The organism is Streptomyces axinellae (assembly GCF_039532135.1).
GTDB classification, from domain to species: Bacteria; Actinomycetota; Actinomycetes; order Streptomycetales; family Streptomycetaceae; genus Streptomyces; species Streptomyces axinellae.
The window spans coordinates 56,262-111,387 of sequence record NZ_BAAARJ010000013.1 but is presented as its reverse complement, the minus strand read 5'-3'; the positions used below and the strand labels follow the sequence as shown (position 1 = coordinate 111,387).

Genomic DNA, 55,126 nt, shown 5'->3' with positions numbered 1-55,126 from the left:
GCAGAGTTCCGGCAAGGGGAGGAAGTCCTCCGAGTCCTCGGTCTTCGTTTCCCGGTGCAGGACCTCACCGCCCGCGCGTTGTAGTTGGTGGTCGATGTACAGCTCTCCGGCGTCGAAGTCGACGGAATCCCACGTGAGACCCAGGATCTCCCCGCGACGGAGCCCGAGCGTGAGCGCCAGGACCCACGCGGCGTACAGGGCGTCGCCCGATGTGACGGCGTGCTCCAGGAACCGGCTGGCTTCGCCGACGGACCACGCCTTGACCTTCCGGCGTCGAGGCTTGGGGACCCGTACGAGCTTGGCGACGTTGCGCGGGATCTCCTCTTCGACCATCGCCTGACTCAGGGCCGCGCGGAGGGTGTCCCGCGCGATCTGCACCACGCGCCCGCTCGGTACTGCTCACAGCACTCGCCTACGGCGCAGCAGCGTTGCCGTTCGGGACGGCGCTTGGCGTCCTTGCGCTGGGCGCAGCACTGGCAGGTGTCGGCGAGCTTGGTCAGCCACTCGCGCACGTCGCGAACCGTCAGCTTGTCGAGCCGCTTGGCGCCCAGGTGCGGACCGATGTAGAGGCGCGCTGCACCCTCGTACGCGACGTACGTCAGCGGAGCGAGGTTGGGCTTCACGACCGAGATCAGCCAGTAGTCCAGGAAAGCGGCCACGGTGCGGTGCTGGGTGGCCACCGGGCCCTTCTTCGCCTCGTTGTGGAGCTTGAGCCACTTCTCGTGGACCTCTGGGCGGGTTTTGCCGTAGACGTACTTGCGCTTGCGCTTGCCGTCAGGGGTGGTGACCCAGACGTACGCGGCGAAGCCGCCGTTGCGGTACGGGTAGATGGAGCCTTCGCCGTTGCCGCGCTTCCCGCTCATGCGGACCACCTCGCGGGCTGTTCGGCTTCGGCGGCACAGTGCTGGACGAATTCGTCTACCCAGGCCGGGAGGATGCGGCGGTTGCGGCCGACCTTGACGGAGCGGATCTCACCGGTCAGAACGAGCATCTTGGTCTTGGAGAGCCCGAAGCCGAGCATGGCGGCGACCTCGGCTGTGGTGTGCCACTTGGGGGTGATGGTGGTCGCGGGTGTGGTCATCGGGCGTCGTCTCCTTCCGGGGCGGTGGTGGGGCTGTCGGCGAGGGAGGCGGATAGCCATTGCTCGGTGGGGGTGAGGCCGGTTCCGGCGTAGGTCCAGTGGGCGAGGATGAGGGTCGTTTGCTCGTCTGGGCTGTCGGTGTCCACAGGGTGTGTGTCTTCGCCGCGTGCGATGGCGGCTTGGAGGCGGCGCCATTCGGCGCGGGCGGTGCGGAGGGCGCCGAGGGTGGTGGAGTAGCGGCGGGTTTTGGTGGAGAAGTGGCCCCGGAAGCCGAGCATGTGGGCCCAGGCGCGCAGGCGGAGGTGTTCGAGGTCCTTGCGTGCGCCGAGGGCCCATGCGGTGCGGATGAGGCGTTCGGCGTGCGCGGGCAGGTCCATGCCTGCCAGCTCGGCGACGAAGCGTAGGCGGCGATCCAGGGTGCCGGTGGCTGTCTCGGCGCCTTTGGTGGCGTACTTGGCGATGTAGGCCGCAACGGCGCGGTCGGTGAGGGCCTGGGCGTTGTTGAGGGCGGGGCCGTGGATGGTGCGGATGTCGAGCTGGCGGCCGAAGGCGAAGGTGTGGGTGCGGCTATCGAGGTCCGGGCCGGGCACGACGGCGCGGGATGCTGCCGCTCGGATGGCGTCGGTCAGCAGCTCGGCCGTCGCCCAGTGCGGAGGCCGGGACTCTCCGCCTGCGGGGCCGTCGAGGCGGATGACGGCGTGGAAGTGGACGGCTTCGCGCTTCTGGTACTCGGCGACCTTGGCGAAGGAGACGCGGGTGCGTTCTGGAGTTCGCGTTGGGTGAGTCCGGCGCGGTGGGCGATTTCGCGGCGGAGGTGGATGGTGAAGCGGCGCCAGAGCATGCCCGCGTGGGCGTTCCAGAGGACCGCGGTTTCGTAGTCGTAGCGGCCGGGGTTGAGCGGCGTGCCGAGGGCGGGTTCGTCGGGCGTGTGGTGGCGTCCGCAGCGGCAGGCACGGTTACCTGGGCGGTTGTGGACCGGGCCGAAGCTCGGGGCGGTGAAGGTCGCGAAGACCCGGGGGTGGGTGGTGACCTGTTCGGGGGTTCCTTTGCCGCCGCGTAGTCCGGCGGTGATGAGGTGGAAGGTGTCGCGGCGGTAGGTCTCGGCGCAGGCGGGGCAGCGGGTGGTGCGGCGGTTGTCGCAGCGGACCAGGAGGTCACCGGCAGGCAGTTCGGCCGAGTCGAGACGGCGCAGAGCGGGGCCGATCTCCCCTGTGGTGGTGTTGAGGTTGTGTTCGGTGCTGTGTCCTGCGAGGCGTACGGGGTTGGTGCAGCCGCCCAGGCTGGAGAGCTGGCGGAGGATACCGGGCAGGGTGCCGGTCGCGGCGAGGTTTCCCAGCTCTGCGAGGGGAGCGGGGTTGGTGCGGGTGATGATGGTGCTTCTCCTTCTCAGGCTTTTTGGGTCGGGAAGGGGTCGGGCTGCCGGGGCGGTGGATGCTTGGCGGTATCGAGGCCGCCCCGGTAGCCGCTCAGCGGTGGTGGTGCCGGACGTGTGGGGCGCCGCCGGAGCCGAGGAGCGAGCGCAGGACGACGGCGGCCACGGCAACGGAGATGGCCGAGACGGCGACGGCGGTCAGTAGCGCTGTGAGGACGACGCCGCCCACCAGGACCACGGCCACCGCTCCCGTGCTGACCTGGGGCAGCGTGCGGCGTGCGGGAGCCGTGGGCGGGGCCGGCTGGGAGTGCTGGCAGGCGCATGCCGTCTGGTGGGTGTGCCGCGTCGTCACGGCTGGCGTGTGCGCCGTGGTGGGGCTGGGCGGGAGTTGGGGCCGAAACAGCATGAGTGGTGCTCCTTTCAGTCGTGGTCGCCGTTGACGGTTTCGACTCCGGTGCGGGTGCCGTTGTCGATGGCGGGGGCGAGGAAGGTGTCGGCGAGGTAGAAGCCGAACAGGGCGATCACGACGACGAGCCAGAGGCGGACGCCGAGGAACTTCACAGCGCCCCAGACGAGCAGGCCCAGGACGACGACCAGGGGCAGGTTCACGGACACGGGCACGGTCTCCTTCGGGGTCAGCGGGCGGGGCAGCGGTGGGTGCGGGCGGCGAGTTCGGCGGCGGCGCGTGAGTCGTAGTCGGCGGAGAAGCCGCAGCGCGGGGCCGTGCAGGCGGCGGTGTGCTTCTCGCGGCCACGGCTGTCAGGGGCGGTGCCGACCTGTACGGGGCCGATGCGGGTCACGGAGCGGAAGCGGCGGTTGAGGGGCATCAGCAGTCCTTGAGCCGGAGGGAGTGGTTGGGGAAGTCGTGCAGGATGTGGGCGGCTTCGTCGGGGTCGGGGGCGAGGGTGGCGGCTTCTTCGGCGAGCAGCCGGGCCAGGGTGGGGCGGCCTGCGGCGGCCATCTCGTAGGCGGCGTCGAGGAAGTCGAAGCCGTCCGGGGTACGTCCGGGCATGCGGGTCTCCTTTTGGGTCAGATGAGTTGGGCGGCGATCTGGTCGGCGAGAGGTGCGGGGACGCCGAGGCGGGCGCGGAGGGTGGCGCTGTCGATGGGGCCGCCGGTACGGGTCTGGTGGGTGTCGGCGATCTTGCGGGCGTGTTCGACCAGGGCGGCCGGAACGGGAGCGCCCGAGCGCGGAGTCTCCGGGGCCGAGGGCGTTTCCTGCGCGGGCTCTGGCTCCGGCTTCGAGGGCTCGATAGCGGGTGCAGGCTCCGGCTCGTCGGGGACAGCCGGTGAGGGCTGCTCGGGGCTGTGTGCGAGGAGGGTTCCGCCGAGGAAGGCGAGGGCGGGCCATCCGGCGACGAGGATGCGGAGCCAGTCGGGTACGTCGTCCAGGTCGAGGAGTCCGGCGGTGGCGATGTTGGCGCCGAGGGAGGCGATCAGGGTGACGAGGAACCAGCACCATCCCGCCGCCTTGTCCTGCCCGGTCCGTAGCCGACGCCAGGCAGCGACAAGCAGCAGGTCCACCGAGACCGGGTAGGCCCAGGCTTTCCAGCCGTCTTGTCCGGCGGCCGAGGCCAGGTCGTGCAGGTGCGCGAAGGACAGCGCGGCAGCGATGACCGCTTGGACGAGCACGGCATCGACACGGGCCAGGTAGGCGCGCACGGGCTGTCTCCTTCCGATTTTTGGCATGGGAGGGGTAGGGAGTTGGCGTGAGGCGGTCACGCCGGCCGAATCAGGGGGCGGGTCGTCAGTCGGTCACGGGCCGGGGCTTGAGCAGCGAGGCCGAATGGTCCACGGAGTGAGCCGGAACGGTGGGCCGGAAGGGCTTGAGCGCGGGCAGCTCGGGCACCAAGTGCGCGGACTCCTGGCAGCGCGCGGTAGCGTCGGCCAGGGACAGGTACGGGGTGCGGATACGGGACCAGCCGCCGGAGGTGTCGCCGACGACGGCGAGGCCGGGCCGTTCCGGGGGGATGGTGCAGGCAGCCCCGACCGCTTCGGGGGCGATGTCGCCCAGCGCCATCTTGGCCGAGGGTTCGTCGTTGACGCGGTGGCAGACCCGTCCGGACAGCTGCGCGCGGAGCATCGTTGCGCCCTTGCCCAGCTCGGCGCCGAAGCGCTGCCCGCACACCTCAAGGTAGATCCCGGCGGCGCGGCCGAGCTGGGCGAGGCGGATAAGCTGGGTGACCATCTCGTCCCGCCGCTCCTCATCCTTCCGGGAGGCGACGAGGAACAGTTCCGCGACCTCATCCACGAACAGCACCACCGGCACGGGCCGTTCGCTCACGGGCAGGCCCCACACGTCCGAGGTGATCTCCTCATCCGGGGTGGTGGGGGCGATGCCCTGCCGGGCGCGGACCAGGTCGTAGCGGTCTTCCATTTCCCGCACGAGGGCGGGCAGCAGCTCGGCCGCCTGCCCCGGATCAGTGGCCAGCGCCGACAGGCGAGGAGCGAACGGGGCCAGCTCCACGCCCCGCTTGCAGTCGATACCGGCCAGTGCGACCGGCTGTCCGGCAAGCCCGGTGATCAGGTGCCGCAGGTACATCGACTTGCCCGACAGCGTTGCGCCCAGCACCAACTCGTGAGGGATGGCCCGGTAGTCCCGGACGAAAGCGGTCGCGTCCTCGCGCAGCACCACCGGCACCCGCAGGAACCCGCCACCCGCGCCCGTCTTGCGTGGCCTCCGGACTCGCCGCAGCACATCGAACCCGACGAGCCGCAGTTCGACCACGCCGGGCTTGACCGGCTCGACGTAGACACCGTGCACGCCCCAGGCATGCCGCAGACGTTCGGCGGAAGCGGCTATGTCGGCGGGTTCCTGTCCCGGCGCCAGCCTCAGTCGGATCCGAAGGCCCGTCGAGGTGGGCCGCAGCAGGCCACGCCGAGGCGGAACCGGCCGCACCTCCCGGCGAGTGGCCGCGTGCACGGCCAGGGCGCGCAGCCGGGAGGGCGGGACGGTCAGCCCGCACGAGTCCATGACCGACCCGTACGAGCCCAGCAAGCGGGCGGCCGAGGCCGGCATCCCGAACGTGGACCAGTACGCGGCCGGATGCCGGGCCCGGAGGTAGGCGGCCCCGCCACCGAGTGCGGCAACCGGGCCGCCTACCTCCATCAGCGTCGTCAGCTCGGACACGGTCAGGCCCCCACGCCTGCCGGAACGGCGCCCGGGGCGAGGGCGGCGGCGCGGTAGGCGATGCCGTGCCGCTGCTGCCCGTTGAACACCGAGTCCCACGGCCGGGCCACCAGCCCTGGCAGCGAAACCAGCGACCCGAGAGGCAGCCCCTCAGTCACGCCGCTCTCCGGAACGGTGACGTGGATCAGCGAGGACTCGCCCTCGTCGATGTAGACGACACCGACCTTCATCAACGCCTCACCGCTCACCGCATCCTTGGCGATCTCGCCCGTCTGACGGTCACGAACCTTCGGTTCGGGCGCCTCAGTCAACAGAACGGTGGCGGTGGAGGTCTCAACTCGGATGGTGCGCAAGGTCGTTCTCCTTGGTCGTACGCCGGAGCCATGAGAGCTAGTCGTCTATACAAGCTCACCAATGAATCGCCCCGGCTTGCTTCTTTGGGGATGCGGATACTCTGTCACACTTCACAGCTACTCGTCTATACGAGTATGCCTCTCGGTGTGTACAAGTCCGCGAAGAGCGACCCGGCACCGCCGTCATGGAGCCGCAAGGGCTGTCAGTTGGCGGGGAGTTGGTAGGCCAGGACGTAGGCGTCGGCGGCCATGACGGTGTCGCAGACCTCCACCGCGCGCCCCTCGGTGTCGTAGGCGGTCCGGATGAGGCTGATGACGGGGACGCCGGAGGAGAGCCGCAGCGTCTTGACCTCGGTCGGCGAGGGCATCCGGGCGCGCACTTCTTCATCGAAGCGGTCAAGGCGGTGCCCCAGCTCTTCCAGTCGGGCGTAGATGCCGCCCGGCCCGGGGTTGGGTTCGGCGATCTGCGTTCCGCGTGCCAGGTCCAGCGGCAGGTAGGAGACGGCGAACTCGACCGGCCGCCCGTCCAGCAGATACCGGCGCCGACGAGCGAGGACTTTCCGGGGCGAGCCGAGCCGGGCGGAGATGTCGGGGGCAGGCTTCTCCTCCCTCACCTCCAAGCTGTCCACCTCGGGTTTGCTTCCCGCGGCTTCCGCCTCGACCGTGAAGGCCGACTTCCCCTGATCACGGTGACGCCGCGCGAACCGGTCGGAGGCCAGCCGCCGCACAGGAGGCCGAGGCCGCACGAAGACGCCGCGTCCGTGCTCGGACGAGGCCAGTCCTTCACTCTGGAGGATGGACAGCGCGTTGCGGACGGTCATCCGGGATACCCCGAAGTGCTCCACCAGCTCCGATTCCGAGGGCAGCTTGGCGCCCTCCTTGAAGCGGCCCCGGTCGATGGCCTCGCGGATCTGGTCGGCGATCTGGCGGAAGACCGCGCGGTCACTGGTCGGGTCGAGGGCCCCGAGGATGCCGGACGGGAGTGCTGCCATAACGGGTACTCCTTTGGATATCTAGACGAGCTGCCGAGTGTCGTTGCTACGGTGGAGAAGCCTAGCCATCTGAGGGGACCGAGGAACGTGAGTAGCGCAGAGCGCCCCCACTCCGTGAGCGTCGCAGGGGTCATCGTCGACGACGCGGGCCGAGCGCTGCTCATCCAGCGCCGCGACAACGGCCAGTGGGAGCCGCCCGGCGGTGTCGTCGAACCCGGCGAAACCCTGCCGGACGCGCTTCAGCGCGAGGTCCTCGAAGAGACCGGATACAAGATCGCTCTTCCGGCGATCCTGACGGGCGTCTACAAGAACATGACCGGCCTGATCGTCTCCATGGTCTTCCGCTGCGAAGCGGCCGACGGCTCCCCGACGACCGGGGACGAGACCTACGCGCTTCGCTGGGCCACTCGCGAAGAGGTCACCCAGCTCGCCGACGAGGCGTACGCGATCCGCGTCCTGGACGCGCTCGACGAGGCATCCCCGCCGGCCGTGCGTGCCCACGACGGCGTACGACTCGTCTAGCACACATCCACTACCCATAGCGGCCACCAGCATAAAGGAACTTGTATGCACGAGTATATGAGTACAGAGCGGATCTGGGAACTCACCTGCCCAGGACTCCCCGAAGAGGTCAGCCGACTCCGCCGCTGGACCCGGGATGTACTGCGCGACAGCGCGTGTGCGGATGACGCCGCTTTGATCGTGAGCGAGCTGGGCTCCAACGCACTCGTCCACTCGGCGAGCGGCGGCCCCAACGGGAGCTTCCACGTCTCCCTGCACCGATCCCCCGGCACGGTCGTCCTGGCGGTCACCGACACCGGCGGCGGCTCGACGAAGCCGCACGTGGAGACGCCCGACGAGGAGGAGACCCACGGCCGCGGCTTGGGACTCGTGACAGCTCTGGCCAGCCGGGTGTGTGTCAGCGGAGACGACTACGGCCGGACGGTCACCGTCGAGATGAACGACAAGGCCAAAGAACCAGAGCCACAGTCCCCACCAGCCGGGCACTGCACACTGCCCACACAGCGCCGAACACCATGACCTCCACCAGGTCCCTCGTACTGCAACGGGGCTTCTACTGCGAGTGCTACGTCAACGAACGCCAACTCGGCACCTACGACGCCTACACCCCTCACGAGGCCCTGCACTGGATCCGCATCAGCCTGACGATGATCGTGAGGACACTGGACGAGGAGCCCTACCGCCGAGCCCGACGATGGCTCGACCACGACCAGGAGCAAGCCGCCCAACTCCTCACCGGAGGCCGGCCACACACACTCACACTCAGGCAACGCACCACACAGGTCACTTGGACCGCGAGGCCAGTTATCTACCTGCCTCTGCACCCGAGTACGACACCAGCGCACCAGACACGTGCGTAACAACTTTCTCTACGACTTCAAGGCGGCCCGCTGACGCGGGCCGCGCGCGGCCCGGCGGGACCGCGCCGCCGCTCCTGTCTCCGCCCCGCTCCGGCACGCCCCCGCCGCCCCGCGCGACAGCCGACAGCGGCCAGTTGAGGTTAGAGATTGACGCGCCTCCGGCTGGGGCGCTCAGGCTCCGGGAAGGACGGAGCATCGTTCGCGAGTGCAGACCGATGGTGATGCACGGGGAGCTTCCGCCCCTTCTGCTGTCGACCCCGGTAGAGCCGAGCAGGGGCGGCTCCTGACGCACGTCCAGGTCGTTCGTACAGTGGCGCGCTCCACTTGGACGCTAGGACGCCCGCTCCACGGTGTGTGGGTCGACGGGCAGAGGGGATGGAAGATGGCGTGAGCGGCGGGCTGGGGCGACGGCAAGGTGACTACGTGCAAACCACTGGCGGTCAGACACGCATGGACGTGCTTGAACGGATCAGCGCATATGCCGTAGCACTGCCGTTTTTAGGAGTTTGACTCTTCGTCAATTGATGTGTCGATGACGCCTTCTGCACTTCCCTGCACGAGATGCAGTGCCGGTCGATACAAAAAGGGTACCCAGTATTGCAGGAATGGAGGCTCTCCTCTTTTTTCGAAGAAGCCGATCTCTACAAGTCGGGTACACAACTGCTTCGTACGCTCCGCGCTTTCCTGCCAGATCGAGGAGAGGCTCTGCACGCTATGATTCGTCTTTTGCGCTTCTAGCAGCTCCAGATGATGCCGGACATCTGGATACTCTGCATAGAGAGTCCTATCAAGACGCACCTCTGACACAGGAGGCAAGGCGTCCTTGAGCGCCGAAGGATCGAACAGGTGCTCTCCGTCGGGTTCTGGCTCACCGACCTCTAGGCGTTTTAGCTGAGCCCTACGAGCCTCGGTCAGCAGGTGAATCAACTCTCGCGGCGCAGTGCGTTTGGTTCCATCCTGTGTGCGCGTTAAGCACCAGTCGAAGGTCTGGGGCCTGCGTGAGCCCAGTTCCACTTGAGGCGGGTACACGTGATAGAAGAACTCTTGCTGTGCACTGGTGCCTACTACCACGACCTTCGGGTCAGACCCATAAAGCTTCACCAGAGATTCATTTTGCAGTAAGCGCTGCACGACAAGCTGAAGCAAAGCATCGTTATCCCAGTACAAGACGAGATCACGAGTAATATGGCTGGCTTCACGGAAGCCGGAATCAGTTATCGCCTTCCAGATGTCCGTACGAAGAAAGATTTTAAGGTGTATGCGGTCGAAGCCATTCAGGTCGAGATAACACTTAAATAGCGCGCGTAGTGCCTTTTTCTCTAGGTCTGGCTCGCCTGCAAAAGCCACATCGAGCCTGTCCAGCAACAACCACATTTTGATACCTGCATCAGCAAGAGATGTGTTCGCGACCTCAAGTAGCTCGTCTACGTAAATGTCTCCCCGGGCTCTTTCTGCCACACTAGGTTCCCTGAACGCTATGCGATTACTGAAACCCGCGATAGTCCCCGTGTTGGGATCCAGTGCGACAGAAGGCTCTATTTCGCTGGGCCGCGCAAGGCGACGAACATACTCAAAAGCATTTTTTACGTGCTGGCGCAAGGATGTTTTGCCGCCTGGGCGAAGCTGGGCATCAGTCAGAGTTCGAACGACTTTACGCGCGCCTTCGTCTCTTATCTCGTACTCGTCGAAAGCGTCAGCAATCAAAGCTAAGAAGTACAGCTTCCATAGCCCTGCAAACGCTTCTTCCGGCACTGGCGGTTCTTCGGTGAGACTTTTGAATGCTGGAGTCCCTTTAGGGTTTTCTGCCGCCCGGACGAGAATGTTTCGATCAAATAGTTGCTCTTCGCGTGACATCAAGGTGGAATATATGGCGCTCTTTCCGGAGCCCTTCGCTCCGTAGATCACGTCTACGTCGCCTCGCCACACGCTTTTCCAGTGCTCTGTTTCAACGAAGTAAGTGGCGAGTTCATCGAATTCATCCTCAGCTACCCTCTGGCCGAGCGAGAGATCTTCAATTATCTGCCTCTTCATGATTCCCCCAGCGTGCTAAACGGGCTTCCCAGCACTAGAGCCCCTTATCTCCACGGTCTCCGCAGTCTACGAGACGAACACGGGCTGAGCACCCCTCATCGGCAGGAAGAAGGCTGCCAGGCTGCAGGCGAGTGAAGGCCGTTGATGCGATACGGAGGGAGCGCCGGCTGTCGGTGGACGGCAAACGATCACTGTTTAGCGGGCCCGTATGGTTCCACCTGGCCAACCGCGCCTGCACGCTCTCCCGCAGCGTTCAGTAAGGCTGTGCTGGTCGAACTCCTAAACGGGTGTCTGCGGGACTTTCGGCCTCCCCGCCGTGTGACGCCGCTGTTCCCAGACCGCTCGGTTGAGCTGGGGGACCGGTCCAGCGAGCCACACGCACGCCTGATCGTTCGGCGCCCCCGCCGTCGCGGCGGGCTGTCTGTGGCTGAGGTCCATGCGGGGTGCGGTTGCAGTACAGCAGCGAAGTACAGCAACCCCACCAACCGCCAGCGCCCGGCGCCGCCTCTCCTACGCCCCGCAGCGGCCGGTATGACCGTCCCCGCCCCACCCATCTACAGCTTGTAAACGGAAGGTCGTCGGTTCGAATCCGACAGGCGGCTCCACTTGCTTTATGCAGGTCAGAGGCCCTGCGCCGGGATGGGTGCGGGGCCTTCGTCCCTCCTCGTCGCAGGTGGGGCCCGGGAGCCGGGGTGAGCGGCGGGTCGCGGTCGTCGGGCAGTGGTCATCAATGTTGGCGGGAACGGCCGCTTGATGGTCGTTAAAACCGCTACCGCACCTGCCGCTGATCTAGGGCCTGTTGCGAAAGTGCACTTGAGGAGCGGTGCCGCGCCCGGGACGGTGGCCGCGGGTGTTCACACCTGTCCCGGGCGGTTTGGGCTTACGGCTTGGCGGCGTCGTGTGCGGACAGTTGCGGGTACAAAAGGGCCGGGTCCTCGCCGAGCCGGGACTTCCACTGGGCCGTCCGCCCGTCGGCCAGCACTTCGAGAGAACCGGCCTCAAGGCCGTCCAACGCCGCCTTGGCGATCACATCGGGGGCCGATTTCTCATCCTCGATGCTGGCCATCATGTCGGTGTCGACGCTTGCCATGGCAAGTGCCGTGACCTGGGTGCCCTGACCAGCGAGTTCGTACCGGATGCCGTTGGTCAGCGCCCAGGTTGCGGCCTTGGACGCCCCGTAGCTGTTGGAGTGTTCGTACGCCATCCACGCCATGACCGACAACACGTTCAGCACGGCACCGCCGCCATTGGCACCCAGGACCGGCGCGAAGGCACGCACCATGCGCAGGGTGCCGAAGAAGTTGGTCTCCATCTCCAGCCGGATGTCTTCCTCCGCGCCGTCAGTGAGCCGGGCGAAGGTCGACACCCCGGCGTTGTTGACGAGCAGTGTCGTGTCGCCGGCCGTGACCGCGGCCCGGGCAACGGACGCGTCATCGGTGACGTCGAGCATCAGCGGGACGACTCCGGGCATCTCCGGGATGGTCTCGGGCCGGCGAGTGGCCGCGTAGATCTTTTTGACGCCCCTGCTGCGCAACTCGGTGACGAAGCTGTGCCCGATACCCCGGTTCGCGCCTGTGACCAGCGCAATCTCGTTTCGAATGTCCATGCCCGCTACGCTAAAACCTCACGCCAACGTGAGAGTCAAGCGCGGGAAAGGGGAAACGGGGCGATGAAGATCGGAGAGCTCGCTCGGCGGGCCGGTGTGAGCGTGCGCGCGTTGCGCTACTACGAGGAACAAGGCTTGCTCAGCCCGGAACGTACACCGTCGGGACAGCGCCTCTACACCGAGGAAACCGTCGAGGTGGTGCGCCTGTTCCAGCGGTTCTACGCGGCTGGCCTCAGCAGCCGTTCCATCGCGGCACTGCTGCCCTGCGTGAACCACGGCCGCACCACCGTCGCACAGCGCCGCATGCTGCACACCGAACGCGGCCACCTCGCGGCCAGGGTCGAGGAAATGACCCACACACTGCGCCGGCTCGACCAGCTCATCACCGCTGCCGACCACCGCGACGGGCCGGCTCACAGCCACTCGTTGAGGACTGCAACCAGCACGGTCGCCTCGTAGCGGACGGCGAGCTTGTCATACCGGGTCGCGACCGCGCGGTGCCTCTTGAGGCGATTGATGCCGCACTCGACGGCGTGGCGCTCTCTGTAGTCGGCCTTGTCGAACTTGGGCGATCGACCGCCACGGTGACCGAGGTTCCGGCGGTTGCGGATCTGATCGGCCTTCTCCGGGATGGTGCAGCGGATGCCGCGTCTGCGCAGGTAGGCGCGGTTCGCGCGGGAACCATACGCCCTATCGGCGCGGACCTTGTCCGGCTTGTCGTGCGGCCGGCCGGGGCCGATACGGGGCACGCGGATGCCCTCCAAGACCAGCTGGAACTGCGGGCTGTCGTGCCACTGACCGGCGGTGTCCAGCAGGGACAGCGGCTTCTGCCTCTGCTCGACCGCCAGATGCAGCTTGGTGGTCAGCCCGCCGCGCGAGCGCCCGAGACCGTGGTCGTCGGGCTCAAGGTCGATGCCTCCGGGTGGCCCCTTTTGGAGATCCCCCCTTTTACGGGCCCCCGGCAGCGTGCTGGTGGGCGCGCGCGACAGTGGATTCCACGCTCACATCCCAGGTGATCAGGCATTTTGCGTCAGCCTTGGCCTGCGACTGCTCGAAAATCCGCTTCCACGTGCCGTCACGCTGCCCCCGCCGGAACAGGTCGTAGGCCCGATCCCATGGCCCGTATCGCTCCGGAAGATCGCGCCATGGAGCGCCGGTCCGGGTTCGCCACCGTATGCCGTCGATCAGTTGACGATGAGTCCAGGTCCGCGGGCGGCCAGGCTTCTTGCCCACGGGCAACAGCCCTTCCAGCCGCTCCCACTGGCCGTTCGTCAGATCACCTCGCCCCACGGTCAGTGATCACCTATGACCTTGATCGACTTTCGCAGCAGGCCCTAGATCCCCTCGGCCGGGCGGGGTGGGGGCTGCGCTTGGGTGCGTACGCTCAGCTGGAAGAGATGCGCGAGCGCGTCCTGGGTGCCGGATGGCCGGTCGGGCGTATCGAAACGCTGCCCACGCAGTGGACGATGACAGCTCGCGATCCCGATGGACGTCGTGTGGACATTCGGGCCCATCGCCCCCGCACCTCCTCGCCGCTCCCGACCGTGGGCTGACGGCGATCCCGGGTTTGCCCTTGCGGTACAGCGGCGAAGTCCGGTCGGTTGCCGCCGGGTACCTCTTCTGGGTACTTCCCGGGTACCTCCTGGAGAGGCGCGCCGCGAGCCGCCCCCTGGTGGGCCCGGCGCCCCGGCGGCTCAAGCGCCGTTCCGCTGCTCGGTGTTGAACTCCGTCACCCACTTTTTGTGCTCGTCGTAGTCCGCCGTGAAGCGGGTGTCGCCGGGCTTCACGGTGACGAAATAGAGCCAGTCACCCTTTGCGGGGTTCTTGGTGGCCTTGAGAGCTTCGGGGCCGGGGTTGTTGATGGGGGTCGGTGGGAGGCCCTTGTGGCGGTAGGTGTTGTAGGGGGAGCTGATGTGGGTGTCGGCGATGGAGGTGTTGAGGGTGGACCGGTCCAGGGCGTAGTTGATGCTGGAGTCCATCTGGAGGGGCATGTCGCGCTTGAGGCGGTTGTTTATGACGCGGGCGACCTTGGCCATGTCCTCGGGGTTGTCGGCCTCTGCCTGGATGATGCTGGCGATGATGAGGGACTCGTAGTCCGTGGAGTCCGCCGCGTTCAGGTGGCGGTGCGCGGCCTTGGACATCCGGGTGACCAGTGCCTCGGGGGATGTGTCGCGTTTCACGTGATACGTGGCCGGATAGAGGTAGCCCTCCGGGTTGCCCTTCGCTGCCTCGGGGAGCTTCAGCTTGCCCTCGCGGGCGGCGCGCTCGGCGGCCTTCTCCGTCGTACCGCCGGGCACGGACAGTGCCTTGTCGGCCGCCTTGTACACCTGCGAGGCGCGCCATCCCTGGTGGATGACCAGGGGCTCGGTTATGTGGCGCTGCCACTCCCTGAGCAGCAGTGCCCCCGCCGCCACAGCCATAGCGCACAGCAGGGCGGTACCGGCAAGCCATCGCTTCCGCTTCGAGGTCATAGGGAAACGCTAGGCCAGTGAACGCCGGTGAGGGGACCGGCGGGACCTTCCGGGAAGTGGTCCTCGTCTCCAGCGTGCGGTGTGCCTGCGCTGTTTCCGTGGTGGGGAACGTGTGCACGACTGGTGTCAATACCCTTTTGGTGGTCAAAGTGAGATATTCGTCCCTCTCGGCTCGCGCTTGTGGAAGAGGCCGGATTCGGCGCATGAGGGGATCGCGAGGAGGGCCGCAATGAGGGGGTGAGGGGGCCGTAGGGGGGAGGGGGAGCGAAGGGAGGGGCTGCCGGGCTGACGGGGTGTCAGTGTCAGTGGCGGTCGGCACGATGAGGGCATGGCGAAGTCAGCAGTGCGCGAGGCGCGGCTCCCGGAGATCAGCCTGCCGGAGCTGCGGCCCTACGAGGGGCAGGGGCTGGAGCCCGACGGGGATTACGACGGGGTGCGCTTCGAAGGGCTCGATCTGAGCGGCGCCGAGGGCGCGGGGGCGACCCTGCTCGACTCGGGGATGTACGGCTGCGCGCTCGACGAGGCGGCGCTCGGGCGGCTGCGGGTGCTCGACTCGGTGCTGGAGGGGGTGTGGGGCGTCGGTACGGATCTGGCCGGCGCCGAGCTGAGAGACGTGGAGCTGCTGGATGCCCGGCTGGGGGGCGTTCAGCTGCACGGGGCGCGGTTGAACCGGGTGCTGGTGCGGGGCGGCAAGATCGACTTCCTGAATCTTCGGCAGGCCCGGCTCATGGACGTGACCTTCGAGGGCTGTGTGCTGAACGAGCCGGATTTCGGCGGCGCCGCTCTGGAACGGGTGGCCTTCCGGGACTGTGTGCTGCGCCGGGCCGAGCTGAACCAGGCGCGGCTCAAGGATGTGGACCTGCGAGGGGTGACGGAGCTGGACATCGCGACGGGAGTGGACCGGCTGGCGGGCGCGGTCATCAGTCCGGCCCAGCTGATGGATCTGGCCCCGGCGTTCGCCGCGCAGATCGGGGTGCGGGTGGAGGCGTGAACGGGGCGGGCGTCGTTCGCCCCGCGAGCCCCCTCGCGAGTCCTCCCTCGCGATTCCCCGCGAATCAACATTTTTCCGCGCCCCCGTCCCGGGGCTCCAACAAGGCCGAACGCGGCTCTACGGTGAATCCTCACTGTCGCGTACATGGCGATAGAGCGGTTGAGCGAGGAGGAGGAACGGCATGCGCCCCACCGTCTTATGCCGTGCCACCCGCAACAGACTGGGCGCTCCAAGGGCCTGAAGATCGGCATCCACACCAGCGCGGGCACCCAGAGGCCAAGAGCGCTAGGAGAGGTAGCCCTCCACCTCTGAGGTGGGGCGTACCGAGGCGTCGCCCGGGTCGCCGCCGGACTCCCGCTTGGCTCGGCGCTGGCGCAGCAGGTCCCAGCACTGGTCAAGCTCGTGCTCCACACCGCGCAGGGCCGCGTGCTCCTCGGCGGTGGTCAGCTGCCCCTGTGCGAGCTGCTCGCGCAGCCGGTGCTCGTCCTCGACCAGCTGCTTGACCCGGCCGAGGATCTGCTGCTCGGCCTGCTTCTCGCGGCGCTGTTCGTAGGGCTGGCCCATGGGCTCCACCTCGCTCGACCTTCTTCCGGCTCGCTCTCCCACCCTAGGAAGAGCGGGCCGGGGGCGCGAGCGGTGGGCCGAGGGGGTGGGCGAGGGGCCCTAGACGCGCGGGAAGCGGGCCGACAGGTCCCAGATAGCGGGGTTGGCGTCCAGGCCCTCGTGCATGTCGGTGAGGTCGGCGAGCAGGTCGTGGAGGAAGTCGCGGGCCTCGCGGCGCAGCTCTTTGTGGGAGAAGGAGAGCGGGGCGGCGTCGCCTCCCCGGGTCGCCCCGGCCTTTGTCCTCGCGGCCTTCTCACCTGCCCCCCGGTCGGCGGTCCAGTCGGCGGTGATCTCCACCCAGCCGAAGCGGCGGGTGAAGCGCAGGCGCTCGGTGGACTCGGTGAAGTCCAGCTCGGCGTGGTGGGGGCCGGGGGAGCGGGCGCCGAGGGGGTCGCGGTCCAGTTCCTCGGCGATGGCGCACAGTGCCCAGGCGAAGTCGAGGACCGGCACCCATCCCCAGGCTGTGGACAGTTCGCGGTCGGTTGCGGTGTCGGCGAGGTACACGTCACCGCAGAAGAGGTCGTGGCGCAGCGCCCGTACATCCGCCGTGCGGTAATCCGTCTGCGGAGGGTCGGGAAAGCGGTGGGAGAGCGCGTAGCCGATATCGAGCACGGGCCGATGGTGCCATGCCCGGCGGCACGGGCGGGTGGCGCTCCCCGCGTTGAGGGAGCGCCACCTCGTCACCGTGTGCGGTGCCGCCGGGTCGCCGTGCGTGGTGTCACCCGTGGGCGCGCGGCCGGCTGCCGCGCGGCACGTGGTCCCGGGCGCCGTGGCCGGGTGCTCAGACGTTGACGCCGAAGTCCTGGGCGATGCCCACCAGGCCGGAGGCGTAGCCCTGGCCGACGGCGCGGAACTTCCACTCGGCGCCGTTGCGGTACAGCTCGCCGAAGACCATGGCGGTCTCGGTGGCGGCGTCCTCGCTCAGGTCGTAGCGGGCGATCTCGGCCTCGCCGGCCTGGTTGATGATGCGGATGAACGCGTTCCGCACCTGGCCGAAGTTCTGGCTGCGGGTCTCGGCGTCGTAGATGGAGACCGGGAAGACGATCTTGTCGATCTCGGCGGGCAGCCCGGCCAGGTTGACCTTGATCTGCTCGTCGTCGCCTTCGCCCTCACCCGTGACGTTGTCGCCCGTGTGCACGATCGACTGGTCCGGGGTGGCCTTGTTGTTGAAGAAGATGAAGTGCTGGTCCGAGTAGACCTTGCCCTCCGCCGTGACCGCGATGGCGCTGGCGTCGAGGTCGAAGTCCGTGCCGGTGGTGGTGCGCACGTCCCAGCCGAGGCCGACCGTGACGGCGGTCAGGCCCGGTGCCTCCTTGGTGAGCGAGACGTTGCCGCCCTTGGACAGGCTTACAGCCATGGGGTGTGCCCTTCTGTCGCGATCTTGGATCTGTCGGGGATCTCCCGGAGGACCGGGTGCGAGGCCCTCGGCCGCACACAGGGTCCACGGCCTCACACCCTCCACAACGCAGCCGGGGGACGGACGGGTTCCAGCTTTCTTTGCCTTCTTTACGTTCACCGGCCGGACGCGCCTCGGCACAAGCTGCGGCGCCTCGGCAGAACCGGACCGCGACTCCCCGGAACCGGACCGCGACTCCCCGGAACCGGACCGCCGGCTCGGCGGAACCCGACCGCCGCCTCGGCAGAGCCGGACGCGACTCGGTAAAAGCGGATGACGGGGACGTGCCAAGGGCCGACCATGGAACCCATGTCCGGTCCCTATCTCATCCGTGGCTCGGTCTCCCTGCCGGAGGCCGAGCTGACGTGGCGTTTCTCGCGCTCGTCGGGGCCCGGCGGACAGCATGTGAACACCAGCGACAGCCGGGCCGAACTGCGCTTCGACCTCGCGGCCACCTCCGCGCTCCCCGAGGTGTGGAAGCGCCGCGCGCTGGAGCGGCTGGCCGACCGGCTGGTGGACGGCGGCGTGCTGGTCGTACGGGCCGGCGAGCACCGCTCCCAGTGGCGCAACCGGGAGACGGCCGCCGTGCGCATGGCCGCGCTGCTCGCGGAAGCGACGGCTCCGCCTCCGCCGCCGCGCCGCGCGAAGAAGGTGCCCCGTGGCATCAACGAGCGCCGCCTGCGGCAGAAGAAGCAGCGCGGCGACCTCAAGCGGGGCCGCACCGGCCGCGGTTGGGACTGACGCCCGCCGCCGGACCCTGCTCTCCCTTCCGCCGGGCCGCGGCGGCGGGTCAGGTCTGGCGGGTCGGCTCTGGCGGGTCAGCGCAGGGACCGGTAGCGGCCCTGGAAGTAGGTCAGCGGGCCGCCTTCGCCCTGCGTCAGGTGGGTCGCCAGGACGCGGCCGATGACCAGGGTGTGGTCACCCGCCGCCACCCGCTGTTCGGTGCGGCACTCGATCGCGGCGAGCGCGTCGTCCACCAGGGGAGCGCCCGTGGCCGCGCCGTGCCTGTGCGGGAGTTCCTTGAAAAGGAGCCGGTCGCTGAGCCGCGCCTTCATTGCGAAGCGACCGGCGGTCTTGTGCTGGGCGTCCGTCAGCAGGGACACCGCCCAGAGGTCCTGGCGGGTCAGCAGCTCGTCCATCCGCGAATCGGTGCGCACGCTGATCAGCACCAGCGGGGGCTCCAGGGAGACGGACATGAAGGCGGTGGCCGTCATGCCGACGTCCTCGCCGCGCGCCGACTCCTCGGCATCGTGCGCCGTGACGAGCACCACCCCGGCGGCCAGCCGCGCCATGGCCGCGCGGAACTCCTCGTCGCTCACCCCCTCAGCATGGGGCATCTGCTGGGGTGCGGGGGTCATCTGCTGCTGCACTGCGTGAGACACATGGCCACGCTAACGATCTCCTCCCGGCCGCCGCATCGGCCTCCGGGACCAGGCGGGGACTAGGACCCGAGGCCCGAGTGCGGCCCTCCCGGGGTCCCGCGCGGTCCTCCCCGAGCGTCCGCGAAGCCCCCCTGCCTTCCCGCGGGGCGCGCTGTCGCCGGAATCGCGCGAAAATCCCGTGCGGACCTCGTGGAGGTCTTGTGACGGCGCTCTGGGCGGTGCCCGGGGGAGAGGGCCTCTTTCGAGTCGATTCCGCGTCCGCCCCGGGAGCCGCTCCGGCAGCCCGCCGGAACCGCTCCCATCCCCGCTGTGCCGGGGATCGCGCCCGGCGTACGCGGCGCAGTCAACTAGTCGCACACTGTTGTGACTTGAGTCACAGAGGGCATTAATTGTTGACCCTGTGTACCGGGTGAACAGCTCGCTGTGATTCAGTGGCGGTGGCAGTCGCAGTGTGCAAACGGCAGAACGAACGCCGGGGAGAAAGACCCGCGAACGCTGGAGTTGAGGTACGAGGCTCAGCAGGGGAGGGCGATGGAAACCGAGTCGGAGCCTTATGTCCGCCTCGCCAGTCTGCGTCAGCTGCACCAAGTCGTGGCGCAGCTCAATACCGCCCGCAGCCTCGCCGACACCCTTCAGACCGTGGCCGACGGGGTGGTCGAAGGACTCGGCTTCGAGATCGCCGCGGTGAACCTGGTGCGTGCCGACGGCGATCTCGTCGTCGCCGCGGTGGCCGGCAGCCCCGCGGCCGAGGCCATGATGGCGGGCCGCGTCGGCCCCCGCCCGGCCTGGGAGCGGCGGCTGACGATGGGCGAGCAGTGGGGCGCGCTGCGCTTCATCCCGTACACCGCGGGCTGGGTCCTGGACGACGACGAGGTGCCGCAGTGGCACACGCCCAGCACCGTCCGGGACCGCCCCGACGCCTGGCACCCCATGGACCGGCTCTTCGCACCCCTGTACGCCTCCGACGGCGAACTCCTCGGCGTGCTCTCCGTCGACAAGCCGCGCAACGGCCGCCGCCCCGGCGCGTGGGGCTGTGAGGCGCTCCAGATGTACGCCTCGCAGGCCGCCATCGCGATCAGCAACGCGCGGTTGCGCTCGAACATGCAGCGGGCGCTGGTCCGTCTGGAGCGCGAGCAGCAGGCGCTGCGCTCCAGCGAGGAAAGCTTCCGGCAGGCGTTCGAGTACGCGCCCAGCGGCATGGCCGTCGCCGAGATGGGCGGCGACCAGCACGGGCGGCTGCTGCGGATAAACGACGCGCTGTGCCGGCTGCTGGGCCGCCCCGCCGCCGCCATGCGCCGCTGCTCCTTCTCCGACCTGGTCCACCCCGAGGACATCGGCACGCTGCTGCGCACCTCGGCCGAGGGCGGCCGGGCCGAGCTGCGGCTGGCCCGGCGCGACGGCTCCTACGTGTGGGTCTCGCTGCGCAACTCGGTGGTGGCCGACACCGCCGACGGGCCCCGCTATCTGCTCACCCACGTCGAGGACATAGAGGAGCGCAAGCGGCACGAACTCCAGCTTGCGCACCGCGCCAGCCACGACTCGCTGACCGGCCTGCCCAACAGCGCCGAACTGCGGGCCCGGCTCAGCGGCAGGCTGTGCTCCCTGCCGGGCCGCAGCGGGGGCGCGGAGGGCACGCCCGGCGGAGCCCCGGGCGAGGTGTCCCCGTTCGGCGAGGGGGCCTTCGGCTACGAGAGCGGCGGCTTCCCCTTCGACCTCGCCGGCCTGGGGGAGATATCCCCCGGGGGCCCGGAGACGGAGCCGTGGGCCGGGGCCCCGGAACCGTTCACCGGCCTGTACGGCGTCCCCGGCACGGCGGGCGGGCGCCAGGTTTTCGGCGCACCGGGCGGGCCGGGCGCTCTGGGCGGGCGGGACCACCACGTGCACGCGGTGCCGCCCGAGGGGGAGGGGCCGGGCGAGAAGGGGCTCGCCGTGCTCTTCTGCGACTTGGACGGCTTCAAGTCCATCAACGACCGCTACGGCCACAACTGCGGCGATGCCGTCCTCATCGAGGTGGCCCGCAGGCTCGCGGCCGGGGTGCGGGACAACGACACCGTGGCCCGGCTCGGCGGCGACGAGTTCGTGGTGCTCGCCGACGGACTCGGCCCGGCCGAGGCGCAGGACCTCGCGGTGCGGCTGCGGAACGCCATCATTCCCCCGATCCGGGTTGACGGCAGAGATGTGCGGGTAGGCGCGAGTTTCGGCATCGGCTGGGCCGCTTGCGGAATGACAGCCGAAGAGGTGCTGCAATCCGCTGACCAGCGCATGTACATCGAGAAGCGGTCGCGGTCCAAGAGTCAGCGCCGAGCGGGTTAGCACTTTCCTCGGTGATCGGCTACGACCGCCACAAGAGGTTCGCCCAAGAGAGGTAGGCTCGCCCGGATACCTGACGTAGTAGGGAGTGAGGGGATGACCGCCGAGAACAACGGCACGGGCGCCACGCCGGGGGGTGGAGACGCCTCCCAGCCGGGTACAGGAGCGGAAGACGACCCGTTCGCCTACCTCTACCGGCAAGAGGGCGACGCCCAGCAGGCTCCCTCTCCCGGTCAGCAGCCCGGCGTCCCCCGCCGTTCGTACAACCAGGTCCGTGCGGTCGGCGAGCGGCAGTACGGCTACGGATACCCCCAGCAACAGCAGCAGCGCGGCGGCTACGGCTACCCGCAGCAGGGATCCGGCACCGGCGGTTACGGCTATCCGCAGCAGGGGTCCTCGTCGTACTCACCGACCCCGCCGCCCCACCAGCCCAGCCCCCACTACGCGGCGCCCGAGACGATGGCCGGCGGGCGCGCGGCGGCGCGGCAGCAGGCCGGTCAGGGCGGCTACGGTTCCGGGCGGCGCAGCCGCACCGGGCTGCTGGTCGGCGCCATAGCCGTCGTCGCGGCCGTGGTCATCGGCATCGGTGCGGCGATCATCTTCAACGACGGTGACCGCGCCCAGGGCAACGAGAGCGACGGCGGCAGCGGCTCGTCCGAGCAGGCGGGCGGCAAGCCCGACCAGGGCAACGGCGGCAAGAAGGACGACAAGAAGGACAAGCCAACACCCTCCGGACTGCCGAAGGAGGACGCGGCCAGCCTCACCCTCGCCGGTGGCACCAAGGCCGCCAAGGACATTCCGGGCGCCGAGGGTCGGGACGGCACTTATGTCGCGGGGCTGAACAATCCGGGCGCTTCGGCGACCTGGGACATGAAGAACGTTCCGGCGCCGGGCCAGTACCGCCTGTACGTCCGCTTCGGCGTGCCCGGCAAGGACGCGGACGCCACGCTCACTGTCAACGGCAAGGCGGAGAGCCGCCCCCTCCAGATGAGGAACTTCTCGGGGGCCGAGGAAGGCGACTGGTCCAAGGGCTGGCAGACCACGTGGTCGATCGTTCAGCTCAAGAAGGGCGACAACTCGGTGAAGATCTCGTGCGAGTCCGGAAACCAGTGCGACGCCAACCTCGACAAGGTCTGGCTGAAGCGGAACTGACGCGGAGCCGCTCCGCCGGGGAAACGGAACCCGCGTGACGTGCAACCTGTGTGACGTGCGGGGAAGCGGAACCTGCGCGAGTGCTGAGAAGCGGAAGCTACCTGACGTGCGGCCCGCGCCGCTTCTGGCGCGGGCCTGCCGGAGATCCGGCGCTCAGGGCGTATCGACCTGCTGGACCTTGACCGACGGCAGCAGCCGCGCGTAGGTCTGCTCGTCGAACTCGCCCGCCACCGGGGAGCGTACGGTCGCCGCCGAGAGCGCTACCGCCCGCGCCAGCCGGTCCGGCCAGGGCAGGCCCTCGGCCAGTCCGGACAGCAGCCCGGCCACCGCCGAGTCGCCCGCACCGGTGGGATTGCCCGCCAGCCGCTCGGGAACCCCCGCACTCCAGGTGCCGTCCTGGGTCACCAGCAGCATCCCGTCGGCCCCCAGCGACGCGGCCACGGCGCGGGCGCCGCGCTGCTGCGCCGCGCGGGCGGCGCGCAGGGGCTCGGAAGTGCCCGTGATACCGGCCAGCTCGTGCGCGTTGGGCTTGACCAGGTCGGGCCGGGCCGCCAGCCCCCGGCGCAGCGGCTCCCCGCTGGTGTCCAGGAGGACCGGGGTGCGGGCCGTGCGGGCTTCGCGTACGAGTTCCGCGTAGGCGCCCACGGGCACGCCCGGCGGGAGGCTCCCGCACAGCGCCACCACCTTGGTACCGGAGTGCAGCAGCTCGCGGTATGCGTCGAGGAAGCCGTCCCACTCCGCGGTGCCGACGTGCGGGCCCGGCTCGTTGAGCTGGGTGGTGTCGCCGGTGGACTCGTCCACCACGCCCACGGTGCGCCGGGTGTTTCCGGAGACCTCCACCAGCGCGTCCGTCACCCCCGCCGCGTCCGCCGCGAGCAGGGCCCGCAGCTCGCGCCCCGTATCCCCGCCGGCGAAGCCGGTGACGGCCGTCTCGAAGCCGAGCGCGGCCAGCACCCGGGCCACGTTCAGGCCCTTGCCGCCGGGGCGCTCGGTCACCTGCCGCACGCGGTGCGACGCGTGCGGGGTGAGCCGGGGCACGTGGTAGGTGAGGTCGAGCGCGGCATTGAGCGTGACAGTCAGGATCATTGACGCGCACCACCTTCATCAGCGAACGGAACCAGCCTCATGGGCCCCCGCCCCGAAGGGCGGGCGCGCCAGTGATCATGCCATCGGATGTGCCGCCGGGCGAGCCCCCGGGGCAGCTCAGAGCGTTCCAGGGGACACCACCCACGCGCCGCGGCGCATGACGCCGACCAGCGCGAACTCCTCGTCGAACACCGCGAGATCGGCGTATTTGCCCGGCTCCAGCGAGCCCACTTCGCCGTCCACGCCCAGCAGCCGGGCCGGATTCTCGGACAGTGCCGCGACCACGTCGGTGACCGGCAGCCTGTCCACGGTCACCGCGCGCCGGAAGGCGTGGTCCAAGGTCAGCGTCGAACCGGCGATGGAGTCGCCCTCCACCAGCCGTGCCACCCCGTCGCGCACCTCGACCTCCAGCCCGCCCAGCGGGTAGCGGCCGTCTCCCATGGCGGCGGCGCCCATCGCGTCGGTGATGAAGGCGACCCGGGCCGGGCCCGCCGCGCGGAAGGCCAGCTTCAGGGCCGCCGGGTGCAGATGGGTGCCGTCGTTGATCAGCTCGACGGTGATCCGCTCGTCCTCCAGCAGCGCGGCGACCGGGCCCGGCTCCCGGTGGCCCAGCGGCGGCATCGCGTTGAACAGGTGGGTGGCCACCGTCGCGCCCGCCTCGATGGCCGCGAGCGTGCTCTCGTAGGTGCCGTCGGTGTGCCCCACGGCGGCGATGACGCCGCTTTCGGCCAGCAGCCGCACCGAGTCCAGGCCGCCGGGGCGCTCCGGGGCGAGCGTCACCATCCGGGCCTGCCCGCGCGCGGCTTCCACGAGCTTGCGCACATCGGCCGGATCGGGGTCGCGCAGCAGCGACTCCTCGTGCGCGCCGCGCCGCTCGCAGGCGATGAACGGGCCCTCGTAGTGGACGCCCGCCAAGTCGCCCTGTTCGGCCAGCTCGCTCAGCGAGCCGGCCTGCCGGCACAGGTCGTCCAGATCCCCGGTGACCGTGGAGGCGACCATGGTGGTGGTGCCGTGCGCGCGATGGGTGCCGATGACGGTCAGCGACTCCTCGTGGGTGCCCGCCGAGAAGGAGGCGCCCCCGCCGCCGTGCACGTGCATGTCCACGAAGCCGGGGACGATCCAGTGGCCGGACAGGTCGATCACCGCGTCGTCCGGCCGCGCGCCGGACGTGCGCGATGCGCTCGTCGCGCCTCTCGCGTCCGTCGCGCCTCTCGCGTCCGTCGTGTCAGCGGTGCTCGCCGACCCCGCCGTGTCCGCCGTGTCCGTCGGGACCAGGCGGCTGCCCTCGACCGTGAGTCTGCCGCCCTCCCGCACACCGCCGGGCAGCACCACTCGGGCCCCGGTCAGCACCGTTCGCTTGCTCATCGGCTCGCCACCTCCGCGGAGAGAAGATCCCAGGCGAGAAGTCCCGCGCCCAGGCAGCCCGCGGCATCCCCGAGGGCCGCGGGCACGATTTCCGGGAGAGGCTGGAATGTGACCTTTTCGCGTACCGCCTCCCGGAGCGGAACGAAGAGGGTGTCGCCCGCCTCGGCGAGGCCGCCGCCGATGATCAGTGTGCGGGGGTCGAGCAGGGTGAGTCCGGTGACCAGGCCGGTGGCCAGCGCGTCGATGGCGTCCCGCCACACTTCCTGGGCACGCGGGTCGCCCGATGCGACGGCCTTGGCCGCGTCGGCCGCCGTGGCCCCCGGGTCTCCGCACGCCTCGGCCCAGGCCAGCCCGACCGCCGACGCGGAGGCCAGCCGCTCCAGGCACCCTCGCTGCCCGCAGCCGCACGGGGGCCCGTCGGGGCGTACGACGATGTGCCCGATCTCCCCCGCGCTGCCGTGCGCCCCCGGCTCGACCGTCGTGCCGATGCCGATGGCGCCCGCGATGCCGGTGCCCAGCGGCACGAACAGATAGCGGTCCACGCCCGCGCCCGCACCGATGCGCCCCTCGGCCAGGCCGCCGGTGCGCACATCGTGGCCCAGGGCGACGGGCAGCGGCGGAAGCTCCGCCGACCGGCCCTGCCCGAGCCGGTCGCTCAGGAGGGCGCGCAGCGGGAGGTCGCGCCAGCCGAGGTTGGCGGCGAAGACGGCGATGCCGTGCTCCTCGTCGATGACGCCCGGCACGGCTACCCCGGCCGCCGCGGGCTCGGCGCCGAACCGCTCCAGGCCGGTGGCCCGCAGCTCGGCGGCGAAGTCGAGGACGCCCTCGGCCACGGCCTCCGGGCCGCGCTCGCGCGCCGTGTCGCGGCGCACCTCGTGCAGCAGTTCGTTGCCGGTGCCGATGAGCGCGGCTTTCATGCCGGTGCCGCCGACGTCGAGGGCGATGACGTATCGCGGGTCCTTGCCGCTCGCGGGTTCAACAGGGGTATCCACGTCGCACAGTCTCCCGCGATTCCCTTGAAAAGGTCTAGTCCACTCCGGGGATCTTCTTCCCCGTGCGCGCCTTCCGGACGCCTTCCAGATGCCCTTCCGGGTGCCTTCCGGGTGCCTTTCGAGCGTCATTCGGATCCCTTCCGGATGCCTTACGGGCGCTTTCCGGACGCCTTCCAGGGGCATTCGGGCGCGCCGGAGCGCTGCCCGGCACGACGCGGATGTGCCAACTGGCAAGAGCGGAAAGGGAATTTGTCCGTACCCGGACCGCGGGTAACCCGCGAAGGGGAATCAGTCGGAGACGAGTCCGTATCCGTACCGGTATCCGGTCCGGTATGGACCCCGCGGCACATCCGGAGGGAGACTCACCGCCCCGGACCCGAGCCGGAGCTGACGTGCCAACAGGGGTGCACGCAGCAGGTTCTGAGGGGTAGTGGAGAACATGGAACGACGGCGCTTCCTTGGTATGACCGCCTCCGGAGTGGCCGGAGCGGCAGGGCTGACCTCGCTGTCCGGTTGCGGTGCCGGATCCGGTTCCGGAGATGTCACGCTCAAACTCGTGGCCGCCGACTACGGGGACCCGGGCGGCAACAACAGCTCCGAGACCTACTGGAAATCGCTCGCCGATGCCTTCACCAAGAAGAATCCCGGCATCCAGGTCGAGGTCACCGTCCATAGCTGGAACGTGATCGGCAAGAAGCTCAACGAGATGGTCGAATCCGGCAACGTACCGGACATGGCCCAGCTCGATTCTTACGCCAACTGGGCTGCCGAGGGGCGGCTTTACAAGGTCAGCGAACTGCTCCCCATACCCGCGCAGGCCGCGTTCCTCGTCCCCCTCGCCGAGGCGGGCGAGGTGCGCCGCGTCCAGTACGGCCTGCCCTTCGTGGCCAGCACCCGGCTGCTCTTCTACAACAAGAGCCTCTTCGCCAAGGCCGGTCTCGACCCCGACTCGCCCCCCAAGAGCTGGGAGGACCTCAAGACCGCCGCGAAGGCCCTCAAAGCGGCGGGCGTGAAGATCCCCTACGGGCTGCCGCTCGGCCCCGAGGAGGCCCAGAGCGAGGCCGACATGTGGATGATCAGCAACGGCGGCTCCTACGTGGACGGCGTCGGCAACTACACGATCAACTCCCCCCGCAACATCGAGGCGTTCACCTGGCTGCGCGACAACCTCGTCGCCCCCGGCCTCACCAACCCCCGGCCCGACCGCACCAACCGCCAGGACCTGTTCGACGCCTTCGGCCGCGGCGAGGTCGGCATGCTCAACGGCCACCCCACGCTGATGCCCCAGGCCGACCGGCACAGCGTTCAGTACGGCACGGGCAAGCTCCCCGGCAAGGGCGGCGCGGCCGACGGCACCCTCGGCGTCGCCGACTGGATGATGGCCTTCAAGGAGAACGGGCACCGGGTCGAATGCGGGAAGTTCCTCTCCTTCGTCTACCAGGAGAAGAACCACTACGCCTTCGCCGACCGCTACGACCTGATGCCGGTCACCATCGCCACGACCGAACGCATGCGGCGCGACCCCAGGCACAAGGAGCTCTGGCGCTTCTTGGACCGGCTCAACGGCGCCGAATTCTTCCCCGTCGGCAAGGTCTCCTGGGCCACGATCAACACCGAGCTGAAGACCACCATCGGCAAGGCCGCCCTCAAGGGCGCCGACCCCAAGGCGGTCCTCAGCGGGCTCCAGCGGAAGGCCGAGGCGGCCGACAAGAAGGCCGAGAGGTAGCCCGGATCCGTCGCGGGCCCGGCGTGCGTGCCGGGCGCGCTGTTGCGCGTCTTCGTGCGTTTCCACGCCTCTTCGTGCGTTTCCGCCGTCTTCGCGCGTTTCCGCGCGCCTCCGCGCGCTGGTGGGCGCCGCCCTGCGCTGCCCGGCCCGGGCGGGGTGTCGGTGTGCGCCGGTAGCGTGGAGGGATGAGCGGGACGGAGGGCGGCAGCGCGGGGCAGCGCGAGGCCGCAGGGCAGGAGCGGGGCGCGGGGCTGACGGACGAGGACCGCGCCGTGCTCGACTTCGCCGCTCGCGGGTGGTCCTCGCCCGGCGCCAAGGAACGGGCCATACGCGAGCGGCTCGGTATGTCCCCGGTGTGGTACTACCAGTTGCTGAACGCGTTGCTGGATGAGGAGGCCGCGGTCGCGTACGCCCCTGTGACCGTCAACCGGTTGCGCCGCGCGCGCGAGCGGGGGCGCGAGGCGCGGTGACGGGGACGGCGTCCGTGGGGGCTGGCGCGCGTTGTGGCCGCCTGCGGGTGGGTTGTGGTCGATCGCGCCGTTCCCCGCGCTCCTTCGGGGCGCGCCGTTCCCCGCGCTCCTTCGGGTGGGGGTCGCTAAGGTGCGCGGCATGTCGTTGCCTGACGTTGTCACCGAGGCGGGGCGGGCCGGGGTGGCCGCGCTTCTCGCTGATCCCTCCCGTGCCGTGCTCGCCCTCGACTTCGACGGGACGCTCGCACCCATCGTTCCCGACCCGCGCGACGCGCGCGCCCACCCGCGCGCGCTCCCCGCGCTCGCCCGGCTCGCGCCCCGGCTGGGGGGCATCGCCGTCATCACGGGGCGCCCGGCCGCCGACGCCGTGCGCTACGGCGGTTTCGAAGGGGCGAGCGGGCTGGAGGGGCTCACCGTGCTGGGCGCGTACGGTGCGGAGCGCTGGGACGCGGCGGACGGCGCGGTCCGGGCTCCCGAGCCGCCGCCCGGGGTCGCCGCCGTGCGGGCCGAACTTCCCTCGCTCCTGGAGCGCCTGGGCGCGCCCGAGGGCACCTGGACGGAGGACAAGGGCCGCGCTGTCGCCGTCCACACCCGGCGCACGGCGTCTCCCGAGGCGGCGTTCGCCCTGCTGCGCGAGCCCCTGTACGCGCTCGCCGAGCGGCACGGGCTCATGGTGGAGCCCGGCCGCCTCGTGCTGGAACTGCGGCCTCCCGGCGCCGACAAGGGCTCCGCGCTCAGGGGCTTCGTCCGCGAGCGGGGGGCGGGGGTCGTCGCCTATGGCGGGGACGATCTCGGGGATGTCGCGGCGTACGACGCGGTGGAGGCGCTGCGCGGGGAGGGTGTGCCGGGCCTGCTGCTCTACGCCGCCCCCGACGCCGCTGCCGAACGGGTGCCCGAACTGACCTTCCGGGCGGATGTGACCGTGCCGGGACCGGCGGGACTGATGGCCTTCCTGACGGAGCTGGCCGAACGGCTGTAGCACGGGCACGGGCACGGGCACGGGCACGGGCACCGGCCGCCGGGCCGGGCGCGGGCCCCGGTGCCCGGCCTCCGGGGATCAGCCGGCGGCGGCGATCCGCGTGAGCTGGTCCAGGAACCAGCGGGTGGGCGGGTGCGCGGTGGCCGTCGCCGCCAGGCGCTTGGTGCGTTCCTGGCGCTCGGCGGGGTCCATCGTGAGGGCCGTCCGCAGGGCCGAGGCGGTGGCGGTGATGTCGAACGGGTTCACGCAGAGCGCGTCCTCGCCCATCTCCTCGTAAGCCCCGGCCTCCCGCGAGAGCACCAGTGCGCAGCCGTCCTCGGAGACCACGGGGATCTCCTTGGCCACCAGGTTCATCCCGTCCCTGATGGGGTTGACGAGTGCCACGTCGGCCAGCCGGTAGGCGGCCAGGGAGCGGGCGAAGTCGTCCTTGACGTGGAGGACGACCGGCGTCCAGGCGGGGGTGCCGAACTCGGCGTTGATGCCGTCGGCGACCCGCGAGACCTCGGCGGTGTAGTCGCGGTAGACCGACAGGTCCTGCCGCGAGGGGTAGGCGAACGCCAGGTGCACCACGCGCTCGCGCCACTCCGGGTGGTCCAGGAGCAGGCGGCGGTACGCGTACAGGCCGCGCACGATGTTCTTCGACAGCTCGGTGCGGTCCACCCGTACGACGGTGCGGCGCGGACCGCCCTCCGGGGCCGTGCCGATCTGTTCGCGCAGCTGTGCCCTGCGCTCGTCCACGTCCGGGCGGTAGGCGCGCTCGCGCAGGAAGTCGCCGTCCGCGCCCAGCGGGTGGACACCGATCCGCGTCGTGCGGCCCTCGTAGGTCACTGTCGCGAGGGTCTCCGCTTCCGCCGACGGCCCCGCGGCCTCGCTGACCGTGGCTCCCAGCACGCGGGCGCAGGACTCGGTGAACAGCCGTGCCCAGCGCCGGGTGAGGAAGGCCGTGCGGTCGGCGCCGAGCATGCCGCGCAGCACCCTCGCGGCCACCTCGTCGGGCAGCAGCCGGTAGTAGTCGGCCGGGGCCCAGGGGGTGTGCGAGAAGTGGCCGATGCGCAGGTCGGGGCGGCGCTCGCGCAGCAGTCCGGGGACGAGCGTGAGGTGGTAGTCCTGCACCAGGACGGTCGCGCCCCGGCCGGCCTCCTCGGCGAGCGCGTCGGCGAAGGCCGCGTTGTACTCCTCGTACGCCGCCCACTGGCGCGTGAAGTCCACGTCGAAGGCGGGCTCCAGCGGGGTCTGGTACAGCATGTGGTGGGTGAACCACAGTACGGAGTTGGCGATGCCCTGGTAGGCGGCCTCGAAGGTGGCGGCGGGGATGTCGAGCATCCGTACGGTCTGACCGCCGGTGTCCGCGGGGTCGAGCCTGCCCGCGTGGCGGCGTACCGCCTCGCGGTCGCCCTCGCCGAGCGCCGCGCACACCCACACCGCGTCGGCCTCGGGCCCGATGGCGGAGAGGCCGGAGACGAGGCCGCCGCCGCCGCGCTTGGCGGTGAGCGAGCCCTCGCCGTCCAGTGAGAAGGAGACGGGACCCCGGTTGGACGCGACGAGTACCTGCGACGTTGTGCCAGCGACCATGGGCGGAGCTTAGCCACCGCCGGAACCGCTCAAACGTACGCGCGGCCGTACGAGCCGCCCCCCGGCCACTCGGGGCGGGCTTCAGGCCGCCCAGCCCGGCCGGTACTCGGGCACCGTGCACATCGGTGGCCGCTCCTCGGTGCGCAGGAGGTGGTCGCGCGGGACGAAGGCGCCCGCCTGGTCCCGCTCGAACTGGGTCAGCGGGAGACCCCCGGCGGCGGCAGGGGCGGTGGCGGGGCCGCCGGGGGCGGTCCCGGGCAGCCGCCGCTGGGCCGTCGCGTAGATCGCCGTCGCCATCCTGCCCAGCGCCTGCCCGTCCTGGTGCCGGTGGCGGCGCACGCCGACGTCCACCTGCGCGAGCGCGTCCAGGCCCACCAGGTCCAGCGCGTCGATCAGCAGCGCCAGCTCGACCCCGTAGCCCACCGGGAACGGCAGCCGCTCCAGCAGCTCCCGGCGCACCGCGTACTCGCCGCCCAGCGGCTGGACCATGCCGGCCAGCAGCGGCCAGTGCAGGTTCAGCAGCGGCCGGGCCACCAGCTCGGTCACCCGGCCGCCGCCCGCCGGGCTGTCCCACAGCGGGCGGTCGTACATGGCCTTGACGAACTGGAGCCGGGGCTCGGTCAGCAGCGGGCCGACGATTCCGGAGACGAAGTCGGCCGAGAAGTCGCGCAGGTCGGCGTCCACGAAGCAGACGATGTCGCCGCTGGTGGCCAGGAGCGAGCGCCACAGCACCTCGCCCTTGCCGGGCAGGGCCGGCAGCCGGGGCAGCAGCTCATCGCGGTGGACGACCTTGGCACCGGCCGCCGCGGCGACCTCGGCCGTGCGGTCGGTGGAGCCCGAGTCCACGACGACCAGCTCGTCCACCAGCGGGGCCGCGCCGGCGGCCAGCTCGCGGCGGATGACCGAGACGATCTCGCCGACGGTCGCCTCCTCGTCCAGCGCGGGGAGTACGACGCTGACGGTCGTGGCGCTGCGGCGCTTGGCCGCCAGCAGCAGGTCGAGCGGCCGGTCGGCCGCGTTCCATGAACGGCTGCGCAGCCATTGCCCCACTTCATCGAGCACGTGCGCGGCCCTCCTGTGATCCATCTCGCGGTGCGGACGCCTGTCTCAAGCCATACCGCTGTCGGTTACAGTCTTGAACAACGCGCAAGGCCCCCGCATGCCGGGGTCGGCGCGACAAATGCCCGGGCGGCCTGTGCCGGCCGGCGCCATAGAGCAGCTCATCCAGAGGGGCAGAGGGAACGGCCCGTTGAAGCCCCGGCAACCATCCCGCGATCCGCGTGTACGCCATGGACTCCGTGTACATGCCCGCGTCCGCGCGGACACTCCAGGCGAGAGAAGCCTTCGTGGGGACGGTGCCAATTCCGGCCCGTGACGAGATACGCCACGGGGAAGATGAGGAGAAAGGGCCTCGCCTCCATGGCTGTGCAGACTGTTGCGAACACCGCGTCCGGCGAATCCGCCGATTCCGCCGCCCCCGCTCCCGACGAGACCGGGACCCCGTCGCTCGGCGCCGCTGTAGCGCTCTCCTGCCGGGAGTGCGGCACCCGCACCCCGCTCGGCCCCAGCTTCGTATGCCTGGAATGTTTCGGTCCGCTTGAGGTGGCGTACGAGCTGCCCACCGGCGACCCGGAAGCCCTGCGCGCACGTATCGAGGCCGGGCCCGCATCGATGTGGCGCTACGCGCCGCTGCTGCCGGTGCCCGCCGACGTCGCCGGGAAGCCGAATCTGAACCCTGGCTTCACCCAGCTGGTGAAGGCCGACCGGCTCGCCGCCGAGCTGGGTGTCACGGGCGGCCTGTACGTCAAGGACGACTCCGGCAACCCCACGCACTCCTTCAAGGACCGCCCGGTCGCCATCGCCCTGGAAGCCGCACGCGCGTTCGGCTTCACCACCTTGTCCTGCTCCTCGACGGGCAACCTCGCGGGCGCCGTCGGCGCGGCGGCCTCGCGCGCCGGGCTGCGCTCGTGCGTGTTCATCCCCGAGGGGCTGGAGCAGAGCAAGGTCGTGATGGCGGCGATCTACGGCGGTGACCTCGTGGCCATCGACGGCACCTACGACGACGTGAACCGTTTCTGCTCGGAGCTGATCGGTGACCCGCTCGGCGAGGGCTGGGGCTTCACCAACGTCAACCTGCGCCCCTTCTACGCCGAGGGCTCCAAGTCGCTGGCGTACGAGATCTGCGAGCAGCTCGGCTGGCGGCTGCCGGACCAGATCGTCATCCCCGTCGCCTCCGGCTGCCAGCTGGTGAAGATCGACAAGGGGCTGCGCGAACTGGTCGAGCTGGGGCTCGTCGAGGACAAGCCGGTCCGGATCTTCGCCGCGCAGGCGGAGGGGTGCTCGCCCGTCTCCCGCGCGTACAAGGACGGGACCGACGTGCGGCCGGTGCGGCGCCCCGACACGATCGCCAAGTCCCTGGCCATCGGAAACCCCGCCGACGGTCCGTACGTCATCGACATCTGCCGGCGGAGCGGCGGGGCTGTCGAGGACGTGAACGACGCGCAGATCGTCGATGCGATGAAGCTGCTCGCGCGGACGGAAGGGGTTTTCGCGGAGACCGCGGGGGGCGTCACGCTGGGCGTCACGCGCAAACTCCTCGACGAGGGTGTCCTGGACCCCTCCCTCAGCACGGTTGTGCTGAACACGGGGGACGGGCTCAAGACGCTCGACGCGGTCGCCCCGTCGGCGGGGCCGTCCGCGGTGATCGCGCCCTCCCTCGACGCGTTCCGTGCGGCTGGGCTCGCCTGAACCTTTTCCGGGGCTTCGCCCCTTCCCCCATTCCCTCGATTCCCCGATGGCCTCGATTCCCCCGATTCCCCGATGGGCTCGCCGACCGGACAGCGGGGCGGCTCCGCCCCAGGAGCCCCCGCGGGGCCCGACGATCGAGGCGCAGGTCGAGGGCACAGATCGAGGCACAGCTTTCGGCGAAGCTCTCTAGCGTAAGGAAGACAAGCATGAGTGTGAATGTCCGAATCCCGACCATCCTGCGGACCTACACCGGTGGCCAGGCGGAGGTGAGCGCCGAGGGCTCGACGCTCGCCGAGGTGCTGGCGGATCTGGAGAAGAATCATGCCGGGATCAGTGCTCGTGTCCTGGATGATGCGGGCAAGCTGCGGCGGTTCGTGAACGTCTACGTCAATGACGATGACGTCCGCTTTGAGCAGGGGCTGGAGACCCCGACGCCGGACGGCGCGGGCGTTTCGATCATTCCCGCAGTGGCCGGAGGCTGATCTTCCGATTGGGCCGCACACAAACGGAATCGCCTCTCCCGGATCATCGTCCGGAAGGGGCGATTCCGCGTTTCGGGAGACGGTAGAGTGACGGAAGATCCCTCCTGCGGCCCTTGCCCAACGCATATGAGAACGCGACAAGTTGTTGCCGAAAACGGCACGCGAATTGTCGTGTTGACCCTCTATGCCCGGCCCGACTTGCCCTGCTTCGCCCGCAGTTGAGCGCTTATTTCCGATCGGACGTGCCCAGAATTCTCGTCCGATTGCCCTGTTGCACAGGGCGTCCGTGCAGATACATTCAGCGGCGGTCGACGCGTTCCGGCGCACACCTCCGGTTACTGGGGGTGAGGTCTGACCCGGGTTCGCGAAGTGCGGACCCGCGTAAGGGCCAGTAATAGGGGAGTTAGGAATGGCTCAGGGCACCGTCAAGTGGTTCAACGCGGAGAAGGGGTACGGCTTCATCGCGGTCGACGGTGGTGCGGACGTGTTCGTCCACTACAGCGCGATCCAGATGGACGGTTACCGCACCCTGGATGAAGGGCAGCGGGTCGAGTTCGAGATCTCGCAGGGTCAGAAGGGGCCGCAGGCGGACATGGTCCGCGTGACCGGCTGAGCGCCGGACTGCAGAGCTTGAGAAAGGGGCCGCACCTCACGGTGCGGCCCCTTTCTGTGCGCGGCTTTCTGCGGACGACTTGCTGCGTACGTGTGCGTGTGACGCGTGTGTGCGCGATGCGTGTGGGCGTGCGCCGGGAGGTGCCCCCATCGGCCCCCTCCCCTCAAGGAGACTCTTTCGTCGCCGCTTGCACTCTGGGGGGTCGAGTGCTAATCATGGGGCTTAGCACTCTCCGCATGAGAGTGACAAAAAGAAGGACCGGGTCGGTGAGGTCCGCAGGCCGGGTGGGGAAGTGAGCCGCCGGGTCGTGGGCCGTCCGTCGCGGGCGCCAGCGCGGTCCGGAGAAATCCAACCCTCCCCTTGCTGCCCGGCATGGGGGAATCCAGGGAGGACCCCTTCACATGGCCAAGATCATCGCCTTTGACGAGGAGGCGCGGCGCGGTCTTGAGCGTGGCATGAACCAGCTTGCCGACGCCGTCAAGGTCACGCTCGGCCCCAAGGGCCGCAACGTCGTTCTGGAGAAGAAGTGGGGCGCCCCCACGATCACCAACGACGGTGTCTCCATCGCCAAGGAGATCGAGCTTGAGGACTCCTACGAGAAGATCGGCGCCGAGCTGGTCAAGGAGGTCGCCAAGAAGACGGACGACGTAGCCGGTGACGGCACGACGACCGCGACCGTCCTGGCCCAGGCGCTCGTCAAGGAGGGCCTGCGCAACGTCGCCGCCGGCGCCAACCCGATGGCCCTCAAGCGCGGTATCGAGAAGGCCACCGAGGCCGTCTCCGGTGCCCTGCTGGAGCAGGCCAAGGACGTGGAGACCAAGGAGCAGATCGCTTCGACCGCCTCCATCTCCGCTGCCGACACCCAGATCGGCGAGCTGATCGCCGAGGCCATGGACAAGGTCGGCAAGGAAGGCGTCATCACCGTCGAGGAGTCGCAGACCTTCGGTCTGGAGCTTGAGCTCACCGAGGGCATGCGCTTCGACAAGGGCTACATCTCCGCCTACTTCGCCACCGACATGGAGCGGATGGAGGCGGAGCTGGAGGACCCGTACATCCTCATCGTCAACTCCAAGATCAGCAACGTGAAGGACCTCCTTCCGCTGCTGGAGAAGGTCATGCAGTCGGGCAAGCCGCTGCTGATCATCGCTGAGGACGTCGAGGGCGAGGCCCTGTCCACGCTGGTCGTAAACAAGATCCGCGGCACCTTCAAGTCCGTCGCCGTCAAGGCTCCGGGCTTCGGTGACCGCCGCAAGGCCATGCTCGGCGACATCGCCATCCTCACCGGCGGTCAGGTCATCGCCGAGGAGGTCGGTCTCAAGCTGGAGAACGCCGGCCTGGACCTGCTGGGCCGTGCCCGCAAGGTCCAGATCACCAAGGACGAGACCACCATCGTCGATGGTGCGGGCGACAGCGAGCAGGTCGCGGGCCGGGTCAACCAGATCCGCGCCGAGATCGAGAACAGCGACTCGGACTACGACCGCGAGAAGCTCCAGGAGCGTCTGGCGAAGCTGGCCGGCGGCGTGGCCGTCATCAAGGCCGGTGCCGCCACCGAGGTCGAGCTGAAGGAGCGCAAGCACCGCATCGAGGACGCGGTGCGCAACGCGAAGGCGGCCGTCGAGGAGGGCATCGTCGCCGGTGGTGGCGTGGCTCTGCTCCAGGCCGGCAGCGTCTTCGAGAAGCTGGAGCTGGAGGGCGACGAGGCCACCGGTGCCGCCGCCGTCAAGCTGGCTCTGGAGGCCCCGCTCAAGCAGATCGCGGTCAACGCGGGTCTTGAGGGTGGCGTCATCGTGGAGAAGGTGCGCAACCTGAGCGCGGGCCACGGCCTGAACGCCGCCTCGGGCGAGTACGTCGACATGATCGCCGAGGGCATCCTCGACCCGGCCAAGGTGACGCGCTCCGCGCTGCAGAACGCCGCCTCCATCGCGGCGCTCTTCCTCACCACCGAGGCCGTCATCGCCGACAAGCCGGAGAAGGCCGCCGCGGGCGCCGACGCCGCTGCTGCCGGTGGCATGGGCGGCATGGACTTCTGATCCCTCCGGATCTCGTCCCGCTGTTCGGACTCCGTCCCACCCGAGGGCGGGCACCCTGCTTCCAGGGGTGCCCGCCCTCGGGCGTTTGTGCCTGCCTTCGGGTGTTTGTGCCTGCTCTCGGGCGTTTCCGGGCCTGTGGCGGCCCGTTTCCGGCTGGGTGGCGGACTTCGGGCGGGGGCTGTGGGCCGTGCGGGAAGGGTGACCGGGACCGCTGAGGCGACGTCCGGATCCGCTGACGTGGCGTGCGGGAGCAGTGGCCGAGAGTCGAACTGGAGGCCGGTGAAAAGCCCTCCGCTGTGATGCCACCCATAGGAGCCACGTCACTCACGAACCGGCTTCGTATGTCTGATTTGTTCCTGATGGGGCGGATTCGGCGCCGTGGGTGCGCGCCCCGAATGACCTGGCTAATTGGACTATTTTGGATAGTACGTCACATATTTGTGCATCTCCTCCGGAATCTCCCAAGGTGGGTCTCAGTCGCACACGGCGTCGGGAAACGCGCCCCGGTTCGCCATCGCCCTCCCGGCATCCGCGACCGCAACGTCCCCGCCGAAAGGTCATTCCGCTCATATGCGTACCACCAGCACCATCAGCACCACTCGAAACAGCAAGTTCGCCCGCTTCTCCACCGCCGGTGTCACCGTTCTCGGTACGGCCGCACTCGCGACCACCGCGTTCTCCGGCCTTGCCCACGCCGAGTCGCCCACGGCGCCGACCGCGAAGCCCGTGAACACCCGCTCCGCCGCCTCCGCCGAGCACGTCGGCGCCCAGGCCGCGGCGCTGCAGAAGACCGCTGCGAAGGCCGACAAGCCCGCTAAGGCCACGAAGGCCGACAAGCCCGCTAAGGCCACGAAGGCCGACAAGCCCACGAAGGCCGACAAGGCCGGTGTCAAGGGGCATGCCGACAACCTGGACGGCTGGATCCGTGAGGCGCGGGCCATCATGAAGAAGCACCACATCCCGGGCTCCTACGAGGGCATCAAGCGGAACATCATCCGTGAGTCGGGCGGTGACCCGAACGCCATGAACGGCTGGGACGTCAACGCCAAGAAGGGCACGCCGTCCAAGGGTCTGCTCCAGGTGATCCAGCCGACGTTCGACCAGTACCACGTCAAGGGCACCGCCGATAAGCTGACCGACCCGGTCGCCAACATCGTCGCCGCCAGCAACTACGCGGCCGACCGCTACGGCTCCATGGACAAGGTCAACTCCGCCTACTGAGTCACTCCGCCCCGGCCGGGCGCTCCGGCCACCCCGGCCAACTGATGATCCGCAGCCCTGTCGCCGTCTCGCGGCCCGACGGGGCTGCACGTGTGTCCGGCGGGAAGAAGGGGCTGCATGTGTGTCCGGGGGGAGAGGGAAAGACGGGTCTGACGTCTGAACAGGTCTGAGGGTTGTCCGTCCGAAGTGGGACATTCACGCTGGAGATGCAGGACTTGACGCTGATGACCCGGATGTCTGCTTCTCCTTTACTTGTGGGTGTACGACGCCACTCCTCACAAGAGCAGGGAGCACGCCCATGAATCCCACCCTCCGTCTCCGCGCCACCGTCGCCGGTGTCATCACCGCCGGCCTGCTCGGCGCGGGCGCCGCGACCGCCGTTGCCGCGCCCTCGGACAGCCACACCCCGGCGGCGCAGTCCGCGCCCAAGCCGGTGGCGAAGACCAACACCGTCACCGCCGACCACACCAAGGTGAAGCCCTGGCAGCAGTTCCGGCTGCACGGGAAGGTCACCGGCATCAAGTCCGGCACGACCGTCTACCTCCAGCAGAAGCAGGGCGCCAAGTGGAAGACCCTGCCGGGCACTTCGGTGGTCAACCGCTCCGGTGACTACTCGATCCGCGTGAAGCTCGGGATGAAGGGCAAGCAGCAGGTGCGCACCCTCATCTCCAAGACCGCGTCCAACGCGGTCACCGTGACCGTGGGCTGACGTCTGGGTCCTGACCCTGGTGCCTGGCGTCGGATGCCTGACGTCGGATGCCTGGCGTCGGATGCCTGACGCCGGACGGGCGGGCGCTCTGTGGGGCTCTCCCGTCCGGGGAGTCGGCCGGGAGCTGCCCGGGAGTCCTCGGGAGGTGCGGGGTCCGTGGCACCCCCCTGGTGCGGTGTACCTAACGCCACCACGGGGGACGTCCCAGGCGGCTGGGGCCCGTCGCGCGGTTCCACAAGAGTGGAAGCATGACAACGACGCATGAGTTCCCGGTCCCGACCGTCTCCGCGACCGCCCGCTCCACGGGGCGCTTCGGACGCGAGGTGGGGTATCTCCTCTCCGGACTGCCGCTGGGCATCCCCGCTTTCGTGATGATGGTGGCGGGGTTCGCCGTCGGGGTCTCCACGCTCGTCATCATGGTGGGCCTGCCCGTGCTCATCGGGACGCTGTCCGTCGCCCGCTACCTGGCCAGGGTCGAGTCCCAGCAGATCGGGCGGGTCACCGGCCGTCCGCTTCCGCCGCTGCCCCCGCGGGAGGCCCGCGGGGGATGGGCCGCGCTGCTCGACGCGCAGTCCTGGCGCGACCTCCTCCACGCCGTGGTGGCCTTTCCGCTCCGGATCCTCACCTTCTCTGTCGCGCTGGCCTGGATGGCCGGCGGCGTCGGCGGACTGCTCTACGGGCTGTGGTCCTGGTCCCTGCCCCGCGACAACGACGGTGTGCTCGACCTGGCCCTGGGCATCACCGGGCGGGGCCCGGACATCGCCTTCAACACCTTCGTCGGTCTCCTCCTGCTGGCCACCACGATCCCCGTCGTGCGGTGCCTCACCGCGATGCAGGCCGGGTTGGGCCGGGTCCTGCTCAGGGACGGCCGACTCTGAGCGGGCACTGAGCCGGACGCTGAGCCTGCACTGCTCCGGCTCGGAGCCCGGCGGGGGGCCGCTCGGGTCGGGTCGGGCGGGCGAGCAGGGTGAGCCGGGCATGCCGGGTGGGCGTGGGCATCGGTGCTGGTCAGCGCGGGGGGAGGGTGTTCGAGCGGCGGAGGGACGCGGGTGCTGCCATGCTGGGCGGACACCTCTCGGGCCCCGTACGTATGCCGGAGGAGACCCATGCTGACCACCGATTTCGTTCCTGGCGCCCCGAACTGGCTCGACCTCGGAGCGCCGGATGTGGACGCCGCCGTCACCTTCTACTCCACCGTTTTCGACTGGTCCTTCCAGTCGGCGGGGCCCGAAGGCGGCGGGTACGGATTCTTCCTGCTGGACGGCAGGACCGTGGCCGCCGTGGGCCCGCTCATGGACGAGGGAGCCCGCCCCTCCTGGACGGTCTACTTCCACACCGCCGACGCGGATGCCACCCGTGCGCAGGTCGAGCGGGCCGGCGGCACCGTGCGCACAGCCCCGATGGACGTGTTCACCGCTGGGCGGATGGCCCAGTTCACCGATCCTGCGGGCGCGGACTTCGCCGTATGGCAGCCCGGTGATGTGACCGGTCTGGAGTCCGTCATGGCGGCGAACACGCTGTGCTGGACGGAGCTGTACTCCACCGACGCGGCGGCGGCGAAGGACTTCTACCGCTCGGTTTTCTCCTGGACGTACCAGGACATGCCGATGGACGCGGGGCTCACGTACACCATCGTGTCCTCGCTCGGCGGCGGCGTCGGGGGCGACAGCAGCCAGGGCGGCATCATGCAGCTCCCGCAGGAGAACCTGGAGGCGGGCTCGGGTTCGGAGTGGCACCCCTACTTCGGGGTCGCCGACTGCGACGCCACGTTCGAGGCGGCCACCCGGGGCGGGGCGCAGACGCTGATTCCCCCGAACGATGTCCCCGGCGTGGGCCGGATCGCCATGGTGCTCGACCCCGCGGGGGCCGCCTTCGCCATTATCAAGGGTGACCCGGAGATGACCTGAAGTCCGTGCGTCACCTCGTGATGGCGGCGGCATGACGGCACGGCATCACGAGGTGACGGCTCTGACGTGTTGCCAGGGCGGCAACAAAACTTGGAGCCGTCGGCTGGTGGGCGCAGTCTGCGCGCAGGAAGCGAATCCGCGCGCGGCGACCGCATGGGGAGGCCCACGATGGCTGAGACGGCACAGGGGAAAGCGTCCGAGAGCGGGTCCGGAAGCGGGACCGAAATCGGGTCCGGACGCGCGTCCGAGCGGGAGTTCTGGGACGGGCGCTACCGCGAGCGCGGACAGATCTGGAGCGGCGAGCCCAACGTCCAGCTCGTGAGGGAGGTGGCGGATCTCGCCCCCGGCTCCGCGCTGGACCTGGGGTGCGGTGAGGGCGGCGACAGCGTCTGGCTCGCGGCGCGTGGCTGGCGGGTGACGGCCGTCGACATCTCGGACGTCGCCCTCGCCCGCGCGGCCCGGCACGCCGCGGACGCGGGGGTGAGCGAGCGGATCGTATGGGAACGGCACGACTTGGCCGTCTCGTTCCCGCGGGGCAGCTACGACCTGGTGTCCGCCCAGTTCCTGCACTCGCCGGGCGACATGCCGCGCGAACGGATCCTGCGGGACGCGGCGGCGGCTGTCGCGCCGGGCGGAGTGCTGCTGATCGTCGGCCACGCGGGCCTGCCCCCCTGGGAGGACGGTGCCGACCACCCCGGCGTGCACCTCCCGACGCCCGAGGAGGTGCTGGCGGGGCTGAGACTCGCGGACGGCGAGTGGGAGGTGCTGCGCGCCGACGAGCACGAGCGCGTCCAGAACGACCCAGAGGGCAGGCCGGTCACGCGCACGGACAACGCGGTGCTGATCCGCCGGAGCCGGGCCGGGGCGGCGGTGACGCGCTGAGGGCGGACCTCCGGGCCGGGGGTGGCGGTGACGCGCTGAAGGGTCTGCCCGCCGCTGGGACAGCCGTCCCGACGGCGGGCAGATCGTATTGGATGAGTCGGTACATAACTGATACGGTCACGCCCATGGCCCGGCCACGCATGTTCGACGAGGAGAGGGCTCTGGACGCGGCGATGCGCGCCTTCTGGGTGAACGGCTACGAGGCCACCTCCACCCAGGACCTGTGCGAAGCGACCGGCCTGGGGCGCAGCAGCATCTACAACACCTTCACCAGCAAACACGCACTGTTCCAGCGGGCACTGGTGCGCTACATCGACTCCATGACCGGCCTCCAGCTGGGCATCCTGGGGGAGGTGGAGCGTCCGCCGCTGGAGCGGATGGAGGCCCTGTTCGCGTGTGTCATCGATCAGGAGTACGAGCACCGGCAGGACGGCCGGGGTATCGGCTGCCTGACGGTCAACACCACGGTGGAGCTGGCCGCCAGGGACCGGGAGGTCGAAGACGTCCTGGCCCGCGATCTGGAGGTGCGGCTCGCGGCGCTGCGGGCGGTCATCGAGGAGGGGCGGCGCGCCGGTGACATCACGGGTGACCGCGACCCGGACGCGCTGGCCCGCTTCGTGAACGCCGTCATCGGCGGCATGCGGGTCTCCGGTCAGGCCGGTGCCGACCGTGCGGCATTGGAGGCCATCGCCGCCACGACTCTCGACGCGCTGCGGAGTCGCTGACCTGCGACATCGCGCCGCCGCTGGACGATTCCGGGTGGCCGCACGGACTCCGGATCGTGCGGCTCTTTTTTCGGCACAATTCTGTACTGATCTTTCCAATACCTTCGCCGACCAGCACCGACCAGCACCTCCCAGCACTTCTCAGCGTCCCCCAGCACCCGTCCCTCCCGAAGCGAGGAGTCACCACCCATGCCGCTCACCGTCTATCTCATGGCCGCGGGAATCTTCTCCATGGTCACGAGCGAGTTCCTGGTCGCGGGGCTCATGCCGCAGATCGCCGAAGGACTGGACGTCACCGTTCCGCAAGTCGGCTATCTGGTCACGGCGTTCGCGGCGGCCATGGCCGTCGGCGGCCCGTTCCTGGCCTCGGGGGTCTTGCGGATGCGCCCCAAGCGGGCGCTCCTCCTGCTGTTCGCGATCTTCCTCGGCGGCAACGTCCTTGCCGCCACCGCGCCCGACTACACCATGATGTTCGTCGCGAGGCTGATCACCGGAACCGCCTCCGCCGCCTTCCTCGGCACCGCCATCTCCCTCAGCGTGCGCCTGGTGGAGCCCGGACTGCGCGGCCGGGCCGTGTCCGTGGCGCTCAACGGGCTGATGCTCGGCACGCTCCTCGGGCTGCCGATGTCCACGTTCGTCGGTGAACGGTACGGCTGGCGCGCCGCCTTCTGGACCGTCAGTGCCCTGACCGTGCTGGCCGCTGTGCTGACCCTCGCCCGGGTGCCCCGGATGGAACGGCAGGAGGGCGGCGGCAGCGTACGCCAGGAACTGGGCGTCTTCCGCAGCCGCAGGCTCCTGCTCGTCCTCAGCACCAGCACCCTGATCATCGGCGCGACCTTCTCGGCGTTCAGCTACTTCAACCCGATCTTCACCGAGGTCACCGGCTTCTCCACGGGCGCGGTCCCGCTGCTGCTCATCGCTTACGGGGCGATGAACCTCATCGGCAACATCGTCGTCGGCCGCCTCGCCGACCGGCACACCCTCGCCGTCCTGGTGACCGGGCTGGTGGCCAACGGCATCTTCCTCGCCGCCTTCGCCCTGTTCGCCGAAACCTCCGTCGGCGCCGTGGTGTTCATGCTCGGCATCGGACTGGTCGGCATCACCATGAACCCCGCGATGGCGGCCCGGGTGCAGCGGGCGGGCAACACCGGACCGCTGGTCAACACCGTGCACTCGTCCTTCATCACGCTCGGCATCATCATCGGCTCGGCGCTCGGGGGCGCCGTCATACCCCACTTCGGGCTGCTCGCTCCGGTATGGATCGGCGTCGCGATGGCGGCCCTGGGCCTGCTCACGCTCCTGCCGGACATGAGGGGAGCCCGGTCGTCGGGGAGCGGGGCAACGGGCGGAACGCCGGGCGGGGCACCGGATGCGGAGCCGGTGCCGGCGAGGGAGTGGGAGCGGGAGAAGCCGGAGGCGCGGCCGGTCGGGCAGGCGGTAGGGGAACCCGTGGGGCCGCTCTGCTGAACGGCCCTTGGAGGGGTGCCCGGTCGACTCAGGGCCTCGGGAGCCCGACCTTCGTCAGATCGATGTCGATGGGCGTACATGTGGAAATTGCTTGCGGACTCACGAAGACGAGGCTTCCGTCGATCAGCTCCGTGTGGGGCGGAAGGTTGGGGAGCCGGTCCAGGTCGTCAGACGTGAACCCGCCCACGGGGGCGGGGCCACTCGTGGGCGGGTACGTCACGCGGGCCGTACTCGGGCTCGACGCTCATTGCTGCTCCCATGGCCGGGATCCTCGCCAAGGGCCCAGGCTACTGGGAGTCGGATGCGCGGTGCTTCATTCATACGAGTGAGCCGGGCGGGTCTGCTGAGGTTGCTGACGCGGGGTTCGGAGCGGGCTCGCCGCCAGGGCGGGGCTCGCCGCCGGGGCGGGGGCCGGCCGTCGGTGAGGGCGCGGCGCCGGGTGCCGGGTCGGGCCCGGCCGCCGGCTCGGGTTCGGTCGTCGGCCGTCCGGCGGCGGGCTCGGATTCCGGCGCCGCATTCAGATCGGCGAGCATCTGCTTGCTGAAGCCGAAGAAGTACGTCGCCAGGAAGCCCACCGCATAGCCGGCCGCCAGGCCCAGGGCGTAGATGGCGGCGACGGCGCCCAGGCCGTGGTTGCCCTTGAGCAGCGGGAAGAGGGCCCAGCCGGAGGGGCCGATGGCGGTGGAGCCGACCGAGGTTCCCAGCTGGTAGAAGAGGCCGACCACGCCGCCGCCGAAGGCGCCGCCCACGCACGCCGTGATGAACGGGCGCCCCAGCGGCAGTGAGACGCCGTAGATCAGCGGCTCGCCCACGCCCAGGAACCCGGCGGGCAGAGCGGAGCGGATCGTCTTGCGTACCGAGGTGTTGCGGTGCAGCCGCAGGTAGATCGCGGCGGCGGCGCCGACCTGACCCGCGCCGGCCATGGCGAGGATCGGCAGCAGGACCGTATAGCCGTCCTGTTCGATCAGCGTCGTGTGGATCGGGATCAGCGCCTGGTGCAGGCCCAGCATGACCAGCGGCAGGAAGAGCCCGCCCAGGACGAAGCCGGCCACGGCGCCGCCGTGCTGGAGCAGCCAGTTGGCGAGCTGCCCGATGCCGGTGGCGAGTTCGCCGCACACGTACATCAGCCCGAACAGTGTCACCAGACCCGCCACCAGCACCGTCACCGTCGGTGTGACCAGCACGTCGAGGGCGGTCGGCACGATGCGCCGGCATCCCTTCTCGACGTAGACGGCGAGCAGCGCGGCGAACAGCGCGCCCAGTACGCCGCCCTGGCCCGGCGCCAGCTTCTCGCCGAACGCGGAGACATCCGCGACGCCGGGGAAGACGATCACGGCGGCGGCGGCCCCGCCGAGCACCGGCGTGCCGCCGAACTCGCGTGCGGTGTTCAGTCCGACGAAGACCGCGATGAGGGACATGAAGCCGCTCGCGACGGCGGTCAGCGCGGGGGTCAGGGAGGGCAGCCAGCCCGCGTTGGTGAGCAGGCCGTTGATGCCCGCGACGATGCCGCAGCCGATCAGGGCCGGGATCAGCGGCACGAAGATGTTCGCGACCCGGCGCAGCAGCAGCTTTACCGGCGTCGCGTTCTTCTGCTTGCGGGCCGCGCGGATCGCGGCGCCCTCGGCGGCCAGTTCGTCCGCTGTGCTGCGCGTTCCGGCCGTTCCAGCCGTGATGTCTGCTCCCGTTGTGACGTCCGATCCGGTCGTGACGTCCGCTCCGGTCGGGCTGGCCGCTCCGGTGAGGCTGGTCGCCGCGGTCGTGTCGCGTGCGGCGGCCGTCGCGCCCGTGGGGTCGGCCGACTTCGCCGCGCGGAGGAGCGATTCGAACTCGGGGGTGATCCGCGCGACCTTCCCCGGGCCCAGCACGATCTGGTACGTGTCGTCCTCGACCACGCCCATCACCTGGGGCAGCGCCTTGAGGGGCTCGTCCTGGACGAGGGAGTGGTCGGCCAGGTCGAGCCGCATGCGGGTCATGCAGTGGGTGACGGAGGCGACGTTCGCCGCACCGCCGACAAGCGGAAGGATCGCCTCGGCGGCCTCCCGGTCGGGGTTCTTGGGCCCCCTGGATCCCTTGGGTTCCTTGGTTCCCCTGGGCTCCTTGGGGTTCTTGGAACCCCTGGGATTCCCGGACCCTTCAGGGCCCTTGGCATCTTTGGTGCTACTGGGGTTGTCGGGGTTATCAGGGTCTCTGGGGCTGTTGTCCGCGCTGTCTGGGCGATCTGTACTCATGGTGCATTCGCTCTTCTTTGAGTGGTGCCATGGTCCGGACGGGGGAGTTGATACGGGTTCGGGTTCGGGTTCGGGTTCGGGGGCGGGATCGGCTCGGGATCGGCTCGGGGTCAGGGCCGGGCGGGGGCCGATTTCAGGGCTGCGCGCAGATGGCCTTGCGTATCGGCCAGCAGTCGCGCGGCCGTTGGCCCGTCCACGCCGCCGAGGAGGGCGAGGATCGCGTTCTTGACCTCGCCGTCGGTCGCGGCCAGTGCCGCCTCGATCTCGTCGTCGGGCGCTCCGGTGGCCAGTGCCACGATGCGCCGCGAGCGTGCCCGCAGCTTCTCGTTCGAGGCGCGGACGTCCACCATGAGATTTCCGTAGGTCTTGCCCAGGCGGATCATCGTGATCGTGGACAGCATGTTGAGCACGAGCTTTTGCGCGGTCCCGGCTTTCAGCCGCGTCGAGCCCGTCAGCAGTTCCGGGCCGACGACGACCTCGATGCCGTGTTCGGCCGCGGCGGCCAGCGCCGAGCCCGCGTTGCAGGAGAGCCCCACGGTGAGTGCGCCACACCTGTCGCGCGCGTGACTGACCGCGCCGATCGCGTACGGCGTACGGCCCGAAGCGGAGATGCCCACCACAGTGTCCTGAGACGTCAGCTTGAGCGCGTCCAGGTCCGCCGCCGCGGCCCGCGGACTGTCCTCGGCGCCCTCGACGGAGGTCACCATCGCGCCGGGTCCGCCCGCGATCACCCCTGTGACCTGCCCCGGAGCGGTGTTGAAGGTGGGCGGGCACTCGCTGGCGTCCAGCACACCCAGTCGGCCCGCCGTGCCCGCGCCCGCGTAGAAGAGTCTGCCGCCGTAGGCCATCCGTTCGGCGATGGCGTCGATCGCGGCGGCGATGCGGGGGAGCTGGGTGGCGACGGCGGCGGGGACGGTGCTGTCCTCGCCGTTCATGATCTTCGCGATCTCCAGCGTGGGCAGCTGGTCGATGTCCGCCAGCTCACTGCGGAACGCCTCGGTGGTGAGGGTGTCCAACTGCTGCCGGAGCTGCTGCTGTTGTGGCTGTGGCTGTGGCTGGGGGTGCTGTCGTTGCTGTTCGTGCATTTCGGGTGCGGCTCTCTGGGGAGGGGTGGCGTGGCGTTCGGTGCTCGCGGCTCAACGGGTGCGGTGTCGCTGATGCCGTTCGGCGGGCGCGGTGGGACAGAGGACGGGGACAGAGGCCGCTCAACGGGGGCGAGGGCGGGGCGAGTGGCGGTGGGCCAGGGCCTCGTACGAGGCGGACAGCGCGGGCGCCGCCGTCTCGTACGTACGCTGCGCCACCCCTATGAACAGGCAGTCCACGACCAGGAGCTGGCTGGTCCTGCTGGACATCGCCGCCGGGCGCAGCTCGCTCTCACGCGCTGTGGAGGTCGTCAGCACGTGGTCCGCGTACTGCGCCACCTCGGCATCCGGGCGGCCGGTGATCGCGATGGTCGTGGCCCCACGGTCGAAGGCCACCCGCAGCGGCTCGATGACGTCCACCGTGCGGCCCGAGTGCGTGATGGCGAGGGCGACATCGCCGGCCCGCAGCTGCACGGCGTTGGTGACGGCGAGGTGGGGGTCGGCGTGTGCGTGCGCGATCATGCCGATACGCAGCAGCTTCTGGGCCAGGTCCTGGCTGACGAGGCCCGAGGCGCCCACGCCGTACACATCGATGCGGCGGGCCACCGCCATCGCCGCGACAGCCGCTTCCACCTGCCCCGGGTCCAGCGCGGCAGCGGTGTCGGCCAGCGTCTGCTGCTCGTCGAGCGCGAGCTTGGCGACGACGTCGGCGATCGGGTCGTCCACCGCGATGTCCGCGGTCACGGCGGGCGCGGCCCCCGACTCCTGCTGCGCGGCGAGGCCCGCGAGCGCGAGGCGCAGGTCACGGTAGCCGGGGTAGCCGAGCAGCCGCGAGGTGCGCACGACGGTGGCCTCGCTGGTACCGGTGCGTTCCGCGAGCCCGGTGACGGTGAGCCGCGCGCATCCCGCGGGGTCCCCGGCGACGGCTTCCGCGACGCGCTGCATGGAGCGCGTCATGGAGGGGCCCATGGTGCGGACCTTGGCCGCCAGCGCGGAGGGGCCGGGCCTCGGAGCGGCGGACGGTGTTCCGGCAGTGGGCGCGGCCGACCCGGGCCCGGGCCCGGGCCCGGGTGCGGCTGACCTCGGGCCGGGGCTGGGGGCGGGGCCGGGGGGCGGGCCGGCGGTGGCTGATCCGGGACCGGGGGTGGACTGGCGGGGTGCGGTGGAGCCCGGCGAGGCCGAGGCGGGTGTGGTGGAGCCCGGTGCGGTGGAGGCGGGCGTGGTGGCGGACGCGGGTTCCCGGCGCGGGCCGGGCGGGCGGGTGGCGAAACTTTCCTTCAGATCGCTGCTCACGGATGGAAGATATTTTCATATGAGTCACCCGTCAATGCCCGCCACGTCCGGTGCTCCCGATGGGTGCACCCTCTGGGACGGTCGGACAGCGGCTCGGCGCGTGTGCTCAGTGGTGCAATGGAGGTATGGAACCGAAGGAAACCGGCCCGGAACCGGACCCGGGAGACGGCGGCAGGCAGCAGGACGTGCTGGAGCGGGCCCTCCACGCCGCGCGGGCGCTGATACTGGCCGATCTGGAGGCCGGGGACGTGGCACGCGCTGACATCGTCTCGCTCGTCGAGGAGTCGGTCTCGCACCGCCGCTGGTGGGTGGGCCAGTGGCCCGAGGGCGTCGCGTTCGTGGAGGGGCTGGTGGCCCAGGACGTGCAGGACGCGCTGCTGGAACGGTACGGGAGATGGCCCGTCTGCCCCGTATGCGTCGGTGCCGACCCGCACGCGCTGGATGTGGAGCCCGAGCTGGGGGAGGAGCCGCACTGGGTGTGCGGGAAGACCTCCACCGTGGTGGCGCGGGTGGGTTCCTTGAGCGGACGACTATGAACGTGGCCTTGGCCGCCCGGTCTCAGGGGGCACGGGGCGGGTCGTCAGGAATGCCCGGGGTGCCCGGTGGGGGTGCGCCCCGCGAGGGCGGCGTGAGTGGGGGAGCGCCCTATGAGGGAGCGTCTCGTGAGGGGGCGCCTGGTGAGGGGGCGTCTCGTGAGGGGGCGTTCCGTGAGGGAGCTCCCCGCGAGGGAGAGGTGTGGAGATGACGATCTACATCGATCCGCCGATATGGCCCGGGCACGGACGGATGTGGTCACACCTGGTGAGTGACCTCTCCTACGAGGAACTGCACGCCTTCGCGGCGGGCATCGGCTGCCCGCCGCGGGCGTTCGACCACGACCACTACGACATCCCGTCCACGGAATACGCCGCCGCTGTCCGGGCCGGCGCTGTCGAGGTCGGCTCCAAGGAACTGCTCCGGCACCTGACCTCAGCGGGTCTCCGCCGCCGGAAGAGGTGAGCGCTCGGCGGTGGCGGGCGCCGAACCCGTCATCGCCGTTCCCGTTCCCGTTCCCGAGCCCGTCATCGCCGTTCCCGGTCCAGCTCCCCTTCCAGCTCCCCTTCCAGCTCCCGTTCCAGCCCCAGCTCCCGTTGCCGCCGACGCCGGAACGGACTTCGCGATCACGCGGGAGCGCACGTGGACCCGGGAGGCGATTGCCGTCACCGCGACGCCGCCCGCCGCCATCGCCGCCGCCACCCAGGCCACGGACGCGTACCCCCAGCCCGCCGAGATGACCAGGCCGCCGACCCACGGGCCCACGGTGTTGCCGATGTTGAAGGAAGCGGTCGTCGTCGCCCCGGCCAGGGTCGGCGCCGCGTTGGCGACATTGAACATGCGGGCGTTCAGCGCGGGCGCCGTCGTGAAGGCCGTCACCCCGAGCATCAGCGCGAGCGCGATCGCCGCGAAGCGGTACTCGGCGAGCAGCGCGAGCAGCCCCAGCACGACGGTGGAGGCGGCGATGCCGCCGTACATCGTGCCGAACAGGTGCGCGTCGGCGATCCGGCCACCGATGACCGTCCCGATCAGCCCGCCGAGCCCGAACAGCCCGAGCACGGTCGGCACCCAGCTCTCCGGCAGCCCCGCCACATCGGTGAGCAGCGGTGCGAGGTACGAGAAGAGCGCGAAGACCGCACCGGCGTTCAGCGCGATCGTCGCCAGCGCGAGCCACACCTGCTTGTCGCGGTAAATGCCCAGCTCACGACGGAGGTTGGGCGCGTCGTCGCCGGTCGGCACCGCGGTGCGCGGCACCATCATGAGGACGCCGACGAAGCCGATCGCCGCCAGCCCGGCGACCGCCCAGAACGCCGAACGCCAGCCGGCCTGCTGCCCGAGGAACGCTCCGGCGGGCACACCCGCGATGTTCGCGACGCTGAGCCCACCGACCATGATCGCCATGGCGCGGGCCCGCGCGTTGTGCGGGACGAGGGAGACGGCGACGGCAGCGCCGACTGCCCAGAACCCGGCGCAGGCGAGCGCGCCGACCACGCGCGAGGCGAACAGCACCTCGTACGTCGGCGCGAGCGCCCCCGCGATCTGCCCCAGCATGAACACGGCCAGCAGCGCCAGCAGTGTCGTACGCCGTGGCAGCTTCAGCGTGGCCGCCGCCAGCACCGGAGCCCCCACCACCATGCCCACCGCGAACGCCGATACCAGCAGACCCGCCTTCGGGATGGAGACCCCCAGGTCGCGGGCGAGCGGTTGGAGGATCCCCGAAAGCATGAACTCCGAGGTCCCCAGTGCAAAGACAGAGAGTCCCAATATGTAGACAGAAAGCGGGACACGAGCAGCGCGCGGCTCGCCCGTCGTGTGATCAGCAGGCATGTCACGCACCAACCAGACCCCGCCCCGGCCGCATTCCCGCCCGGCCCGCCCCCGACCTCGGTGTGCTAGGGCTCACGCTGGCTGCTGGCTGCTGGCTGCTGGCTGCTGGCTGCTGGCTGCTGGCTGCCAGCGGGGGCGGTGGGGCGGGCGGTCGGGTGCTCCCTTACGCGGTCAGCAGCTCCAGTTCTGTTGTGAGGTTGCGGCGGGCGGTGTGCTCCCAGTGAGTGCGGGCGTATGTGGTGCGGAAGAGGCGGGGGAGGCCGAGGAGCTGCTCCAGGACCGAGGCCCGGCCTTCGCGGAACGCCGCATCGGGGACGAAGGCGTACTCCTGGCGAACCTCCGTGGCGTAGTGCGCATACTCCCCTGGTGAGCCCGCCAGGACAGCGAGGTCCGCGTCGCACAGCACCTCGCCGTTGAGGTCGCCGGGGGAGGGGTCGTGGGAGACAGTGAGCCTCACGAGACGGGCTGTCTCGACCGTGCGGGACTCGCTCACCCCCGCCTCGGGCAGTGCGCGTTCGGCGAGCCGTGCACTGCGCTCCTCGTTCTCGCTGCGGTCGGGCCGATAGACGGCGTCGTGGAACCAGGCGGCCAGGTGTACGGCGTCCAGGTCGAGTTCCTGCGCTCGGGGCTCCGGGGGGCCTTCCGGGTCCTCGACATGTGAGGCGAGTTCGTCCACTCGGTTGAGGACGGCCAGCAGGTGATCCGTCCCGTGGTAGCGACGGTGCGGTTCGGCCCAGCGGGAGAGCAGCTCCTCGCCGTAGGGGGCCGGATCGGGCTCGGAGGCACCCTCGCGCGCGCTGACCAGGAGCGCGTGCCAACGCGAGAGGAGCGCTTCGTGCTTTTCGTTGTACGGCTCGGTCATCGCCATGTGGACAATTGTGGTCCGGAATGATCGCCATCTTCCAGGGCTCCCTCCCCGTGTGGCAGTCTGTGGATATGTCTAGACCAATTCTTGAGGTGATCGCGCTCAGCGCGGAGGACGCGGCAGCCGCCCAGGCAGGAGGGGCCGACCGCCTTGAGGTGGTCAGTGATATCGCCGCCGACGGGCTGACCCCTCCGCTGGAGACCTTCGCCGGTATCCGCGAGGCCACCAACCTCCCCTTGCGGGTCATGCTGCGCCTCGCGGACGGCTTCCACGCCGGCGGCGAGGCAGGCATCGAGCGGCTGTGCGAGCTGGCCGGCGAACTGCGGGCCGAAGGCGCCGGTGAGTTCGTGCTCGGCTTCCTGGACGACGCGGGCCAGGCCGACCTGCGCGCCGTCGGTGCGCTGAGCGAAGTCCTCGCCGGATGCGGGTGGACCTTCCACCGCGCCATCGACCGCGCCGCCGACCGCGACGCCCTGCGCAAACAGCTCGCCGAGACGCCGGGCCTGGACACCTATCTCACCGCCGGTTCCGCCGACGGCGTCGGTCAGGGGTACGACACCCTCCTCGCAGAAGCCGCCCGGACGGCCGACGGCGAACCGGGTTACGCGGCTCGTCTCCTGGTCGGCGGCGGCCTCGCCCTGGACCACGTCGCCGGCCTCCGCGGAGCCGGAGTCGATGCCTTCCACATCGGAGGCGCCGCCCGTCCCCGGGGCTGGGACTCCCCGGTAGACCCGGCCGCCGTGCGGGAATGGCGCGAGGCCCTCGACCAGGACATCTGACCCGGCTGAGCCCCGCCCGGCACCTGGTCCCCGGCTTCCGGAGCCCTCTGGGCCCCGCTTCCGGAACCCCTTGGAGCCCGGCTGCTGTGCCCGGCTCCTTGAGGGCCCGCTCCTGAGCTCCGAGTGGGTCGGCCGGCCTCCTCGAAGGCGTGCCGACAAGGAGACGGGGGGCCGTCCCGCACCCGCGGCCCTCGCTCATCCCCCGGCTGCCGGGCCCGGGGGGCGGGCCGAGAGGGGTATGGCGGGGTCGGAGGTCGAAGGGGGCGGAGCGGTGGGCGAGGCCGAAGGGGACGGAGCCGGGGCGGATGCGGAGGGCTCGTCGGGATCGCGCCGCTGGCGGTAGATGCGTATCAACCAGGCTCCCCGGACCAGCATCACGGCCCCGGCCGCCAGTGCACCCGCGAGCACGCAGGCCACCAACGCGGGCCATACATAGGTCACTTGGGCAAACGTCCCGGACCGTCGCATCGACAGTCCCACCAAGTCGGCCAGGCCGAAGGCCAGGGCCACGGGCAGTGCGTACGGCAGCAGCCGCAGGCCGGTCAGCCAGGGGGAACGCGCCTGACGCCGGCCCGCCCAGCGCCGGGCGCGCAGGACGCCCATGAGGCCGAGCCCCAAGGCCAGCAGGGTGACTGCCGCCAGCACCCAGTCGGCCCGCATGGTGAACGGGGCAGAGACAGCGGGGTCCTTGCCCTGCGCGAGGGCGACCAGGCCGTCGGCTATCTGGACGGCGTCATCACCGGAGACCATGCCGGTGTTCGTGACCACGGCTATGCCGACACCGCTGCCCGGCAACAGCACCTGGATGGCGTTGTGGGTGAGGAGTTGACCCGTGTGTTCTATACGCACAGGCCGTGCGCCCGGAGGGCCGCTCCGCCGCCAGCCCATGGCGTACTCCTCACCCTTGGTGGGGGTGTGCATGACCGTGATGTCCCGCGCCGAGACCACGCGTCGGCCTTCGGCGGAGACGCCGCCGCCGTTCTGCGTCATCAGCCACTGCGCAAGGTCCTGGGCGGTGGAGACCACGCCGTGCGCGCCCTGCGCGAACCAGCGAGGATGTCCGCGCTCGAACACCGTGCCGTACGCGCGGACGTAGCCCCGCGCGTCGCCGGGCATATCCGTTGTCGAATTCACCGTTGTCGTACGGGACATGCCCAGAGGGCCGAACACATGCCGCTCCATGTGTGTGGCGAACGGCTCTTTGCTCACGGCCTCGACCAGGCGTGCGGCGACGAAAAAGTTGGGATTGTGGTAATTCATACGCGCCCCGGGTGCATCGGCGAGCCCCGCGCCCCGCATGGCGGCGACTGCCTCGCGCAGGATGCGCGGCTGGGCCCGTCGCAGATCGGGGTAGGAAGAGTCGGCCATCCCCGAGGTCTGGGTCAGTAGTTGGCGCACGGTGATCCGCTTCCCTCGCGGATCGGACAGGACGAACTCGGGCAGATAGTGGTGCACGGCGCGATCCAGGTCGATCTTGCCCTCCTCCGCGAGCTGCATCACGGCCAGCGCGGTCATGGACTTGGACAACGAGGCGACGGGCAGCGGCGTGCGCGCCGTCACGTCCGAGCCGTACGCCGTGTGCCCGTAGCCCGCCGCGCGCACCACGCGGTCGCCCTTGGTGACCGCCACGGCCGCGCCCGGCAGTCCCGTCTGCTCTCTGTACTTCTCGACGTAGCGGTCCACAGCGGCCGGGGTCAGGCCGTGCGGGCTGCCGGAGCCGGGCGCCGGGGCCGCCTGTGCCACGGGAGGGGCGAGGGCGAAGGCCACGACGCCGACGCCGGCCAAGAGGCCGGACACTCGGCGGACCCGGGTTCGGCGAACCACGGGTTCGCGGGCCTGTCCGGCCCCCGTGGGCAGCTTTCGCGCCGGGCCTGGGCCGGGGGCCTGTTGGGGTCGGCTACGGGTATGGAAGGGGAATCGCATGACCGCTATTCGATCCGCCCGGCACTGCCTCGCGCAGTGGTGTACGCAGGAGGAATACGGCCACGAAAAGGTAGTGCGCACACTACCGACCGGATCACCGCCGCCCGCATACGGTCGTCGCATGTCTCGCTCTCGGCCCCATCAGCTCGCCGCCGCGTCCGGTGTCCCGGACGGCACCCCGTCCGGTCTGCCGGGTGGTGCCGCGTCCGGTCTGCCGGGCGATGCGGCACCTCCTGTTCCGGGCGGCACCCCGCCCCCGGGTGTGCGCAGCGCCTGGCAGGCGCTCGCCCAGCACCCGCTACGCTTCGTCGCCTCCCCGTGGCCATGGCGTTCGCTGGCGTATCTGGTGTCCGGCGCCGCCTTCGGAGCGGTGGTGCTGGCGGGGTATGTGGTCGTCGTGCCGGTGGGGTTGCTCTCGCTCGTGTGCGTCGTGGGCGCGTTGTTTCTGCTCGCTGCCGTGCTGGCAGGAGGTGCGGTGTGCCGCGTCGAGCGCCGACGGCTGCGGCTGGTGGATCCGGACCCGATAAGCGACCCGCACCGCCCGCCGGCGCGATCCGGTCCGCGCGCATGGCTGCGGCACCGGCTGAGCGAGCCGGCGACCTGGCGGGAGCTGGGCTTCACGCTGGTATCGCTGAGCGCTCTGTGGTGGATCGACGCCCTGGTGCTCGCCTTCGCGCTCGGCGTCCCGGTCGTGGTGGGGACACTGCCGCTCGGCGACCCGGACTACTGGCCGCTGACGCCCCTCGGCCTGATTCTGCTGGCGACGGCCCCCTACCCGCTCACCGCGTGGGCGGGAGCGCGCGCCACCCTGACCCGGATGCTGCTGATGCCAAGAGACGCGGAACTACGGGAAGTGCACGCCTCCCGTACCCGCCTGCTGGACGCCTTCGACTCGGAGCGCCGCCGTATCGAACGCGACCTGCACGATGGAGCCCAACAGCGGCTCGTCTCCGTGAATGTCATGCTCGGCGTCGCTCGCCTCGACACACCCCGCGAGGGGCAGACGGAGCGCAGAATCGCCGAGGCGCAAGCCGAACTCGCGGTGGCCGTGGACGAGTTGCGGGAGCTGTCGCGGGGCCTGCACCCCAAGGCGCTGACCGATCACGGGCTCGCCGCGGCCGTGGACAACCTCACCAGCCGCGCCCCGGTGCCGGCGACTGTCGATATAACGCTGCCCCACCGGCTTCCGACCGCCACCGAGACCACCGCGTACTTCGCCATCGCGGAGGCACTCGCCAACGTCACCAAACACAGCGGCGCCTCGTCGGTCCGCATACACGGTCGATTGCGCGCCGACGCCGTATCCCTGTCGGTCACCGACGACGGAGCGGGCGGCGCGGACCCCGAGCGGGGGAGCGGACTGACGGGA

Annotated in this window: 53 protein-coding genes, 1 tRNA gene, 3 pseudogenes and 1 riboswitch (2 of these 58 only partly in view); of the genes and pseudogenes, 26 read left to right on the top strand and 31 right to left on the bottom strand. The window is 70.2% G+C overall.

Annotated features, from left to right (window positions below):
- The 11 genes and pseudogenes from ABD339_RS20375 to ABD339_RS20325 all read right to left on the bottom strand — a co-directional run.
- Window positions 1–863, bottom strand: a pseudogene (locus ABD339_RS20375) (site-specific integrase); it reaches 387 nt to the left of the window's first position.
- Window positions 860–1,081: an excisionase family DNA-binding protein gene (locus tag ABD339_RS20370; protein WP_344567823.1), complete on the bottom strand. Its 222-nt coding sequence runs from the start codon at window positions 1,079–1,081 to the stop codon at window positions 860–862. Before ABD339_RS20370 ends, ABD339_RS20375 begins: the two are co-directional and overlap by 4 nt.
- Window positions 1,078–2,390 (bottom strand): annotated as a pseudogene (locus tag ABD339_RS20365) (replication initiator). Before ABD339_RS20365 ends, ABD339_RS20370 begins: the two are co-directional and overlap by 4 nt.
- Before the next feature lie 157 nt (window positions 2,391–2,547).
- Window positions 2,548–2,856 carry a hypothetical protein gene (locus ABD339_RS20360; RefSeq protein ID WP_344567936.1) on the bottom strand — a complete coding sequence of 103 codons (309 nt, stop codon included), beginning with the start codon at window positions 2,854–2,856 and terminating at the stop codon, window positions 2,548–2,550.
- A 17-nt stretch (window positions 2,857–2,873) separates the two neighbouring features.
- The gene (locus tag ABD339_RS20355; protein ID WP_344567822.1) at window positions 2,874–3,068 is read right to left on the bottom strand and encodes a hypothetical protein; all 195 of its coding nucleotides are present in this window, start codon (window positions 3,066–3,068) and stop codon (window positions 2,874–2,876) included.
- 20 nt (window positions 3,069–3,088) lie between these two features.
- The gene (locus tag ABD339_RS20350; RefSeq protein ID WP_344567821.1) at window positions 3,089–3,280 is read right to left on the bottom strand and encodes a mobile element transfer protein; all 192 of its coding nucleotides are present in this window, start codon (window positions 3,278–3,280) and stop codon (window positions 3,089–3,091) included.
- Window positions 3,280–3,465, bottom strand: a complete 186-nt coding sequence (locus ABD339_RS20345) for a hypothetical protein (RefSeq protein ID WP_344567820.1) — start codon at window positions 3,463–3,465, stop codon at window positions 3,280–3,282. The genes ABD339_RS20350 and ABD339_RS20345 overlap by 1 nt, the downstream gene beginning before the upstream one ends.
- A gap of 17 nt (window positions 3,466–3,482) precedes the next feature.
- Window positions 3,483–4,115: a DUF2637 domain-containing protein gene (locus tag ABD339_RS20340; protein WP_344567819.1), complete on the bottom strand. Its 633-nt coding sequence runs from the start codon at window positions 4,113–4,115 to the stop codon at window positions 3,483–3,485.
- 85 nt (window positions 4,116–4,200) lie between these two features.
- Window positions 4,201–5,583 carry an FtsK/SpoIIIE domain-containing protein gene (locus ABD339_RS20335; RefSeq protein ID WP_344567818.1) on the bottom strand — a complete coding sequence of 461 codons (1,383 nt, stop codon included), beginning with the start codon at window positions 5,581–5,583 and terminating at the stop codon, window positions 4,201–4,203.
- 2 nt (window positions 5,584–5,585) lie between these two features.
- Window positions 5,586–5,936, bottom strand: coding sequence for an SCO3933 family regulatory protein (locus ABD339_RS20330; RefSeq protein WP_344567817.1), 351 nt, complete (start codon window positions 5,934–5,936; stop codon window positions 5,586–5,588).
- Between the two features lie 203 nt (window positions 5,937–6,139).
- Window positions 6,140–6,928, bottom strand: coding sequence for a GntR family transcriptional regulator (locus ABD339_RS20325; protein WP_344567816.1), 789 nt, complete (start codon window positions 6,926–6,928; stop codon window positions 6,140–6,142).
- Window positions 6,929–7,042: 114 nt separating this feature from the next.
- On the opposite strand from ABD339_RS20325, the gene ABD339_RS20320 reads away from it, so the two are divergent.
- Both ABD339_RS20320 and ABD339_RS20315 read left to right on the top strand, forming a co-directional pair.
- Window positions 7,043–7,450, top strand: coding sequence for an NUDIX hydrolase (locus ABD339_RS20320; RefSeq protein WP_344567935.1), 408 nt, complete (start codon window positions 7,043–7,045; stop codon window positions 7,448–7,450).
- 45 nt (window positions 7,451–7,495) lie between these two features.
- Entirely contained in the window at window positions 7,496–7,969 is a 474-nt protein-coding gene (locus ABD339_RS20315) for an ATP-binding protein (protein WP_344567815.1), read from the top strand.
- Between the two features lie 839 nt (window positions 7,970–8,808).
- On the opposite strand, the gene ABD339_RS20310 is transcribed toward ABD339_RS20315, so the two are convergent.
- A complete protein-coding gene (locus ABD339_RS20310; protein ID WP_344567814.1) occupies window positions 8,809–10,341 on the bottom strand; it encodes a P-loop ATPase, Sll1717 family in 1,533 nt (510 codons plus the stop codon).
- Between the two features lie 500 nt (window positions 10,342–10,841).
- On the opposite strand from ABD339_RS20310, the gene ABD339_RS20305 reads away from it, so the two are divergent.
- Window positions 10,842–10,946: transfer RNA gene (locus tag ABD339_RS20305), tRNA-OTHER, on the top strand.
- Window positions 10,947–11,221: 275 nt separating this feature from the next.
- Here ABD339_RS20305 and ABD339_RS20300 read toward each other — a convergent pair.
- Window positions 11,222–11,947 (bottom strand): SDR family oxidoreductase, encoded by a 726-nt coding sequence (locus ABD339_RS20300; RefSeq protein WP_344567813.1) that lies wholly within the window; start codon window positions 11,945–11,947, stop codon window positions 11,222–11,224.
- Between the two features lie 63 nt (window positions 11,948–12,010).
- Here ABD339_RS20300 and ABD339_RS20295 point away from each other — a divergent pair, with 63 nt between their 5' ends.
- Window positions 12,011–12,406, top strand: a complete 396-nt coding sequence (locus ABD339_RS20295; RefSeq protein ID WP_344567812.1) for a MerR family transcriptional regulator — start codon at window positions 12,011–12,013, stop codon at window positions 12,404–12,406.
- On the opposite strand, the gene ABD339_RS20290 is transcribed toward ABD339_RS20295, so the two are convergent.
- Window positions 12,361–13,237 (bottom strand): IS5 family transposase gene (locus ABD339_RS20290; RefSeq protein WP_344567811.1). Its coding sequence is split into 2 segments (ribosomal slippage): window positions 12,361–12,906 and window positions 12,908–13,237, totalling 876 coding nucleotides; the frame shifts between segments, so codons are not numbered across the junction. The two genes, ABD339_RS20295 and ABD339_RS20290, sit on opposite strands and share 46 nt — an antisense overlap.
- A 404-nt stretch (window positions 13,238–13,641) precedes the next feature.
- Window positions 13,642–14,418, bottom strand: a complete 777-nt coding sequence (gene mltG / locus ABD339_RS20285) for an endolytic transglycosylase MltG (protein WP_344567810.1) — start codon at window positions 14,416–14,418, stop codon at window positions 13,642–13,644.
- A gap of 328 nt (window positions 14,419–14,746) precedes the next feature.
- Here mltG and ABD339_RS20280 point away from each other — a divergent pair, with 328 nt between their 5' ends.
- Window positions 14,747–15,409: a pentapeptide repeat-containing protein gene (locus tag ABD339_RS20280; protein ID WP_344567809.1), complete on the top strand. Its 663-nt coding sequence runs from the start codon at window positions 14,747–14,749 to the stop codon at window positions 15,407–15,409.
- A 285-nt stretch (window positions 15,410–15,694) separates the two neighbouring features.
- Here ABD339_RS20280 and ABD339_RS20275 read toward each other — a convergent pair whose 3' ends face one another.
- From ABD339_RS20275 to ABD339_RS20265, 3 genes are all read right to left on the bottom strand, one after another.
- Window positions 15,695–15,973: a DUF2630 family protein gene (locus ABD339_RS20275; protein WP_344567808.1), complete on the bottom strand. Its 279-nt coding sequence runs from the start codon at window positions 15,971–15,973 to the stop codon at window positions 15,695–15,697.
- A 99-nt stretch (window positions 15,974–16,072) separates the two neighbouring features.
- Window positions 16,073–16,624, bottom strand: coding sequence for a hypothetical protein (locus tag ABD339_RS20270; RefSeq protein WP_344567807.1), 552 nt, complete (start codon window positions 16,622–16,624; stop codon window positions 16,073–16,075).
- 169 nt (window positions 16,625–16,793) lie between these two features.
- Window positions 16,794–17,369, bottom strand: a complete 576-nt coding sequence (locus ABD339_RS20265; RefSeq protein ID WP_344567806.1) for a TerD family protein — start codon at window positions 17,367–17,369, stop codon at window positions 16,794–16,796.
- A 339-nt stretch (window positions 17,370–17,708) separates the two neighbouring features.
- On the opposite strand from ABD339_RS20265, the gene arfB reads away from it, so the two are divergent.
- Window positions 17,709–18,149, top strand: a complete 441-nt coding sequence (gene arfB / locus ABD339_RS20260; protein WP_344567805.1) for an alternative ribosome rescue aminoacyl-tRNA hydrolase ArfB — start codon at window positions 17,709–17,711, stop codon at window positions 18,147–18,149.
- 77 nt (window positions 18,150–18,226) lie between these two features.
- On the opposite strand, the gene ABD339_RS20255 is transcribed toward arfB, so the two are convergent.
- Window positions 18,227–18,766 carry a flavin reductase family protein gene (locus tag ABD339_RS20255; protein ID WP_344567934.1) on the bottom strand — a complete coding sequence of 180 codons (540 nt, stop codon included), beginning with the start codon at window positions 18,764–18,766 and terminating at the stop codon, window positions 18,227–18,229.
- Between the two features lie 555 nt (window positions 18,767–19,321).
- On the opposite strand from ABD339_RS20255, the gene cdgB reads away from it, so the two are divergent.
- Both cdgB and ABD339_RS20245 read left to right on the top strand, forming a co-directional pair.
- Window positions 19,322–21,103, top strand: coding sequence for a diguanylate cyclase CdgB (gene cdgB, locus ABD339_RS20250; protein WP_344567804.1), 1,782 nt, complete (start codon window positions 19,322–19,324; stop codon window positions 21,101–21,103).
- A gap of 93 nt (window positions 21,104–21,196) precedes the next feature.
- Complete coding sequence (locus ABD339_RS20245; protein WP_344567803.1) at window positions 21,197–22,252, top strand: carbohydrate-binding protein; 1,056 nt, start codon at window positions 21,197–21,199, stop codon at window positions 22,250–22,252.
- Between the two features lie 153 nt (window positions 22,253–22,405).
- On the opposite strand, the gene ABD339_RS20240 is transcribed toward ABD339_RS20245, so the two are convergent.
- From ABD339_RS20240 to ABD339_RS20230, 3 genes are all read right to left on the bottom strand, one after another.
- A complete protein-coding gene (locus tag ABD339_RS20240; protein WP_344567802.1) occupies window positions 22,406–23,338 on the bottom strand; it encodes a 1-phosphofructokinase family hexose kinase in 933 nt (310 codons plus the stop codon).
- A 117-nt stretch (window positions 23,339–23,455) separates the two neighbouring features.
- Window positions 23,456–24,703: an N-acetylglucosamine-6-phosphate deacetylase gene (gene nagA, locus ABD339_RS20235; RefSeq protein ID WP_344567801.1), complete on the bottom strand. Its 1,248-nt coding sequence runs from the start codon at window positions 24,701–24,703 to the stop codon at window positions 23,456–23,458.
- On the bottom strand, window positions 24,700–25,620 hold the full coding sequence (locus ABD339_RS20230; RefSeq protein ID WP_344567933.1) for an ROK family protein: 921 nt from the start codon (window positions 25,618–25,620) through the stop codon (window positions 24,700–24,702). The genes nagA and ABD339_RS20230 overlap by 4 nt, the downstream gene beginning before the upstream one ends.
- 514 nt (window positions 25,621–26,134) lie before the next feature.
- Between ABD339_RS20230 and ABD339_RS20225 the strand changes: the two genes are divergently transcribed.
- The 3 genes from ABD339_RS20225 (at window position 26,135) to otsB (ending at window position 28,870) form a co-directional block, all read left to right on the top strand.
- Window positions 26,135–27,421 carry an extracellular solute-binding protein gene (locus ABD339_RS20225; RefSeq protein ID WP_344567800.1) on the top strand — a complete coding sequence of 429 codons (1,287 nt, stop codon included), beginning with the start codon at window positions 26,135–26,137 and terminating at the stop codon, window positions 27,419–27,421.
- A 185-nt stretch (window positions 27,422–27,606) separates the two neighbouring features.
- Window positions 27,607–27,891, top strand: coding sequence for a DUF3263 domain-containing protein (locus ABD339_RS20220; protein WP_344567799.1), 285 nt, complete (start codon window positions 27,607–27,609; stop codon window positions 27,889–27,891).
- 139 nt (window positions 27,892–28,030) lie between these two features.
- Window positions 28,031–28,870, top strand: coding sequence for a trehalose-phosphatase (gene otsB / locus ABD339_RS20215; RefSeq protein ID WP_344567798.1), 840 nt, complete (start codon window positions 28,031–28,033; stop codon window positions 28,868–28,870).
- Between the two features lie 78 nt (window positions 28,871–28,948).
- Here the strand turns inward: otsB and ABD339_RS20210 are convergent, their stop codons facing one another.
- Window positions 28,949–30,442, bottom strand: coding sequence for an alpha,alpha-trehalose-phosphate synthase (UDP-forming) (locus ABD339_RS20210; RefSeq protein WP_344567797.1), 1,494 nt, complete (start codon window positions 30,440–30,442; stop codon window positions 28,949–28,951).
- A gap of 81 nt (window positions 30,443–30,523) precedes the next feature.
- Window positions 30,524–31,504, bottom strand: a complete 981-nt coding sequence (locus tag ABD339_RS20205) for a glucosyl-3-phosphoglycerate synthase (protein ID WP_344567796.1) — start codon at window positions 31,502–31,504, stop codon at window positions 30,524–30,526.
- A 155-nt stretch (window positions 31,505–31,659) separates the two neighbouring features.
- Window positions 31,660–31,844, top strand: a riboswitch (SAM riboswitch).
- A 17-nt stretch (window positions 31,845–31,861) separates the two neighbouring features.
- Here ABD339_RS20205 and thrC point away from each other — a divergent pair.
- From thrC to ABD339_RS20150, 11 genes are all read left to right on the top strand, one after another.
- Window positions 31,862–33,190 carry a threonine synthase gene (thrC, locus tag ABD339_RS20200; RefSeq protein WP_344567795.1) on the top strand — a complete coding sequence of 443 codons (1,329 nt, stop codon included), beginning with the start codon at window positions 31,862–31,864 and terminating at the stop codon, window positions 33,188–33,190.
- A 206-nt stretch (window positions 33,191–33,396) separates the two neighbouring features.
- A complete protein-coding gene (locus ABD339_RS20195; protein WP_344567794.1) occupies window positions 33,397–33,672 on the top strand; it encodes a MoaD/ThiS family protein in 276 nt (91 codons plus the stop codon).
- A gap of 409 nt (window positions 33,673–34,081) precedes the next feature.
- A complete protein-coding gene (locus tag ABD339_RS20190; protein ID WP_016472377.1) occupies window positions 34,082–34,285 on the top strand; it encodes a cold-shock protein in 204 nt (67 codons plus the stop codon).
- Window positions 34,286–34,686: 401 nt separating this feature from the next.
- Window positions 34,687–36,315 carry a chaperonin GroEL gene (gene groL / locus ABD339_RS20185; protein ID WP_344567793.1) on the top strand — a complete coding sequence of 543 codons (1,629 nt, stop codon included), beginning with the start codon at window positions 34,687–34,689 and terminating at the stop codon, window positions 36,313–36,315.
- A gap of 570 nt (window positions 36,316–36,885) precedes the next feature.
- Window positions 36,886–37,536, top strand: coding sequence for a transglycosylase SLT domain-containing protein (locus ABD339_RS20180; protein WP_344567792.1), 651 nt, complete (start codon window positions 36,886–36,888; stop codon window positions 37,534–37,536).
- A 298-nt stretch (window positions 37,537–37,834) separates the two neighbouring features.
- Window positions 37,835–38,245, top strand: a complete 411-nt coding sequence (locus ABD339_RS20175) for a hypothetical protein (protein ID WP_344567791.1) — start codon at window positions 37,835–37,837, stop codon at window positions 38,243–38,245.
- 248 nt (window positions 38,246–38,493) lie between these two features.
- Window positions 38,494–39,123 carry a sensor domain-containing protein gene (locus ABD339_RS20170; RefSeq protein WP_344567790.1) on the top strand — a complete coding sequence of 210 codons (630 nt, stop codon included), beginning with the start codon at window positions 38,494–38,496 and terminating at the stop codon, window positions 39,121–39,123.
- A 228-nt stretch (window positions 39,124–39,351) separates the two neighbouring features.
- The gene (locus ABD339_RS20165; protein ID WP_344567789.1) at window positions 39,352–40,152 is read left to right on the top strand and encodes a VOC family protein; all 801 of its coding nucleotides are present in this window, start codon (window positions 39,352–39,354) and stop codon (window positions 40,150–40,152) included.
- Between the two features lie 168 nt (window positions 40,153–40,320).
- Window positions 40,321–41,034, top strand: coding sequence for a class I SAM-dependent methyltransferase (locus ABD339_RS20160; RefSeq protein WP_344567788.1), 714 nt, complete (start codon window positions 40,321–40,323; stop codon window positions 41,032–41,034).
- Window positions 41,035–41,159: 125 nt separating this feature from the next.
- Window positions 41,160–41,759: a TetR/AcrR family transcriptional regulator gene (locus ABD339_RS20155; protein ID WP_344567787.1), complete on the top strand. Its 600-nt coding sequence runs from the start codon at window positions 41,160–41,162 to the stop codon at window positions 41,757–41,759.
- Between the two features lie 189 nt (window positions 41,760–41,948).
- Window positions 41,949–43,226 carry an MFS transporter gene (locus tag ABD339_RS20150; RefSeq protein WP_344567786.1) on the top strand — a complete coding sequence of 426 codons (1,278 nt, stop codon included), beginning with the start codon at window positions 41,949–41,951 and terminating at the stop codon, window positions 43,224–43,226.
- Window positions 43,227–43,290: 64 nt separating this feature from the next.
- On the opposite strand, the pseudogene ABD339_RS20145 reads toward ABD339_RS20150, so the two are convergent.
- From ABD339_RS20145 to ABD339_RS20130, 4 genes and pseudogenes are all read right to left on the bottom strand, one after another.
- Window positions 43,291–43,474: pseudogene (locus ABD339_RS20145) on the bottom strand (Uma2 family endonuclease); the annotation flags it as partial.
- 69 nt (window positions 43,475–43,543) lie between these two features.
- Entirely contained in the window at window positions 43,544–45,454 is a 1,911-nt protein-coding gene (locus ABD339_RS20140; RefSeq protein WP_344567785.1) for a PTS transporter subunit EIIC, read from the bottom strand.
- 110 nt (window positions 45,455–45,564) lie between these two features.
- The gene (gene murQ / locus ABD339_RS20135) at window positions 45,565–46,539 is read right to left on the bottom strand and encodes an N-acetylmuramic acid 6-phosphate etherase (protein WP_344567784.1); all 975 of its coding nucleotides are present in this window, start codon (window positions 46,537–46,539) and stop codon (window positions 45,565–45,567) included.
- 120 nt (window positions 46,540–46,659) lie between these two features.
- A complete protein-coding gene (locus tag ABD339_RS20130; RefSeq protein ID WP_344567783.1) occupies window positions 46,660–47,829 on the bottom strand; it encodes a MurR/RpiR family transcriptional regulator in 1,170 nt (389 codons plus the stop codon).
- 125 nt (window positions 47,830–47,954) lie between these two features.
- On the opposite strand from ABD339_RS20130, the gene ABD339_RS20125 reads away from it, so the two are divergent.
- Both ABD339_RS20125 and ABD339_RS20120 read left to right on the top strand, forming a co-directional pair.
- Window positions 47,955–48,365: a hypothetical protein gene (locus ABD339_RS20125; protein ID WP_344567782.1), complete on the top strand. Its 411-nt coding sequence runs from the start codon at window positions 47,955–47,957 to the stop codon at window positions 48,363–48,365.
- A 205-nt stretch (window positions 48,366–48,570) separates the two neighbouring features.
- Window positions 48,571–48,828 (top strand): DUF4031 domain-containing protein, encoded by a 258-nt coding sequence (locus tag ABD339_RS20120; protein ID WP_344567781.1) that lies wholly within the window; start codon window positions 48,571–48,573, stop codon window positions 48,826–48,828.
- On the opposite strand, the gene ABD339_RS20115 is transcribed toward ABD339_RS20120, so the two are convergent.
- On the bottom strand, window positions 48,799–50,190 hold the full coding sequence (locus ABD339_RS20115; protein ID WP_344567780.1) for a Cmx/CmrA family chloramphenicol efflux MFS transporter: 1,392 nt from the start codon (window positions 50,188–50,190) through the stop codon (window positions 48,799–48,801). The two genes, ABD339_RS20120 and ABD339_RS20115, sit on opposite strands and share 30 nt — an antisense overlap.
- 163 nt (window positions 50,191–50,353) lie before the next feature.
- On the bottom strand, window positions 50,354–51,052 hold the full coding sequence (locus tag ABD339_RS20110) for an HD domain-containing protein (protein ID WP_344567932.1): 699 nt from the start codon (window positions 51,050–51,052) through the stop codon (window positions 50,354–50,356).
- Window positions 51,053–51,126: 74 nt separating this feature from the next.
- Here ABD339_RS20110 and ABD339_RS20105 point away from each other — a divergent pair, with 74 nt between their 5' ends.
- On the top strand, window positions 51,127–51,834 hold the full coding sequence (locus tag ABD339_RS20105; protein WP_344567779.1) for a copper homeostasis protein CutC: 708 nt from the start codon (window positions 51,127–51,129) through the stop codon (window positions 51,832–51,834).
- 195 nt (window positions 51,835–52,029) lie between these two features.
- Here ABD339_RS20105 and ABD339_RS20100 read toward each other — a convergent pair whose 3' ends face one another.
- Window positions 52,030–53,631 (bottom strand): serine hydrolase domain-containing protein, encoded by a 1,602-nt coding sequence (locus tag ABD339_RS20100; RefSeq protein WP_344567778.1) that lies wholly within the window; start codon window positions 53,629–53,631, stop codon window positions 52,030–52,032.
- Window positions 53,632–53,878: 247 nt separating this feature from the next.
- On the opposite strand from ABD339_RS20100, the gene ABD339_RS20095 reads away from it, so the two are divergent.
- Window positions 53,879–55,126, top strand: the 5' portion of a protein-coding gene (locus tag ABD339_RS20095; RefSeq protein ID WP_344567777.1) for a sensor histidine kinase. It continues 96 nt past the right edge of the window; the window shows 1,248 of its 1,344 coding nt (coding positions 1–1,248); its start codon is at window positions 53,879–53,881; the stop codon falls past the right edge of the window.

Excerpts from the sequence above, each read along its gene's own strand:
- ABD339_RS20165 (WP_344567789.1), top strand. The coding sequence starts at position 39,352 with ATGCTGACCACCGATTTCGTTCCTGGCGCCCCGAACTGGCTCGACCTC.
- ABD339_RS20230 (WP_344567933.1), bottom strand. The coding sequence starts at position 25,620 with ATGAAAGCCGCGCTCATCGGCACCGGCAACGAACTGCTGCACGAGGTG.
- otsB (WP_344567798.1), top strand. The coding sequence starts at position 28,031 with ATGTCGTTGCCTGACGTTGTCACCGAGGCGGGGCGGGCCGGGGTGGCC.
- ABD339_RS20300 (WP_344567813.1), bottom strand. The coding sequence starts at position 11,947 with ATGGACATTCGAAACGAGATTGCGCTGGTCACAGGCGCGAACCGGGGT.
- ABD339_RS20195 (WP_344567794.1), top strand. The coding sequence starts at position 33,397 with ATGAGTGTGAATGTCCGAATCCCGACCATCCTGCGGACCTACACCGGT.
- murQ (WP_344567784.1), bottom strand. The coding sequence starts at position 46,539 with ATGCACGAACAGCAACGACAGCACCCCCAGCCACAGCCACAGCCACAA.
- ABD339_RS20210 (WP_344567797.1), bottom strand. The coding sequence starts at position 30,442 with ATGGTCGCTGGCACAACGTCGCAGGTACTCGTCGCGTCCAACCGGGGT.
- cdgB (WP_344567804.1), top strand. The coding sequence starts at position 19,322 with ATGGAAACCGAGTCGGAGCCTTATGTCCGCCTCGCCAGTCTGCGTCAG.
- ABD339_RS20315 (WP_344567815.1), top strand. The coding sequence starts at position 7,496 with ATGCACGAGTATATGAGTACAGAGCGGATCTGGGAACTCACCTGCCCA.
- ABD339_RS20295 (WP_344567812.1), top strand. The coding sequence starts at position 12,011 with ATGAAGATCGGAGAGCTCGCTCGGCGGGCCGGTGTGAGCGTGCGCGCG.
- thrC (WP_344567795.1), top strand. The coding sequence starts at position 31,862 with ATGGCTGTGCAGACTGTTGCGAACACCGCGTCCGGCGAATCCGCCGAT.
- ABD339_RS20155 (WP_344567787.1), top strand. The coding sequence starts at position 41,160 with ATGGCCCGGCCACGCATGTTCGACGAGGAGAGGGCTCTGGACGCGGCG.
- ABD339_RS20180 (WP_344567792.1), top strand. The coding sequence starts at position 36,886 with ATGCGTACCACCAGCACCATCAGCACCACTCGAAACAGCAAGTTCGCC.
- ABD339_RS20255 (WP_344567934.1), bottom strand. The coding sequence starts at position 18,766 with ATGACCCCCGCACCCCAGCAGATGCCCCATGCTGAGGGGGTGAGCGAC.
- ABD339_RS20325 (WP_344567816.1), bottom strand. The coding sequence starts at position 6,928 with ATGGCAGCACTCCCGTCCGGCATCCTCGGGGCCCTCGACCCGACCAGT.
- nagA (WP_344567801.1), bottom strand. The coding sequence starts at position 24,703 with ATGAGCAAGCGAACGGTGCTGACCGGGGCCCGAGTGGTGCTGCCCGGC.
- ABD339_RS20175 (WP_344567791.1), top strand. The coding sequence starts at position 37,835 with ATGAATCCCACCCTCCGTCTCCGCGCCACCGTCGCCGGTGTCATCACC.
- ABD339_RS20170 (WP_344567790.1), top strand. The coding sequence starts at position 38,494 with ATGACAACGACGCATGAGTTCCCGGTCCCGACCGTCTCCGCGACCGCC.
- ABD339_RS20220 (WP_344567799.1), top strand. The coding sequence starts at position 27,607 with ATGAGCGGGACGGAGGGCGGCAGCGCGGGGCAGCGCGAGGCCGCAGGG.
- ABD339_RS20265 (WP_344567806.1), bottom strand. The coding sequence starts at position 17,369 with ATGGCTGTAAGCCTGTCCAAGGGCGGCAACGTCTCGCTCACCAAGGAG.
- ABD339_RS20120 (WP_344567781.1), top strand. The coding sequence starts at position 48,571 with ATGACGATCTACATCGATCCGCCGATATGGCCCGGGCACGGACGGATG.
- ABD339_RS20160 (WP_344567788.1), top strand. The coding sequence starts at position 40,321 with ATGGCTGAGACGGCACAGGGGAAAGCGTCCGAGAGCGGGTCCGGAAGC.
- ABD339_RS20125 (WP_344567782.1), top strand. The coding sequence starts at position 47,955 with ATGGAACCGAAGGAAACCGGCCCGGAACCGGACCCGGGAGACGGCGGC.
- ABD339_RS20280 (WP_344567809.1), top strand. The coding sequence starts at position 14,747 with ATGGCGAAGTCAGCAGTGCGCGAGGCGCGGCTCCCGGAGATCAGCCTG.
- groL (WP_344567793.1), top strand. The coding sequence starts at position 34,687 with ATGGCCAAGATCATCGCCTTTGACGAGGAGGCGCGGCGCGGTCTTGAG.
- mltG (WP_344567810.1), bottom strand. The coding sequence starts at position 14,418 with ATGACCTCGAAGCGGAAGCGATGGCTTGCCGGTACCGCCCTGCTGTGC.
- ABD339_RS20310 (WP_344567814.1), bottom strand. The coding sequence starts at position 10,341 with ATGAAGAGGCAGATAATTGAAGATCTCTCGCTCGGCCAGAGGGTAGCT.
- ABD339_RS20245 (WP_344567803.1), top strand. The coding sequence starts at position 21,197 with ATGACCGCCGAGAACAACGGCACGGGCGCCACGCCGGGGGGTGGAGAC.
- ABD339_RS20240 (WP_344567802.1), bottom strand. The coding sequence starts at position 23,338 with ATGATCCTGACTGTCACGCTCAATGCCGCGCTCGACCTCACCTACCAC.
- ABD339_RS20150 (WP_344567786.1), top strand. The coding sequence starts at position 41,949 with ATGCCGCTCACCGTCTATCTCATGGCCGCGGGAATCTTCTCCATGGTC.
- ABD339_RS20115 (WP_344567780.1), bottom strand. The coding sequence starts at position 50,190 with ATGCCTGCTGATCACACGACGGGCGAGCCGCGCGCTGCTCGTGTCCCG.
- ABD339_RS20140 (WP_344567785.1), bottom strand. The coding sequence starts at position 45,454 with ATGAGTACAGATCGCCCAGACAGCGCGGACAACAGCCCCAGAGACCCT.
- ABD339_RS20105 (WP_344567779.1), top strand. The coding sequence starts at position 51,127 with ATGTCTAGACCAATTCTTGAGGTGATCGCGCTCAGCGCGGAGGACGCG.
- ABD339_RS20225 (WP_344567800.1), top strand. The coding sequence starts at position 26,135 with ATGGAACGACGGCGCTTCCTTGGTATGACCGCCTCCGGAGTGGCCGGA.
- ABD339_RS20370 (WP_344567823.1), bottom strand. The coding sequence starts at position 1,081 with ATGACCACACCCGCGACCACCATCACCCCCAAGTGGCACACCACAGCC.
- ABD339_RS20110 (WP_344567932.1), bottom strand. The coding sequence starts at position 51,052 with ATGACCGAGCCGTACAACGAAAAGCACGAAGCGCTCCTCTCGCGTTGG.
- ABD339_RS20345 (WP_344567820.1), bottom strand. The coding sequence starts at position 3,465 with ATGCCCGGACGTACCCCGGACGGCTTCGACTTCCTCGACGCCGCCTAC.
- arfB (WP_344567805.1), top strand. The coding sequence starts at position 17,709 with ATGGAACCCATGTCCGGTCCCTATCTCATCCGTGGCTCGGTCTCCCTG.
- ABD339_RS20275 (WP_344567808.1), bottom strand. The coding sequence starts at position 15,973 with ATGGGCCAGCCCTACGAACAGCGCCGCGAGAAGCAGGCCGAGCAGCAG.
- ABD339_RS20350 (WP_344567821.1), bottom strand. The coding sequence starts at position 3,280 with ATGCCCCTCAACCGCCGCTTCCGCTCCGTGACCCGCATCGGCCCCGTA.
- ABD339_RS20190 (WP_016472377.1), top strand. The coding sequence starts at position 34,082 with ATGGCTCAGGGCACCGTCAAGTGGTTCAACGCGGAGAAGGGGTACGGC.